General features: G+C 70.4%; 51 protein-coding genes (1 of these 51 only partly in view). 24 read left to right on the forward strand and 27 right to left on the reverse strand.

Annotated features, from left to right (window positions below; all coding sequences use genetic code 11):
- Window positions 1-408: 408 nt before the first annotated feature.
- Window positions 409-1,416 (reverse strand): stage II sporulation protein M, encoded by a 1,008-nt coding sequence (locus ABZ876_RS09735; protein ID WP_361777035.1) that lies wholly within the window; start codon window positions 1,414-1,416, stop codon window positions 409-411.
- A gap of 131 nt (window positions 1,417-1,547) precedes the next feature.
- On the opposite strand from ABZ876_RS09735, the gene ABZ876_RS09740 reads away from it, so the two are divergent.
- Window positions 1,548-2,597 carry an RDD family protein gene (locus ABZ876_RS09740; protein WP_361777038.1) on the forward strand — a complete coding sequence of 350 codons (1,050 nt, stop codon included), beginning with the start codon at window positions 1,548-1,550 and terminating at the stop codon, window positions 2,595-2,597.
- 19 nt (window positions 2,598-2,616) lie between these two features.
- Here ABZ876_RS09740 and ABZ876_RS09745 read toward each other — a convergent pair whose 3' ends face one another.
- Entirely contained in the window at window positions 2,617-3,231 is a 615-nt protein-coding gene (locus ABZ876_RS09745) for a hypothetical protein (protein ID WP_361777041.1), read from the reverse strand.
- Window positions 3,232-3,333: 102 nt separating this feature from the next.
- The gene (ahcY, locus tag ABZ876_RS09750; RefSeq protein WP_361777044.1) at window positions 3,334-4,791 is read right to left on the reverse strand and encodes an adenosylhomocysteinase; all 1,458 of its coding nucleotides are present in this window, start codon (window positions 4,789-4,791) and stop codon (window positions 3,334-3,336) included.
- A gap of 498 nt (window positions 4,792-5,289) precedes the next feature.
- Between ahcY and lepB the strand changes: the two genes are divergently transcribed.
- A complete protein-coding gene (gene lepB / locus ABZ876_RS09755; RefSeq protein WP_361777047.1) occupies window positions 5,290-5,958 on the forward strand; it encodes a signal peptidase I in 669 nt (222 codons plus the stop codon).
- Between the two features lie 3 nt (window positions 5,959-5,961).
- On the opposite strand, the gene ABZ876_RS09760 is transcribed toward lepB, so the two are convergent.
- From ABZ876_RS09760 to ABZ876_RS09785, 6 genes are all read right to left on the reverse strand, one after another.
- Window positions 5,962-6,939, reverse strand: coding sequence for a cation diffusion facilitator family transporter (locus ABZ876_RS09760; protein ID WP_361777050.1), 978 nt, complete (start codon window positions 6,937-6,939; stop codon window positions 5,962-5,964).
- 153 nt (window positions 6,940-7,092) lie between these two features.
- Window positions 7,093-8,244 (reverse strand): mannose-6-phosphate isomerase, class I, encoded by a 1,152-nt coding sequence (gene manA / locus ABZ876_RS09765; protein WP_361777052.1) that lies wholly within the window; start codon window positions 8,242-8,244, stop codon window positions 7,093-7,095.
- A gap of 62 nt (window positions 8,245-8,306) precedes the next feature.
- Window positions 8,307-9,434 (reverse strand): SIS domain-containing protein, encoded by a 1,128-nt coding sequence (locus tag ABZ876_RS09770; protein WP_361777055.1) that lies wholly within the window; start codon window positions 9,432-9,434, stop codon window positions 8,307-8,309.
- Between the two features lie 28 nt (window positions 9,435-9,462).
- Window positions 9,463-9,633, reverse strand: a complete 171-nt coding sequence (locus ABZ876_RS09775) for a Trm112 family protein (RefSeq protein ID WP_361777058.1) — start codon at window positions 9,631-9,633, stop codon at window positions 9,463-9,465.
- A 144-nt stretch (window positions 9,634-9,777) separates the two neighbouring features.
- The gene (locus ABZ876_RS09780; RefSeq protein ID WP_361777061.1) at window positions 9,778-11,139 is read right to left on the reverse strand and encodes a phosphomannomutase/phosphoglucomutase; all 1,362 of its coding nucleotides are present in this window, start codon (window positions 11,137-11,139) and stop codon (window positions 9,778-9,780) included.
- A gap of 133 nt (window positions 11,140-11,272) precedes the next feature.
- On the reverse strand, window positions 11,273-11,647 hold the full coding sequence (locus ABZ876_RS09785; protein ID WP_361777064.1) for a DUF3499 domain-containing protein: 375 nt from the start codon (window positions 11,645-11,647) through the stop codon (window positions 11,273-11,275).
- 387 nt (window positions 11,648-12,034) lie between these two features.
- Here ABZ876_RS09785 and ABZ876_RS09790 point away from each other — a divergent pair, with 387 nt between their 5' ends.
- On the forward strand, window positions 12,035-12,484 hold the full coding sequence (locus ABZ876_RS09790; protein WP_361778091.1) for a metallopeptidase family protein: 450 nt from the start codon (window positions 12,035-12,037) through the stop codon (window positions 12,482-12,484).
- Window positions 12,485-12,536: 52 nt separating this feature from the next.
- Here ABZ876_RS09790 and ABZ876_RS09795 read toward each other — a convergent pair whose 3' ends face one another.
- The 3 genes from ABZ876_RS09795 to ABZ876_RS09805 all read right to left on the reverse strand — a co-directional run bounded on the left by ABZ876_RS09795 (window position 12,537) and on the right by ABZ876_RS09805 (window position 18,194).
- On the reverse strand, window positions 12,537-14,072 hold the full coding sequence (locus tag ABZ876_RS09795; protein WP_361777067.1) for a DUF5719 family protein: 1,536 nt from the start codon (window positions 14,070-14,072) through the stop codon (window positions 12,537-12,539).
- Complete coding sequence (locus ABZ876_RS09800) at window positions 14,069-17,689, reverse strand: glycosyltransferase (RefSeq protein WP_361777070.1); 3,621 nt, start codon at window positions 17,687-17,689, stop codon at window positions 14,069-14,071. The genes ABZ876_RS09795 and ABZ876_RS09800 overlap by 4 nt, the downstream gene beginning before the upstream one ends.
- 241 nt (window positions 17,690-17,930) lie before the next feature.
- Window positions 17,931-18,194 (reverse strand): WhiB family transcriptional regulator, encoded by a 264-nt coding sequence (locus ABZ876_RS09805; RefSeq protein ID WP_003975777.1) that lies wholly within the window; start codon window positions 18,192-18,194, stop codon window positions 17,931-17,933.
- 703 nt (window positions 18,195-18,897) lie between these two features.
- Between ABZ876_RS09805 and ABZ876_RS09810 the strand changes: the two genes are divergently transcribed.
- The 4 genes from ABZ876_RS09810 to ABZ876_RS09825 all read left to right on the forward strand — a co-directional run bounded on the left by ABZ876_RS09810 (window position 18,898) and on the right by ABZ876_RS09825 (window position 23,063).
- Window positions 18,898-19,440, forward strand: coding sequence for a cysteine dioxygenase family protein (locus ABZ876_RS09810; protein ID WP_361777072.1), 543 nt, complete (start codon window positions 18,898-18,900; stop codon window positions 19,438-19,440).
- Window positions 19,441-19,633: 193 nt separating this feature from the next.
- The gene (cofD, locus tag ABZ876_RS09815) at window positions 19,634-20,593 is read left to right on the forward strand and encodes a 2-phospho-L-lactate transferase (RefSeq protein WP_361777075.1); all 960 of its coding nucleotides are present in this window, start codon (window positions 19,634-19,636) and stop codon (window positions 20,591-20,593) included.
- 35 nt (window positions 20,594-20,628) lie between these two features.
- Window positions 20,629-21,936, forward strand: a complete 1,308-nt coding sequence (locus ABZ876_RS09820; RefSeq protein WP_361778094.1) for a coenzyme F420-0:L-glutamate ligase — start codon at window positions 20,629-20,631, stop codon at window positions 21,934-21,936.
- Window positions 21,937-22,061: 125 nt separating this feature from the next.
- Complete coding sequence (locus ABZ876_RS09825; protein ID WP_361777078.1) at window positions 22,062-23,063, forward strand: DNA-3-methyladenine glycosylase 2 family protein; 1,002 nt, start codon at window positions 22,062-22,064, stop codon at window positions 23,061-23,063.
- A 184-nt stretch (window positions 23,064-23,247) separates the two neighbouring features.
- Here ABZ876_RS09825 and ABZ876_RS09830 read toward each other — a convergent pair whose 3' ends face one another.
- Complete coding sequence (locus tag ABZ876_RS09830; protein WP_361777081.1) at window positions 23,248-24,330, reverse strand: NDP-sugar synthase; 1,083 nt, start codon at window positions 24,328-24,330, stop codon at window positions 23,248-23,250.
- A 125-nt stretch (window positions 24,331-24,455) separates the two neighbouring features.
- Window positions 24,456-25,796, reverse strand: coding sequence for an N-acetylmuramoyl-L-alanine amidase (locus tag ABZ876_RS09835; protein WP_361777084.1), 1,341 nt, complete (start codon window positions 25,794-25,796; stop codon window positions 24,456-24,458).
- A 138-nt stretch (window positions 25,797-25,934) separates the two neighbouring features.
- Between ABZ876_RS09835 and ABZ876_RS09840 the strand changes: the two genes are divergently transcribed.
- The 4 genes from ABZ876_RS09840 to ABZ876_RS09855 all read left to right on the forward strand — a co-directional run bounded on the left by ABZ876_RS09840 (window position 25,935) and on the right by ABZ876_RS09855 (window position 31,920).
- On the forward strand, window positions 25,935-26,702 hold the full coding sequence (locus ABZ876_RS09840) for a TIGR03089 family protein (RefSeq protein ID WP_361777087.1): 768 nt from the start codon (window positions 25,935-25,937) through the stop codon (window positions 26,700-26,702).
- 116 nt (window positions 26,703-26,818) lie between these two features.
- A complete protein-coding gene (locus ABZ876_RS09845; RefSeq protein WP_361777090.1) occupies window positions 26,819-28,048 on the forward strand; it encodes an LCP family protein in 1,230 nt (409 codons plus the stop codon).
- 239 nt (window positions 28,049-28,287) lie between these two features.
- Window positions 28,288-30,027 (forward strand): LCP family protein, encoded by a 1,740-nt coding sequence (locus ABZ876_RS09850; protein ID WP_361777093.1) that lies wholly within the window; start codon window positions 28,288-28,290, stop codon window positions 30,025-30,027.
- Between the two features lie 216 nt (window positions 30,028-30,243).
- Complete coding sequence (locus tag ABZ876_RS09855; RefSeq protein WP_361777096.1) at window positions 30,244-31,920, forward strand: LCP family protein; 1,677 nt, start codon at window positions 30,244-30,246, stop codon at window positions 31,918-31,920.
- Between the two features lie 60 nt (window positions 31,921-31,980).
- Here ABZ876_RS09855 and ABZ876_RS09860 read toward each other — a convergent pair whose 3' ends face one another.
- Window positions 31,981-33,009, reverse strand: coding sequence for a glycosyltransferase family 2 protein (locus ABZ876_RS09860; protein WP_361777098.1), 1,029 nt, complete (start codon window positions 33,007-33,009; stop codon window positions 31,981-31,983).
- Window positions 33,010-33,103: 94 nt separating this feature from the next.
- Between ABZ876_RS09860 and ABZ876_RS09865 the strand changes: the two genes are divergently transcribed.
- Entirely contained in the window at window positions 33,104-34,615 is a 1,512-nt protein-coding gene (locus ABZ876_RS09865) for an LCP family protein (RefSeq protein WP_361777101.1), read from the forward strand.
- 188 nt (window positions 34,616-34,803) lie between these two features.
- Here ABZ876_RS09865 and ABZ876_RS09870 read toward each other — a convergent pair whose 3' ends face one another.
- A complete protein-coding gene (locus tag ABZ876_RS09870) occupies window positions 34,804-35,376 on the reverse strand; it encodes an acyl-CoA thioesterase (RefSeq protein ID WP_361777104.1) in 573 nt (190 codons plus the stop codon).
- Between the two features lie 120 nt (window positions 35,377-35,496).
- Between ABZ876_RS09870 and ABZ876_RS09875 the strand changes: the two genes are divergently transcribed.
- Entirely contained in the window at window positions 35,497-36,756 is a 1,260-nt protein-coding gene (locus ABZ876_RS09875; RefSeq protein ID WP_361777107.1) for an LCP family protein, read from the forward strand.
- Between the two features lie 44 nt (window positions 36,757-36,800).
- On the opposite strand, the gene ABZ876_RS09880 is transcribed toward ABZ876_RS09875, so the two are convergent.
- Together ABZ876_RS09880 and ABZ876_RS09885 are read right to left on the reverse strand one after the other, a co-directional pair.
- On the reverse strand, window positions 36,801-37,205 hold the full coding sequence (locus ABZ876_RS09880; RefSeq protein WP_361777109.1) for a VOC family protein: 405 nt from the start codon (window positions 37,203-37,205) through the stop codon (window positions 36,801-36,803).
- Between the two features lie 67 nt (window positions 37,206-37,272).
- Window positions 37,273-37,632, reverse strand: a complete 360-nt coding sequence (locus ABZ876_RS09885) for a VOC family protein (RefSeq protein WP_361777112.1) — start codon at window positions 37,630-37,632, stop codon at window positions 37,273-37,275.
- Between the two features lie 168 nt (window positions 37,633-37,800).
- Here ABZ876_RS09885 and ABZ876_RS09890 point away from each other — a divergent pair, with 168 nt between their 5' ends.
- Entirely contained in the window at window positions 37,801-38,301 is a 501-nt protein-coding gene (locus tag ABZ876_RS09890; protein WP_361777115.1) for a CGNR zinc finger domain-containing protein, read from the forward strand.
- A 156-nt stretch (window positions 38,302-38,457) separates the two neighbouring features.
- Here the strand turns inward: ABZ876_RS09890 and ABZ876_RS09895 are convergent, their stop codons facing one another.
- Entirely contained in the window at window positions 38,458-39,801 is a 1,344-nt protein-coding gene (locus tag ABZ876_RS09895) for a UDP-glucose/GDP-mannose dehydrogenase family protein (protein ID WP_361777118.1), read from the reverse strand.
- A gap of 174 nt (window positions 39,802-39,975) precedes the next feature.
- Between ABZ876_RS09895 and ABZ876_RS09900 the strand changes: the two genes are divergently transcribed.
- Window positions 39,976-41,133 carry an acyl-CoA dehydrogenase gene (locus tag ABZ876_RS09900; protein WP_361777120.1) on the forward strand — a complete coding sequence of 386 codons (1,158 nt, stop codon included), beginning with the start codon at window positions 39,976-39,978 and terminating at the stop codon, window positions 41,131-41,133.
- A gap of 200 nt (window positions 41,134-41,333) precedes the next feature.
- Here ABZ876_RS09900 and ABZ876_RS09905 read toward each other — a convergent pair whose 3' ends face one another.
- The gene (locus ABZ876_RS09905; protein WP_361777123.1) at window positions 41,334-41,915 is read right to left on the reverse strand and encodes a tyrosine-type recombinase/integrase; all 582 of its coding nucleotides are present in this window, start codon (window positions 41,913-41,915) and stop codon (window positions 41,334-41,336) included.
- Window positions 41,916-42,424: 509 nt separating this feature from the next.
- Here ABZ876_RS09905 and ABZ876_RS09910 point away from each other — a divergent pair.
- The 7 genes from ABZ876_RS09910 (at window position 42,425) to ABZ876_RS09940 (ending at window position 47,548) form a co-directional block, all read left to right on the forward strand.
- Complete coding sequence (locus tag ABZ876_RS09910; RefSeq protein WP_361777126.1) at window positions 42,425-42,829, forward strand: hypothetical protein; 405 nt, start codon at window positions 42,425-42,427, stop codon at window positions 42,827-42,829.
- Window positions 42,830-43,113: 284 nt separating this feature from the next.
- Window positions 43,114-43,446, forward strand: coding sequence for a hypothetical protein (locus ABZ876_RS09915; protein ID WP_361777129.1), 333 nt, complete (start codon window positions 43,114-43,116; stop codon window positions 43,444-43,446).
- A gap of 86 nt (window positions 43,447-43,532) precedes the next feature.
- Window positions 43,533-43,991: an HNH endonuclease gene (locus ABZ876_RS09920; RefSeq protein WP_361777132.1), complete on the forward strand. Its 459-nt coding sequence runs from the start codon at window positions 43,533-43,535 to the stop codon at window positions 43,989-43,991.
- Window positions 43,992-45,160: 1,169 nt separating this feature from the next.
- A complete protein-coding gene (locus tag ABZ876_RS09925) occupies window positions 45,161-45,415 on the forward strand; it encodes a hypothetical protein (protein WP_361777135.1) in 255 nt (84 codons plus the stop codon).
- Window positions 45,387-45,902, forward strand: coding sequence for a DUF6879 family protein (locus tag ABZ876_RS09930; protein WP_361777138.1), 516 nt, complete (start codon window positions 45,387-45,389; stop codon window positions 45,900-45,902). Before ABZ876_RS09925 ends, ABZ876_RS09930 begins: the two co-directional genes overlap by 29 nt.
- A gap of 14 nt (window positions 45,903-45,916) precedes the next feature.
- Window positions 45,917-46,765, forward strand: a complete 849-nt coding sequence (locus tag ABZ876_RS09935; RefSeq protein ID WP_361777141.1) for a helix-turn-helix transcriptional regulator — start codon at window positions 45,917-45,919, stop codon at window positions 46,763-46,765.
- 264 nt (window positions 46,766-47,029) lie between these two features.
- The gene (locus ABZ876_RS09940) at window positions 47,030-47,548 is read left to right on the forward strand and encodes a CbrC family protein (RefSeq protein WP_361777144.1); all 519 of its coding nucleotides are present in this window, start codon (window positions 47,030-47,032) and stop codon (window positions 47,546-47,548) included.
- Window positions 47,549-47,590: 42 nt separating this feature from the next.
- On the opposite strand, the gene ABZ876_RS09945 is transcribed toward ABZ876_RS09940, so the two are convergent.
- The 3 genes from ABZ876_RS09945 to ABZ876_RS09955 are packed head-to-tail and all read right to left on the reverse strand — an operon-like array spanning window position 47,591 to window position 50,441.
- Window positions 47,591-48,769 (reverse strand): dipeptidase, encoded by a 1,179-nt coding sequence (locus ABZ876_RS09945; protein ID WP_361777147.1) that lies wholly within the window; start codon window positions 48,767-48,769, stop codon window positions 47,591-47,593.
- A gap of 5 nt (window positions 48,770-48,774) precedes the next feature.
- On the reverse strand, window positions 48,775-49,305 hold the full coding sequence (gene purE / locus ABZ876_RS09950) for a 5-(carboxyamino)imidazole ribonucleotide mutase (protein WP_361777150.1): 531 nt from the start codon (window positions 49,303-49,305) through the stop codon (window positions 48,775-48,777).
- On the reverse strand, window positions 49,302-50,441 hold the full coding sequence (locus ABZ876_RS09955; RefSeq protein ID WP_361777153.1) for a 5-(carboxyamino)imidazole ribonucleotide synthase: 1,140 nt from the start codon (window positions 50,439-50,441) through the stop codon (window positions 49,302-49,304). Before ABZ876_RS09955 ends, purE begins: the two co-directional genes overlap by 4 nt.
- A gap of 210 nt (window positions 50,442-50,651) precedes the next feature.
- On the opposite strand from ABZ876_RS09955, the gene ABZ876_RS09960 reads away from it, so the two are divergent.
- On the forward strand, window positions 50,652-51,194 hold the full coding sequence (locus ABZ876_RS09960) for a GtrA family protein (protein ID WP_361777156.1): 543 nt from the start codon (window positions 50,652-50,654) through the stop codon (window positions 51,192-51,194).
- 42 nt (window positions 51,195-51,236) lie between these two features.
- Here the strand turns inward: ABZ876_RS09960 and ABZ876_RS09965 are convergent, their stop codons facing one another.
- Complete coding sequence (locus tag ABZ876_RS09965) at window positions 51,237-52,514, reverse strand: ATP-binding protein (protein WP_361777159.1); 1,278 nt, start codon at window positions 52,512-52,514, stop codon at window positions 51,237-51,239.
- A gap of 189 nt (window positions 52,515-52,703) precedes the next feature.
- The gene (locus ABZ876_RS09970; RefSeq protein WP_361777162.1) at window positions 52,704-53,381 is read right to left on the reverse strand and encodes a response regulator transcription factor; all 678 of its coding nucleotides are present in this window, start codon (window positions 53,379-53,381) and stop codon (window positions 52,704-52,706) included.
- Between the two features lie 577 nt (window positions 53,382-53,958).
- On the opposite strand from ABZ876_RS09970, the gene ABZ876_RS09975 reads away from it, so the two are divergent.
- Window positions 53,959-55,497, forward strand: coding sequence for an oligopeptide:H+ symporter (locus ABZ876_RS09975; protein ID WP_361777165.1), 1,539 nt, complete (start codon window positions 53,959-53,961; stop codon window positions 55,495-55,497).
- A gap of 67 nt (window positions 55,498-55,564) precedes the next feature.
- Here the strand turns inward: ABZ876_RS09975 and ABZ876_RS09980 are convergent, their stop codons facing one another.
- Window positions 55,565-56,602, reverse strand: coding sequence for a hypothetical protein (locus ABZ876_RS09980; protein WP_361777168.1), 1,038 nt, complete (start codon window positions 56,600-56,602; stop codon window positions 55,565-55,567).
- Window positions 56,603-56,780: 178 nt separating this feature from the next.
- Window positions 56,781-57,093: the end of an LPXTG cell wall anchor domain-containing protein gene (locus ABZ876_RS09985; protein WP_361777171.1), read on the reverse strand. It continues 416 nt past the right edge of the window; 313 of the gene's 729 nt are visible here — the last part of the coding sequence; the start codon falls outside the window, past its right edge — the gene reads right to left on this strand; its stop codon occupies window positions 56,781-56,783.

Genomic DNA, 57,093 nt, shown 5'->3' on the forward strand with positions numbered 1-57,093 from the left:
GACGCTTCCTTCGTACTCACCCGAGAGACTCTCTCAGGCTTTCCTCCGGGCGCTTCCCTTCGGTGTTTCCGACTCTATCAGATCTTTTCTCGACCTGATTTCCTCGGTGCTTTCCAGGTTCCCGCTCTCGCGTTTCCCTTTCCGGCTTTCCCGACTTTATCAGAACTCTCGGAGCCGATTGACCGGCATCCATTTCTGAATCATCGGGAGGGGCTCCGCGGAATCGATGTTCCAATCGATGTTCCAGGAGCAGATAGATGTTCTCAAACGTCCCGTGGTGGAGGTCCACCTCCAGGCAACTGTTCGAATCTACCTCCTCGCTCGACCCGTGTCAACAGGTCTTGCGCGGCGAAGAGGAGACTAGCAGGTCAACGGACGGCGACGCACATCCGACGGGCCGTCCCCGCGTCACGCCGCCATCGGGACGGCCGCGCTGCGTTCGTGCGCTTCCAGGTCGCCTGTGTCGCCGGCACGTGCCGCGCGACGGCCCAGGATGAACACGTAGGCGAGAAAGGCCAGCTCAGCGAGGATGCCTATCCCTATCCGCGTCCAGGTCGGAAGGCCGGACGGGGTCACGAAGCCCTCGATGGCGCCGGACACGAAGAGAACAAGGGCAAGGCCGATCGCCATTCCCAGGGCCGCCCGGCCCTCCTCCGCCAGGGCATTGCGGCGGGTGCGGGGGCCCGGGTCGACGAGGGTCCAGCCGAGTCGCAGACCCGTACCGGCGGCCACGAAGACAGCCGTCAGCTCCAGGAGTCCGTGTGGAAGGACCAGCCCCAGGAACGTGTCGAGACGGCCGGCCGAGGACATCAGGCCGATGCCCACTCCCAGGTTCAGCATGTTCTCCAGGAGGATCCAGAGGACCGGGAGGCCCAGGAAGATGCCGAGGACCAGGCACATCGCGGCAGCCTTGGCGTTGTTCGTCCACACCTGGGCGGCGAAGGCGGCGGCGGGATGGCTCGAGTAGTACGTCTCGTACTCGCCGCCGGGACGAGTCAGATTGCGGAGTTCACCCGGGGCGGCGATCGCGGACTGCACCTCCGGGTGGGTGCCTATCCACCACCCCAGCAGCGCGGCGATCACCGTGGAGAGCAATGCGGTGGGTACCCACCAACGGCGCGAGCGGTAGACCGCGGCGGGAAAGCCCTGGGTGAGGAAGCGAACGACGTCGCGCCACGAGGCGCTGCGGGTGCCCGTCACTGCGCTGCGGGCTCGTGCCACCAGTTGACTGAGTCGGCCCGTGAGCTGGGGATCCGGTGCGCTGGACTGGATCAGCGAGAGATGGGTGGCGGTGCGCTGGTAGAGGGCGACGAGTTCGTCCGCCTCGGCTCCGGTGAGGCGGCGCTGGCGGCGCAGCAGGGCCTCGAGGCGGTCCCACTCGGGGCGGTGGGCGGACACGAACACGTCGAGGTCCATGGGTCGGGCTGCTCCTCGTCCTCTCGTACTGCATGACGTACCGCGTGTCAGCTTGTCGCACTGGAGCGCGATGCGCCCTCAGCTTGGCAGACTGTCGTATCCCAGGGCGGGTCAGGGGAAGGACGGCGGGGATGAGTGGACTGGTGACGGGCGAGGCGGTGGCGCTGGAGCTGCGCCCGGCGAAACTGCCGAGCCGAGTGCTCGCGGTGACGCTCGACCTGGTGGTGGCGCTGGGCGCCTATGTGATCGTGATGATCGCCTTTGCGGCGTCGGCGTCCGGTCTGGACGAGGCCGCGCAGATCGCGGTGTCGATTGCCGTCTTCATCCTCGTACCGGTGGGCGGACCGATCGCGGTGGAGACCCTGAGTCACGGCCGTTCGCCGGGGAAGCTGGCCTGTGGGCTGCGCGTGGTGCGCGACGACGGAGGACCGATCCGGTTCCGTCACGCACTGGTCCGGGGCGCGGTCGGCGTGGTCGAGATCCTGACGACGTTCGGGGTCGTCGCATGCATCGCCTCGCTGATGTCCGCCCGGGGCCGCCGTCTCGGGGATGTGTTCGCCGGCACGCTGGTCGTGCGGGAGCGGGTGCCTACGGGACGTGCGGCCTTCGTGCCCCCGCCGCCGCCCTGGCTTGCCGGGCGGTTCTCCGATCTGGACCTTTCGGCGGTTCCGGACGGGCTGTGGCTGGCGATCCGGCAGTACCTGACGCGGATGCAGTACCTGGATCCGCAGGTGGGCTGGGCGATGGCGGAACGTCTCGCCTCCGATCTCGCGGCCCTCACGGGGGCTCCCGCGCCGAACGGAGTCCCGCCGGCCGCGTATCTGGCGGCGGTGGTGCAGGAACGCCAGGCCAGAGAGACGCGGCGGACGCTCGGCGGCCGGGGTGAAAAGGCGCCCGGCGGGGTGGGTCCGTCGGCGCAGGGGATGCCGGACGGGCACGCTCCGGCACCTCGGCAGGCCCCTGTCCCGCAGGGCGGGGGAAGCCCGTGGCAGGCTCCCGGGCCCCACGACGCGGACGATTGGTCCGGGAAGGGCGTCGAGCAGCAGACGTATGGCCGGCCGGAGGCGTCTGGGCAGCCGCAGGCGTCGGCTGACGGGTCTCAGGAGGACCGGCGGCCGCCGGCGGCGCAGACAGCGCCGTCGGCGGACCGCCCTGGCACAGGGTTCGCGCCGCCCGCCTGACGGGCCCGCGCGCGCCTCGTCATGTGAACGCCGACGGCGGTGACTCGAGGTGCTCCAGCTCGACACCGGGCGCCGCGAGCACGACGTCGCCGGCGATGTGAACGGAGTGCCGCTCCCCCGTGTCCAGGGCTGTGACCTGGTATTCGTCGACGATCAGAGGGTCGTTGTCAGTGGGGTGTGCTTCTCTGTCGATCAGGGCCCAGGACTGGTCCACGGTGCGGGGGGCGAGGACCGGATCGGTGAAGGCGACGAGGCGTACGCGCGTCGCGGCAGAGGAGGGGGTGAGGCGCAGCAGCCGGGCGGTGGCGACGAGGAACGCGGGGGACGTGCCGGTGAAGGCGTGGGCGGCGACATTGCCTTCGGTGGCATGGGTGCCGGTGGGGTCGGTGCGGACCCATGTGACGCCCTCCAGGGCGGCGCCGCGCACCTGCCAGCTCGCGGCGTGGAGTTCGAGGCGGATGGGGCGGCCGAGCCCGTCGAGGGCGAGGTCGACGGATCCGGCGTGGTCGCCGGAGGGGGTGGTGAGTTGGGAGACGTAGCGCCAGCCGGAGGGGCCCGGCGCGCACTGGAAGTGTTCTTCGGCGAGGAGGGTGCCGTCGTGCGGGTCGTGAAGCGAATATCGGCCGCGGGGCATGGGGGTCCTGGGGGGTGACGGGCTGGTCCGGCCGGTCCCGCCGGTCGGACCAAAGGGGCAGGCCCCCGACACGGGGGTGCGGGGGCCTGCCTCAGGGACTGGTCAGTACCGGTAGTGGTCCGACTTGTACGGGCCGTCGACGTCGACGCCGATGTACGCAGCCTGCTCGGGGCGGAGCTTGGTCAGCTTCACGCCGAGCGCGTCCAGGTGGAGGCGGGCGACCTTCTCGTCGAGGTGCTTGGGCAGCGTGTACACGCCGGTCGGGTACTCGTCGGGCTTGGTGAACAGCTCGATCTGGGCCAGCGTCTGGTCCGCGAAGGAGTTGGACATCACGAACGACGGGTGACCGGTGGCGTTGCCCAGGTTCAGCAGGCGGCCCTCGGAGAGGACGATGATCTTCTTGCCGTCCGGGAAGGTCCAGGTGTGGACCTGCGGCTTGACCTCGTCCTTGACGATGCCGGGGACCTTGGCGAGGCCGGCCATGTCGATCTCGTTGTCGAAGTGACCGATGTTGCCGACGATCGCCTGGTGCTTCATCTTGGCCATGTCCGAGGCCATGATGATGTCCTTGTTGCCGGTCGTGGTGATGAAGATGTCGGCCTTGTCGATGACCTCGTCGAGGGTCGTGACCTGGTAGCCGTCCATGGCGGCCTGGAGCGCGCAGATCGGGTCGATCTCGGTGACGATCACGCGGGCGCCCTGTCCGCGCAGGGACTCCGCGCAGCCCTTGCCCACGTCGCCGTAGCCGCAGACGACCGCGGTCTTGCCGCCGATGAGGACGTCGGTGGCGCGGTTGATGCCGTCGATCAGGGAGTGGCGGCAGCCGTACTTGTTGTCGAACTTCGACTTGGTGACGGCGTCGTTCACGTTGATCGCGGGGAACAGGAGGACGCCGTCGCGCTGCATCTCGTACAGGCGGTGGACGCCGGTCGTGGTCTCCTCGGTCACACCGCGGATCTCGGAGGACAGCTGGGTCCACTTCTGGGGGTTCTCGCCCAGGGTGCGGGTCAGCAGCTGGAGGATGACGCGGTGTTCCTCGGACTCGGCGGTCTCGACGGACGGGACCTTGCCGTCCTTCTCGTACTCGACGCCCTTGTGCACGAGGAGAGTGGCGTCACCACCGTCGTCGAGGATCATGTTCGGACCCCCCGTGGGGGTGCCCGGCCAGGTCAGCGCCTGCTCCGTGCACCACCAGTACTCCTCCAGCGTCTCGCCCTTCCAGGCGAAGACGGGGATGCCCCGGGGGTTGTCGGGAGTGCCGTCCGGACCGACGGCGATGGCGGCGGCCGCGTGGTCCTGGGTGGAGAAGATGTTGCAGGAGGCCCAGCGGACCTGCGCACCGAGCGCCACCAGCGTCTCGATGAGCACGGCGGTCTGGACGGTCATGTGCAGGGAACCGGTGATGCGGGCGCCGGCCAGGGGCTGCGCCTCGGCGTACTCCTTGCGGATCGCCATCAGACCGGGCATCTCGTGCTCGGCGAGGGTGATCTCCTTGCGGCCGAACTCGGCCAGGGAGAGGTCGGCGACCTTGAAGTCCTGTCGGTTGTCGACAGTCGTCATTGAGGGGTGCTCCTCGGAGTCGGGGCGAGGTGGGTAGGGCTGGTCTGCGCGGCGGCGGACACAAGAGTCCGAAGAGGACACACGTATGCCCACGTACGCGCAGCGCAGTCCGTCGGAGGCCCTCTCTCCCTCGGCCGGCCCACGGGGCCGCCCGACCGCCATCAGCAGCGACGTCTGGCTCTGTCCCAAGCTACACCGCGGTACCCGGCCCTCCCCAGTCCGCCTCCGGACACATCGCGGCCGCGGCGGAGCGGACCGCGCGACGTCCCGGGCGGTCCGGCGGAAGCCCGCAAAGCCGTATGAGCAGGGTGTTTCCGTACTTTTGTGTGCGGACGGCGAGCAAGGCGCCTGCAGTGGCGGGCGCTGGGACCTGGCGTTCCTGGGCTGCGATCCGTGTGAGGAAGGTGTCAGGCGGGCGTCGGGCCCGGCGCTCGGGTGTCGCACAGGCTGTCGCTAGCCTCTGCGCGTGCGGATGGGCCGCGCGGGGAGGGGACGGCGATGGGTAAGGGGCGGGGACTGGCGCTCGCGGCATGGCTGACGCTGCCAGTGGGGCTGATTTTGTTGGTGGGCTCCCTGCTGTATGTGCGGTCGGCCTATACGGGAGTCACGGTGCGTGGCGGAAGCATGGAGCCCACCTATGGCATCGGCCGACAGCTCGTCGTGCAGCGGCTGGACGGGGACGAGATGCACAGAGGGGATGTCGTCCTCTTCGCGACGCCGGGCCGCTTCTCCGACCAGGCCGTGCTGAAGCGGGTGATCGGGGTGGGCGGCGACCATGTGGTGTGCTGCGGCACGGGCACGGAGGAACGCATCACCGTCAACGGCCGGCCGCTGGTGGAGCCGTATGTGAAGGACGGCATCGCCGACGGTACGCATCAGCCGTATGACGTGAAGGTGCCCGAAGGCCGCTTGTTCGTGCTGGGTGACCACCGGGTCAACTCCGTGGACTCACGGTTCTTCGCGACCGACGGCCACCAGGGAACGGTGGCCGTCGGCGATGTGCAGGGGCGCGTCCTCGGGGGTCCGGTCCGGCTTCTGGGCTGGCTCCTGTGCGGGCTGCTCGGACTGGTCCTGGCAGCCACGGGTCTCGGGCTGGGAATCGCCGCCGTGGCGGTGCGCAGGAGGCGGGTCGTCCCGCCCGCGCCGCCGTGGCCCACCCACGCGTGAGGGTCAGTGGCCGGCGGTCCGGTCCGGCCCCCCGGGCGTGGCCTCGGCGTCCGGGCCCTTGGCCGCCTCCGCCTCGCTGTAGATGTCCGGCTCCAGGTAGATGACGCGGGCGATCGGGACGGCGGCGCGGATACGGGCCTCGGCGGCGTTGATCGCGGCGGCGACCTGCGCGGCGGTGTCGTCGTGCTGTACGGCGATCTTGGCGGCGACCAGCAGCTCCTCGGGCCCGAGGTGGAGGGTGCGCATATGGATGACGCGGGTGACGGTCGCGCCGTCGACGGTGGCCGCCTCGATCTCCTTGACCACGTCCGGGCCGGCGGCCTCGCCGAGGAGGAGGGACTTGGTCTCGGCGGCGAGTACGAGGGCGATCAGGACGAGGAGGAAACCGATGCAGATGGTGCCGATGCCGTCCCAGATGCCGTCACCGGTGAGCACCGCGAGGCCGACACCGCCGAGGGCGAGGACCAGACCGATCAGCGCACCGAAGTCCTCCAGGAGCACGACCGGCAGCTCGGGTGCCTTGGCGCGGCGGACGAACTGCGCCCAGGACAGCGTTCCGCGCAGTTCGTTGGACTCTTTTATGGCTGTGCGGAAGGAGAAGCCCTCGGCGATCAGCGCGAAGACGAGCACGCCCACCGGCCAGTACCAGTGCTCGACGTCGTGTGGGTGCTGGATCTTCTCGTAGCCCTCGTAGATGGCGAACATGCCGCCGATCGAGAAGAGGACGATCGAGACCAGGAAGGCGTAGATGAAGCGTTCGCGGCCGTAGCCGAACGGATGCTGCGGGGTGGCCGCGCGCTGGGACCGCTTGCCGCCGATCAGCAGCAGGAACTGGTTGCCGGAGTCGGCGAGCGAGTGGACGCCCTCGGCGAGCATCGAGGACGAGCCGCTGAAGGCGAACGCCACGAATTTCGATGCCGCGATCGCGAGGTTGGCGCCGAGTGCCGCCACGATCGCCTTGGTGCCGCCTGACGCGCTCATGAGTCCGCGTTGTCCCTTCGTTGCCGTCCCGCCCTGATCCGTCGTACTCGCGTACCCCGTCCAGGGCTTTGCCCGTCCTTTGCCGGTGGGTCATTGTTGCAGCCGGGTCCGGCGGTGCTGCGCCGGACCGGCCAGGACGGGCAACGGCTGCGGTCAGGCGATGACCGTGGCCCTGAAGAGCGTGCCGATTCCGGACGCCTCGGTCTGCTCGTCCGCCGGTACGAAGACGGACTGCCCCGGGGCGAGCAGGTGGTCGCCGACCCGTACGGAACCGGCCGTGCACAGCAGGATCTGCGGGGTCGGGCGGGTGAGGTCGTGCGGGGCGGCGCCCTCGGGGAGGACGTAGCGGGACAGGCGGAACTCGTCGATGGGGGTCTCGTAGACCTCCTCGCCGTCCGGGGACGCCTCGGGGCGCAGCACTCCGGGGTCGTTCGCCTCGAAGCGGACGATGCGCAGCAGTTCGGGGACGTCGACGTGCTTGGGGGTAAGACCGCAGCGCAGAACGTTGTCGGAGTTGGCCATGATCTCGACGCCGAGGCCGTTCAGGTAGGCGTGCGGGACGCCCGCGCCGAGGAACAGGGCCTCGCCGGGCTGGAGCCGCACAGGGTTGAGCAGCATGGCCGCGATCACGCCGGGGTCGCCGGGGTAGTGGTGGGCGATGTCCGCGTACGGGGCGTAGGCACCACCGAGGCGGGCGCAGGCGGCCGCGGCCTCGGTGACCGTGTGGGCCATGTCCTCCGGGTCGGCGGACAGGACGGCGGTGAGGACCTCGCGCAGGGCCGCCTCTTCGGGGTGGGCGTGCAGCAGGTCGACGTAGGGCTTGAGGGAGTCGACGCCGAGGCCCGCGAGCAGGTCGGCGGCCTCGACGGGCGCGCGGAAGCCGCACAGGCCGTCGAACTCGGTCAGGGCGCAGATCAGTTCGGGCTTGTGGTTGGCGTCCTTGTAGTTGCGGTGGGGCGCGTCGACGGGGATGCCGCGGCGCTCCTCGTCCGCGTAGCCCTCCTTCGCCTGCTCCAGGTCGGGGTGCACCTGGAGGGAGAGCGGGGCGCCGGCGGCGAGGATCTTCAGCAGGAACGGCAGCCGGGGGCCGAACCTGGCGACCGTGCGGCCGCCCAGCTCGTGCTCGGGGGACTTTTCGATCACCTCGTTGAGCGGGCCCCGAGGGGTGCGCGAGGGTGCGCCCGGGTGGGCACCCATCCACATCTCCGCCTGCGGCTCACCGGTCGGCTCCACACCGAGGAGGCGGGGGATGGCGGTGGTCGAACCCCAGGCGTAGGGGCGGACGTTGTTGTCGAGGCGATCCATGGGTGTCTTTTCTCCGTACGTACGCTGTGCGGCGGCCGCCGGTCAGGTGGCGTGAGCCAAGATCAGGCTCCCGAAGCGAGCGCCACGTAAACAGCGGCGAAATCCGTGATGGCGATCAGTTCCGCGAGGGTCTCCAGCTCGCTGCCGTCCTCCGGCTCCAGCTCGCTGATCGCCGTGTCGTGGCTGAGGGCCAGCTCGCGGGCGGCGGGAGCCGCGCTCAGGCCGCCGAGCGGGCGGTCGCGCAGCAGTACCACGCGCGCGTGGAGGGCCTGGGCCTCCTCGACGCGGTCCCGGAAGAAGTCCTCGGGGTCGGCGCCGGCGGCGAGTGGACCGGAGAGCAGGACGCTGTGCGAGGCGAGTGCCTCGGGCAGCTGCGCGGTGAGCGCGGGACGGCCGGCCAGCTCGGCGAGCGCGGCCGCGAACCTGCGGCCGGCCGGCTCGGCGGAGACGCCCTCGGTCCAGATGACGGGGAGGGACTCCGCCAGCTCGGCGGCGAGGGTCTTGGCGGGATTGCTGTAGGTGGCGATGGCCGGGCCGCAGCGTTCGGCTACCTGGTCGAGGCGGTCGGCGACCTTGTCCAGGGCGCCGGGCGGCGCGGCGATCAGTCCGGTGCGGTCCACGAGCGCGAGCAGCGGGGTGAGCAGGGCCCACAGGACGCCGGGCGCGGACGCGGCGAGCGGTTCCTCCTGCTCGTAGGGGGCCGTCGCCATCGGGACGAACAGGCCGTGCGCGCCGTTCACCGCCTCCGTGACGGGCGAGCCGGCGGGGGCCACGGCGACGACGGTGCAGCCGCGCCGGTAGGCCTGCTCGACGAGGATCCCGAGGCCCGGTTCGGTGCCGTCGGGTGTGGCGACCAGCAGGAGGTCGACGGGGCCCGCCCAGCCCGGCAGGTCCCAGCGCAGGGCGCCGGCAGCCGGGGCGACACCGGTCGGGTGGATACGGGTGACCGGGCAGGAGGCGCCGGCGAGGGTGGCGAGCAGCTCGGCCACGCCCACGGAGGCGGTGCCGGGGCCCGCGATGAGCAGGCCCCGGGGGCGGCCGTCGGGCTTCAGGTCGTTGACGCCCGCCTCGGCGGCGTGCCGCACGGCGGTGCGGACCCGGGCGCCGGCCTCGGCGGCGCCGCGCAGCAGGGCACGGTGGTCGGCGAGCGCCAGCGCGTCGGGGTCGTCCAGCAGCGATTCGTCGAGCATGAGCGGCAGTCTCCGATCGCCGGGTCCGTCAGGCGGGGCGGCGGGCCTCGTCCACGAGCAGGACCGGGATGCCGTCCCTGACGGGGTAGGCGAGGCCGCAGCCCTGACCGGTGCAGACCAGCTCGCTGTCCTCCTCCTTGAGAGGGGCGTGGCACGCCGGGCAGGCGAGGATCTCCAGGAGGCCGGCTTCGAGCGGCATAAGGGGTCCCTTCAAAGCGAGTGCGCTTGGCCTGGTCAGACTACCGCCGAGGGGGGCGGCGTGCGGGGGTTGGGCGTGCGGCGCGGCCTTGGGGCGCCCCGCTCGCAGGGGACGCCCTCTCCGGTCGTGCCGCGCGGTGTGCGGTCAGCCGCGGATGATATCCAGGGCCTCGTCGCGGATCTTGGCCATGGTCGCCTCGTCCCTCGCCTCCGCGTTCAGGCGGAGCAGCGGTTCGGTGTTGGACGGGCGGACGTTGAACCACCAGTCGGCGGACGAGACGGTCAGGCCGTCGAGCTCGTCGATGCCGACGCCCTCGCGGCCCTCGTACGCCGCCCTGATCGCGGCCAGGCGGCCCTTCTGGTCGTCGACCGTGGAGTTGATCTCTCCGGAGCCCGCATAGCGGTCGTACTCGGCGACCAGCTGCGACAGCGGGCCGTCCTGTCCGCCGAGTGCCGCCAGGACGTGGAGCGCGGCCAGCATGCCCGTGTCGGCGTTCCAGAAGTCCTTGAAGTAGTAGTGCGCGGAGTGCTCTCCGCCGAAGATCGCGCCGGTGCGCGCCATCTCGGCCTTGATGAAGGAGTGGCCCACGCGCGTGCGTTCCGGGGTGCCGCCGTGCTCGCGGACGACCTCGGGCACGGACCAGGACGTGATCAGGTTGTGGATGATCGTGCCCTTGCCGCCGTGCTTGGCGAGCTCCCGCCCGGCGACCAGCGCCGTGATCGCGGACGGCGAGACCGGGTCGCCGTGCTCGTCGACGACGAAGCAGCGGTCGGCGTCTCCGTCGAAGGCGATGCCGATGTCGGCGTGCTCCTCGCGGACCCGCTTCTGCAGGTCGACGATGTTCTTGGGGTCGAGCGGGTTGGCCTCGTGGTTCGGGAAGGTGCCGTCCAGCTCGAAGTACATCGGGACCAGGTCGATGGGCAGACCGGCGAAGACGGTGGGCACGGTGTGGCCGCCCATGCCGTTGCCGGCGTCGACGACCACCTTCAGGGGGCGGATCGTCAGGTCGACGAGGGACCGCAGGTAGGCCGCGTAGTCCTCCAGCGTGTCCCGCTGGGTGACCGTCCCGGGCGTCTGCACGGGCTCCGGCGCGCCCTCGTCCAGCCACCGCTCGACCAGGGCGCGGATCTCGGCGAGACCGGTGTCCTGGCCGACCGGCGCGGCGCCCGCGCGGCACATCTTGATGCCGTTGTACTGCGCCGGGTTGTGCGAGGCGGTGAACATGGCGCCCGGCAGGTTCAGTGCGCCCGACGCGTAGTACAGCTGGTCCGTCGAGCACAGGCCGATCTCGGTGACGTCGGCTCCGCGCGCGGCGGCCCCGCGGGCGAAGGCGCGCGAGAGTCCCGGGGAGGAGGGCCGCATGTCGTGACCGATCACGATCGCGTTCGCGCCGGTCACCTGGGCGAAGGCCGCCCCGAAGAGCTCGGCCAGCGACTCGTCCCACTGGTCCGGGACGACACCGCGTACGTCGTACGCCTTCACGATCTGCGACAGATCAGCAGCCACTGCCAACCCTCCTGAGGTCTTGACGATGCCCCCAAACTACCTGCTGCAACCGGCCCTCCGCGGGGGTCCACGGGACTCGAAAGGCAGTTCCCACGGAGTTCATACCGGGGCCTCATGGACGCCGCCCGAGGGCTCAGTTGTCGGGTGAGCGCAGCACTCTCAGGTGACCCCGGCGTGCGACCTCCATCGGGTCCGCCGTGCGGGCGCTGCCGCCCGCTTCGGCCGCGCGCCGCTGCGGGCGGGCCGCCTCGCGGACCGCGTTGGCGAGCGCCTCCAGGTCGTCGCCGCTGGGGCGGGCGGGGGCGGAGCCGTCCAGGAGCCGGACGACCTCCCAGCCGCGCGGTGCGGTCAGGCGCTCGGAGTGCTCGGCGCACAGGTCGTAGCAGTGGGGCTCGGCGTAGGTGGCGAGCGGGCCGAGGACCGCGGTCGAGTCGGCGTAGACGTACGTCAGCGTCGCGACGGCGGGTCGGCCGCAAGCGGTGCGCGAACAGCGACGTACAGGGCTCACGACGTTGGACGGTACCGCACTCTTGAGCGGGCCGCGACGACTCTCCCCCAGGTCACTCCACCGTGTCGTGCTGTGAAACACCCCACAGGCTTCTCCGGACCGGCCTGGGTGACCTGCGTGGAGACCTCGGGACCCGACCTCGGCACCCCCTGAAATCGGTCACCACTCGGTACAAAGACCGTCAATTTTCATGAGGCAGACGGTCCGGGAGGATATGGAATCGAGCCCAATCTTGGCTGGAATGGTCATCCTGCGACATGCCGTACGGTCTCGGTGGACATCCGGCGCCCGGTCCCGGCGTGCCGACTGGACAGGACGCGACCGGGGGAGCGCACGGTCGTGTGGGGCCGGGCGGCGAGCCCGTACGGGGATTACGCTTCGTCAGTGATGGAGAACGCCGTACCGCCCCGCGCCGCCGCACCCAGGCCCCGCCGCCGTGATCGCCACGGCAGAGGCATGCGCGGCCCCATCGCGCCGCCCCAGGTGCCGCTCGCCGCGAGCCGTGCCGAGGCGTTCGCGGATCTGGTGCAGGACTCCGTGGAGCGTCTGGAGCGGCGCTGGCCGCAGCTCGCCGACATCGACTTCGTCGTTCTCGAGGTGCCGCGCCTCGACGGCCCCGGCCAGGCGTGGAGCGACGAGGCGGTGCCCCTGGGTGGCACGGTCCCGGCCGGTGACGGGCGCAGGGCGCGTGTCGTCGTCTACCGCCGCCCGGTCGAGATCCGCACCAAGGGCCGCGACGAGCGTGCCGCCCTGGTCCACGAGGTGGTCGTGGAGCAGGTGGCGGAGCTGCTCGGGCTGACTCCTGAGACGGTGGATCCGCGCTACGGCGAGGACTGACCGGCCCCCGGGGCGGCCGCCGCTCGCTTCGGGGCGGCGGCCGCTCGGGCCGTCACTTCTTCAGCAGGACGGAGAGGTCCTGGTCCGCCTCGGGCACCGCCACGGTGCCCCGGTCGTCGGGAAGGGTCTGCACCGTGAACGCCGGAACGCCCTCAAGAGTCGTCCGGAGTTCACGGGCGCCGTAGACGGGCCCTCCGGAGAGCGGCTCCACGGTGAGGGCGTACGTGCCCTTCAGGCCGCTCGGCGCGGGCGCGTCCACGATCTGTGTCGTACCGCCCTTGATCGTGTACTCCTTGGTCACCGCCGTACCGCCGTCGCTGCCCGCGGACGCGGTGACCCTGACCGTGGCCGTGCCGTCCGGGGCGGTCAACGCGAGCGTGGTCCCCTTGGCGTCGTTGTCGGCGACCGAAGCGCGGGTGCCGACCGGCGCGGTCGCCGGGATGAACGCGGACTCCTGCTCGGCGCCCTTGCCGCGCACCACCCGCACGGCGGCGACCAGCGGGACCGGGGTGTCGCCGGGCGTCAGCACCAGGGAGCCCGCCTCGCCGCGGGTGACGTCGCCGAGGTCGACGGCCGTGGTCATCCCGGCCTTCACATGCAGCGTCTCGTTGCCGGCCGGGGTGATCTGCCCGGAGGGCGAGGTGAGGCGCACCTTGAGGTCGGCGTCGTTGTCGCCAGGCACGAAGGCCACCAGGCGCACGTCCGTGGCGTCCTTGGGAATGCCCGGCAGCACCAGGGAGCCCGAGGGGTCCGTCGAGGGGGCCAGCCAGTCGCCGCCCAGCTTGTCGTCGAGGGCCTGCACGGCCGCGGCGACACGGCCGCTGCGGACGCCCACGTGGACCGTGACGTCGGGCTCCTTGGCGTCGGTGAGCGTGGACAGCAGGATCGGCTCGCTGGAGTGCGGCGGGACGGTGATGCCCTCGCCGACCGTCGACTTGAGGCCGCCGTCCTTGCCGTACAGCTCGATGTCGACGACCGCGGCGGAGTCGTCGGGGTTGGTCAGATGCACGTAGTCGGTGCGGGAGGCGGCGGTGCTCGCGCCCGTGAACCAGAACTCGGTGTCCGGCGCCGAGCAGTTGGTGCCGAGCAGGCCGCGGCCGGCGCCCGCGGCGACCTGGGTGGTCTCCTGGACCGTCCAGCCGGGCGCGAGGCGTCCCGTGGCGGTGCCGATGAGCGCGGGTGTGTCGGCGCCCGTGGTGTCCCCGGTGACCGGGGTGCCGGGCTCCTTGGGGGTCACGGCCGGCGCACCGGACTGCTTCCGGCCCTTGCCGTCCTGGCCGCTTTTGCCGTTCTTGCCGTTCTTGCCGGTGTCCGTGCCGTCCGCCGACTGTGCGCCGGCCGCGGTGAGTTCGGCCTTCCCGTCGCCGCTCGCGCCCTTCGAGACGGGCGTGAACGACGTGTACGTGGTGTCGGCGATGTCGGAGGTGCTCGGCTCGGGGCACAGCAGCCGGGACTGCTCGACGGGCAGCCGGACGGCCGTCTTCGCGGTGCCGCTGCCGGATGCGTCGGGCGCGTCGAGCGCGGCGAATCCGGTGACGGCGGCGAGAGCGGCCACGCCGGCGATCAGGGACAGGGTCGTGCGGTTCACTGCTGGCTCCCGTCGGGGCGCTCACTGTCGGTGCCGTGCGCCGGGTCGTACGGCGCGGCGTAGCCCTGGGTGTACGTCGGGTCGTACGGCGCCGTGTTCCCGTAGGCGTAGGGGTCGTACTGTGCGCCCTGGTAGGGATCGGCCGGGTAGGGCTGCTGCTCGTACTGGCCCTGTGTGTACTCCTGGGTGCCCTGGTACTGCTCGCCGCCGTACGTGCCGTACTCGGTGCCCGCGTAGCCCGCCGTGTCCCACTCCCCGTAGGTCTGCTGCTGCGGGATGGCCACAGGCTCGAACGCCTCCTCCTGATCCGGGGGCGGAGCGCCGGTGTCCTGCCCCGCGCCTTCCGCCTCGGCCTGGGCACGCAGCCGGCGTGCCCGGCGGCCCTCGCCGGCGGTGTCCTGTGCGGCCACGGCAGGTTCCTCGGGGAGGTCGTCGTCGATGTCCCGGCGGCGGCCGGGCAGAGCGAGCACCACAAGGACGACGGCGAGTGCGCCCTGCGCCCACAGCCAGGCGGTGTGGCGGAACGGGCTGTCGTAGGTGACGTCCAACGTGCCACCGGTGGCGGGCAGTTCGAAGCCCTGGGCCCATCCGTCGACCGTGGTGCGGCTGAGCGGCCTGCCGTCCAGGGAGGCACTCCAGCCCGCGTCGGCGGTGTCGGCGATCCGCAGAACGCGGCCCGCCGTGCCGGAGGGGATCTCGGTGTGGATGCCGACGGGTCCGGCCGCGACGGGCTGCGGTGCGGCGGAGCCGGTGACGATCGCGGCCCGGGAGACCTCCCGGTCCACCCGCCACAAGGCGCTGCCGTCCTGCTGGCTGAGCCGGGACAGCCCGGGGGTGGCGTCCAGGACCCGGCTGACCTCCCGGGGGGCGCCCTTGCGCACGAGGACGTACCGCACGGCGAAGCCGCCCAGTTCGTCGGCCTGGTCGGCGCCGGAGCCCGCCACGAGGTTGGCGACGACCTTGTCGAGCCGTCTGTTCTCTCCGTCCTCGGCGGCGAGTTCGCCGTCGCCGAGCCGGGCGCCGGAGCCGCGGACCAGGGTGTAGCCCACGCGCGCGGTGGAGTCGCCGTCGAGGACGAGGGTGCGGGCCTGGTCGCTGGTGCCGCCCTCCTCGGCGACGAACGCGGGCACCTGCACGGGATCGCGCCGCTCCACGGGCCCGTCGGCGCCGCGGATCATCCATCCGGCGGCGATGAGCAGGGGACCCGCCGCGCAGGCGAACGCGATGAGCGCGGCCACGGGCTGCCGCCAGCCGAAGCTCTGCTCGGCCACCCGGTCGCGTGCGCCGTCCGCGCCGATCGCGGCGGCGGACAGCAGCGCGAGGCCGTAGACGAGGGTCGCGGGTCCGGCCCAGGCCGAGCCGTTGGAGAGGACCGCGAAGACGAGCCCCACCAGGGCGGCCGCCCATGCCGTCCAGACGCCCCTGTGGCGCTCGGCGCGCATGAGGGCCGCCAGCGCGGCGAGGACGATGCCGATGAGCATCAGCCCGCTGACCGTGCCGGGGCCGCCGGGGCTCGCGCCCAGCAGATCGGAGGCGGAGGCCGCGCTCTTGCCGTAGGCGAGACCCGCCTCCCGGAAGAAGCCGTGGGGCAGCAGTGTGAGCGACCAGGGGGCGAGCACCAGCAGCGGGGTGCCCAACTGGACGAGGAGACGCGGCGCGTACGCGAGGAGGTCGTTCCGGCGCACGGCGAGCAGGAAGACGCCCAGCACCACCGCGATCGGCCACACGATCGGCGTGAAGGCGGTGCTGATCGTCAGCAGCAGCGCGTACGCCCAGGTGGCGCGCCAGCTGCCGCGCGTGCCGGAGGCGTGGGCGAGACCGGCGGCCGCGATGCCCGCGCGCGCGAGGAGCGGCAGCAGGACGGCGAGGGCCGCGGTGCCGATGCGGCCTCCGGCGAGGGCGCCGGTGGCGGCGGGCAGGAAGGCGTACACGACGGACGCCCAGGCGCGCAGCAGCCGGGACTCGACGAGCGGACGCGAGGCGAAGTAGGCGGTGAAACCGGCCAGTGGCACCGAGCAGACGAGCAGCGCTGTCACCGCGAGTCCGGTGGAGCCGAAGAGGAGGCTCGCGAGCATGGCGACGAGCGCGATGTACGGCGGCGCGGATTGAGTGCCACCGGCGCCCACCGGATGCCAGGCGTCCAGATAGCGCGCCCACAGCTCGGAGGAGTCGGCGGGGGCGGGCAGCAGCGCGCCGCCGGCGAGCGCGCCACCGCCGAGCAGGGCGCGGCAGGCGACGAGCGAGACGAGCAGGAGGACGACGAAGAGCACCGGGCCGGGTTTGCGGGCGATGCGCTTGAGCCTGGCGAACTGCTCGACCTGCAGGAAGTCGGCGTCGTCGCCGCCCGGTCCGGACTCCAGGCCGCCGCCGTGCCGGCCGGCCGAGGAGACCTCGGGGTCGGAGCGGCCCACCAGATTACTCGCGACCTGTTCGACGGTGGCGCGGACGGTCGCCCCGGGCGGCGGGAACAGCGGGCGCAGTTCCCCCTTGTCGACCTGGGGGCGGCCGCGTCGGCGCCGCCCGGCGATGATCCGCTCCGGCCGCAGCAGGATTCCCAGCAGTCCGCGGATCTCGTCGACGGCCTGTCCGGGCACCTTGCCGACCAGGTACGCGACCGTGCGCAGCAGGGTGCCGAGGACCAGGCGGAGCAGGACCCAGGGCAGCTGTGCCGTGCGGGCGTTGACGAGGAGGGTGTAGACGGCGCCCGCCTTGTCGACCTTGTGCGGGGAGGCCGTGGTGCGGCCCGCGCAGTCGACGGTGCGGCGCTCGCGGGAGGCCGCCTCCGCATGCCGTACGACCGCGTCGGGGGCGACCAGGACGCGGTGGCCGGCGGCATGCGCGCGCCAGCACAGGTCGACGTCGTCGCGCATCAGGGGCAGGTGGCGGTCGAATCCGCCGAGCTGCTCGAAGACATCGCGCCGGATCAGCATGCCGGCCGTCGACACGGACAGCACCGGGCGGACGTGGTCGTGCTGGCCCTGGTCCTGTTCGCGGCGATCGAGACCGGTCCAGCGACGGCCGGAGTTGGCGATGCTGACGCCGACCTCGAGGAGCTGCCGGCGGTCGTACCAGCCGCGGAGCTTGGGGCCGACGACGGCCACGTCGTCGCGGCCCAGCTCCAGTTCGTTCTCCACGATCCGCAGCAGCTGGGCCAGGGCGTCGGGTTCGGGGGCGCAGTCGTCGTGCAGGAGCCACAGCCACTGCACCGGCTCGCCGTACGGCAGCTCGGGCAGGTCGTACGCCTCGTCGCGCCAGCTGCGGGTGACGGGGTCCCAGCCGCTGGGGCGCCTGAGGTAGGGCAGGTCGTCCGGGGTCAGCACGGCCGCGGTGCGGTTCGCCTCCTCGACGGCCTGGCCGAAGCCGGTGCGCCGGGCGAGGTGCAGGACACGGTCGCCACCGAGGGCGTCGGTGAGCAGCTGGGCGGAGGCGTCGGCGCTGCCGGTGTCGGCCGCCACGGCGTTCTGCACGGGGCGCTCCTGGCCGAGCAGCCCGGCGAGCGCGTCGGGCAGCCAGCGGGCACCGTCGTGGGCGACGAGGACCGCGGTGACCACGTGACGCGGGAACTCAGGTGTGGCAGCGGTCTCTTGGTGGGCTGCCGTATGGCTGTGCACGGACATCGAGGTACGGGCCCCGGTTCGATGGACTGCGGTGGACGCCTGTGCCCACCGGGGGCAGCGGGACGTCTCGGACGAGCGACCACACTATCGGCTGGGCAGCACAGCGGCCCGCCGCCTGTGGATAACCCACCTGCGACGGGCCGTCATGGCGTCCGGACGGCAGGCCGGGGGCCGTTGTCCGCAGAGGGCGCCGGAGACCGATGTCCGGGAGAGGGTGCCGAGGATCTCCGGCCGGTCCGCGTCAGACCGCGGCCTTCTTTAGACGGCGGCGCTCACGTTCGGACAGACCACCCCAAATGCCGAAGCGCTCGTCGTTGGCGAGCGCGTACTCGAGGCACTCCGAGCGGACCTCACAGGCGAGGCAGACCTTCTTGGCCTCGCGGGTGGAGCCGCCCTTCTCGGGAAAGAAGGACTCGGGGTCGGTCTGGGCGCACAGCGCGCGCTCCTGCCAGCCGAGTTCCTCGTCCGCGTCGTCGACCAGCAGTTGCTGCACCAGCTCGGTCATGTGCGCCCCTCGTCAGTCTTCTCGCGTCCCCGTGATGTAGCCGTTACCGATTTCGGCTGAACGACACGAGTGAAATTACAAGTGTGCCGATCCGGGCCAGTCAAGCCGAGATCTGCTATTGGGCCCCTTATTCACTCTGCGGAACCAAGGCTATGCGGAAAGTGTTCAAATCGGCATAAACCCAGACACCCCGCAGGGCTCCAGGCGGGCCGCCACCCCGTCATGGGGGAGGACGCCCGCACGTTCGATCCCGTTCCGACGGGAACCGCGAAGCGAACCGGATCACATTCCGATCACGAGATCGCAACGAGGCTCGTGCGCCCGGTGGTGCGCTCCATGTGTCCCGCACTCCCCGTGAACAAACCTTTCATCTGCCAGAAGAACCGGATGAGGTGAAACAGCTCGCACATTGCAGCCCTCAAGTTGACAGAGAAGGTGTGAACCGATGTCCTAGGGGGCATGCTCGCGAACTCGGCACTCACCCAGACCCGCTCCGCCGGGTCCCACGGTGCTGCCCGCGCTCGCTGTAGCTGTTGCTGTTTCGGCTGTTGAGCCCGTCTTCCCGCTCCGGCCGCCCCTGAGTCCACCCGACTCGGCTGTTGTTCCCCGCCCGCACCAGGGCTCCCGCCACGCCCGTGATCCGGGCGGACGACTCGCGACATCCAGCCGCCCCCCGCACTCCCGCCGAGGAACCACCGCACCCATGAACAGCGACAGCGACCTGCAGATCGCCGGCGACATCCTGGAAGTACCGCACCTGCTCCAGCCGCCGCGTGAGCACCCGGCCACCGTGGCCGAGTTCGCCGGCCTCGCCCGTTCCATCGCCGCCGACCGCTCCCAGTGGGAGCACCTCGTGCGGTACGACGCGGCCTCCCGGTGGTACCACCGGCTGCGCACCGGGCCCGGTTACGAGGTGTGGCTGCTGTCCTGGGTCCCCGGGCAGGGCAGCGGGCTGCACGACCACGGGCGTTCCTCCGGCGTGCTGACCGTCCTGCACGGCGCACTGACCGAGCGCACGGAGCGCGGCACCCGCGCGTTGGGCGCGGGGGCGCAGAGGGTTTTCGCTCCCGGATACGTGCACGAAGTGGTGAACGACACCATCGAGCCGGCGGTGAGCCTGCACATCTACCACCCGGGCCTGACCGAGATGCCCATGCTCTCCCCGTCCCGGCTCCGGGCGGCCGGGGGAGCCCCCGTCTCGGCGTGCGCGGCGGAGCACGGCCCCGTGGACTCGGTCACCGCCTGAGCGCGGCGGCCGTCCACAAGTCCACAACCCCTCACGAGGGGTCCCGGCCGCCTGCGAGACCGCGAGACCTGCCCACCCGTCCCCGTCCCCCGCCCCCGGCCACCGGCCACCGGCCACCGGCCACCGGCCACCGGCCACCGGCCACCGGCCACCGCCGCTCAACGAGTGGGCCTGCGGCTGACACACTGTTCCAATGCGCATTGTGGTTCTGGCAGGCGGCATCGGCGGTGCCCGGTTTCTGCGTGGTCTGAAGCGGGCCGTGCCCGACGCGGACATCACGGTCATCGGCAACACCGGCGACGACATCCACCTCTTCGGGCTGAAGGTCTGCCCGGACCTCGACACGGTGATGTACACGCTCGGCGGCGGTATCAACGAGGAACAGGGCTGGGGCCGGGCCGACGAGACCTTCCATCTCAAGGAGGAGCTCGCGGCGTACGGCGTGGGGCCGGAGTGGTTCGGGCTCGGCGACCGCGACTTCGCCACGCACATCGTGCGGACGCAGATGCTGGGCGCGGGCTATCCGCTCAGCGCGGTCACCGAGGCGCTGTGCGACCGCTGGAAGCCCGGGGTCCGGCTGCTCCCCATGTCGGACGACCGCGTGGAGACCCATGTCGCCGTCGAGCTGGACGGCGAGCGCAAGGTGATCCACTTCCAGGAGTACTGGGTGCGGCTGCGGGCCTCCGTCCCGGCCCAGGCGGTCGTGCCGGTGGGAGCCGAGCAGGCGAAGCCGGCCCCGGGCGTCCTCGAGGCCATCGCCGCGGCGGACGTGGTGCTCTTCCCGCCCTCCAACCCGGTGGTGTCCGTCGGCACGATCCTGGCGGTGCCCGGGATCCGGGAGGCCATCGCCAACGCCGGGGTGCCGGTGGTCGGTCTCTCCCCCATCGTCGGTGACGCGCCCGTGCGCGGCATGGCCGACAAGGTGCTCACGGCGGTCGGTGTCGAGTCGACCGCCGCGGCGGTCGCCGAGCACTACGGCTCCGGGCTGCTGGACGGCTGGCTCGTCGACAGCGTGGACGCGGCCTCCGTGGAGCACGTGGAGGCCGCCGGCATCCGCTGCCGCGCGGTACCGCTGATGATGACCGACCTGGAGGCGACGGCCCGGATGGCCGGCGAGGCACTGGCGCTGGCCGAGGAGGTGCGAGGCGTTTGAGCGGCGGTTTTTTGGGGGGTGAGGGCGCGGGCGGCCTGGCCGGTGGTGCGCCCGGTTACCGTGTGTGGGCCGTGCCCGGGCTGCCCGAGATCCACGAGGGCGACGATCTCGCCAAGGTCATCGCGATGGCGGAGCCCGGGCTCGCGGACGGGGACGTGCTCCTCGTCACCTCGAAGATCGTGTCCAAGGCCGAGGGCCGCGTCGTCCGGGCGGACGACCGCGAGGCCGCCATCGACGCCGAGACGGTGCGGGTCGTGGCCCGGCGCGGACCGCTCCGGATCGTCGAGAACCGGCAGGGACTGGTGATGGCCGCCGCCGGCGTCGACGCCTCCAACACCCCCGCGGGGACGGTGCTGTTGCTGCCGGAGGATCCCGATGCCTCCGCGCGGGCGGTCCGGGACGGGCTGCGGGACACGCTCGGCGTCGAGGTGGGCGTGATCGTCACGGACACCTTCGGACGGCCGTGGCGCACCGGACTCACCGATGTGGCGATCGGGGCCGCGGGCGTACGGGTGCTGGACGACCTGCGCGGCGGCACGGACGCGCACGGCAATCCGCTGAGCGCGACCGTCGTCGCCACCGCCGACGAACTGGCCGCGGCCGGCGACCTGGTCAAGGGCAAGGCCGCCGGTCTGCCCGTCGCCGTCGTGCGCGGGCTGGCGCATGTGGTGGCCGCGGACGAGGGTGAGGGTGCGCGGGCCATGGTGCGCGGCGCGCGCGAGGACATGTTCCGGCTGGGCACCTCGGAAGCGGTCCGGGAGGCCGTGACCCAGCGGCGTACGGTGCGGGCGTTCACCGACGAGCCCGTCGACCCCGGCGCCGTACGACGCGCGGTGGCGGCCGCCGTGACCGCGCCGGCGCCGCACCACACGACGCCGTGGCGGTTTGTGCTCCTGGAGTCCGGGCAGTCGCGGATGCGACTGCTGGACGCCATGCGCGAGGCGTGGATCGCCGATCTGCGGCGGGACGGCAAGACCGAGGAGTCGATCGCGAAGCGGATCCGGCGCGGCGACGTGCTGCGCAACGCGCCGTACCTCGTCGTGCCCTGCATGGTCATGGACGGCTCCCACACGTACGGCGACGTGCGACGCGACGCGGCCGAGCGGGAGATGTTCGTGGTCGCCACCGGTGCGGGCGTGCAGAACCTCCTGGTCGCGCTCGCCGGGGAGCGGCTGGGCTCGGCATGGGTGTCGTCGACGATGTTCTGCCGTGACGTCGTACGCGAGGTGCTGGGGCTGCCGGAGACCTGGGAGCCGATGGGCGCCGTGGCGGTGGGACATCCGGCCGAGGAGCCGAGACCCCGGCCGCAGCGGGACCCGGGGGCCTTCATCGAGGTGCGATGAGCACGCGGAGCGCCGGGCGCGGGTGGCCGCGTCCGGCCACGGAAGGCGATGTGCGGGCCATCACCCCCCGACCGGGCGCGTCGGCTCTACTCTCTTAAGACACCCAGTATCACTAGGACCCCACCGTGGCCGGACGCTTCCCTCCCCGCCCCACCCCCACGACCCTGCGCGGTGGGGATGTCGTCGTACCCACGGGTGTGCCACGGCAGGTCACGGCGCCGGGCCGGCGGCGGGTCTGGGCCCCGCCCGGGCCGCTGGACCTCGGACTGGTGCTGGGACCGCTGCGGCGCGGACCCGGCGACCCCACTTTCCGGGCCACCCCGGACGGATCGGTGTGGCGGGCCAGTCACACACCTCAGGGGCCGGGCACCCTGCGGGTCGCCCTGCGCTCCGGGGCCGCCGAGGCGGAGGCCTGGGGGCCCGGGGCCGAGTGGCTGCTGGACCGACTCCCCGAGATGCTCGGCGCGTCGGACGACCCCGACGCCTTCGAGCCGCGGCACCGGCTGCTCGCGCTGGTGCGGAAGCGGCGCCCGGGGCTGCGGCTGACGCGGACGGGCCTGGTCCTGGAATCGCTGATCCCGTCGGTCCTGGAGCAGAAGGTCACCACGGACGAGGCGTACCGGGCCTGGCGGCTGCTCGTACGGAAGTTCGGGGAACCGGCACCCGGCCCCGCGCCGGGGCGGATGCATGTGATGCCGGCCCCGCGCACCTGGGCGCTGATCCCGTCGTGGGAATGGCACCGCGCCGGTGTCGACGACAAGCGGGCGTCGACGATCCTTCGGGCGATGCGGGTGGCGGCGCGACTGGAGCAGACGACGGCGATGGAGCCGGCCGAGGCACAGGCGCGGCTCGAGGTGGTGCCGGGGATCGGGCCCTGGACCTCAGCGGAGACCGTGCAGCGCAGTCATGGAGCGGCGGACTCGGTGACCGTCGGGGATCTGCATCTGCCGGGGATCGTGGGATACGCCCTCGCGGGCGACCGGCATGCCGACGACGAGGTGATGCTGTCGTTGCTGGAGCCGTACGCGGGGCAGCGGCACCGGGCCGCGCGGCTGATCCTGCTGAGCGGCCGCGTACCGCCGCGACGGGCCCCGCGGATGCGGCGCGGGGACATCGGGCGGTTGTAGTCGGGCGGTTGCAGGGGACATCGGGCGGTTGTAGTCGGGCGTTGCGGGGGACATCGGGCGAGGAACGGTAAGGGCCGGGTGAGGACGGTGTCCTGCCCGCCCTCACCCGGCCCTCACTGAATCCTTGCCGGCCGGTCCTCGTGTCCTCACCGGTCCTGCCGGCCCCTACCGGCCCCGTCGGCCCTTACTGGTCCGACGAGAAGCGCACCGCGCCCGCGGGGATCCTCGCGTCGCACCAGACCCGTACCCCGTCACGGAGTTCGTTGTCCGCGCCGACCACCGCGCCGTCGCCGACGACCGCGCCCGTGAGCACCGAGCGCTCGCCGATCCGCGAGCGCGCGCCGATCAGGGAGTCGGTGATGACCGCACCCGGTTCCACCACCGCGCCGGAGAGCAGCGTGCTGCCGGAGATCCGGGCACCCTCCCCGACGAACGCGCCCTCGCCCACCACCGTGCCTCCCGTCAGCTTCGCGTCCGAGGCGACCGACGCCGTCGGCAGGATCAGGCGGTCGCCGCAGCGGCCGGGCACCGCGGGCGACGGGGCGCGGCCCAGGACCAGGTCCGCCGAGCCGCGCACAAAGGCGGCCGGGGTGCCCAGGTCGAGCCAGTACGTCGAATCCACCATGCCTTGCAGATGGGCTCCGGCGGCCAGCAGACCGGGAAAGGTCTCCCGCTCCACCGAAACCGGGCGGCCCACCGGGATGGTGTCGATGACCGAACGGCGGAACACATACGCCCCGGCGTTGATCTGGTCGGTGACGATCTCCTCGGGCGTCTGCGGCTTCTCCAGGAACGCGGTGACCCGGCCGGTGTCGTCCGTGGGGACCAGGCCGTACGCCCTCGGGTCCGTCACCTTCGTGAGGTGGAGGGAGACGTCCGCGCCCGTCGACTCGTGGGTGTGCACCAGGGCGCGGATGTCCAGGCCCGTGAGGATGTCACCGTTGAAGATCAGGACCGGTTCGTCGGGACCCGAGTGGAGGCGGCCGGCCACATTGCGGATGGCGCCGCCCGTGCCGAGCGGCTCCTCCTCCGTCACGTACTCCAGCCGGAGGCCGAGGGCCGAACCGTCGCCGAAGTACGGCTCGAACACCTCGGCCAGGTAGGAAGTGGCGAGCACGATGTGCTCGACCCCCGCCGCCCTGGCCCGCGCCAACTGGTGCGTGAGGAAAGGGACCCCGGCCGCCGGAACCATGGGCTTGGGGGTGTGCACCGTGAGCGGGCGCAGCCGGGTGCCTCTGCCGCCGACCAGGAGGATCGCTTCTGTCACCTGTCGTCTCTGCTTCCTGCCGGGACCGGCCGAACTGTCCATCGGCCGGCCAGTCTATGCAGACCCTGTTATGAGGATCGCTAAAGGCGTTATGAGGACCGTGAGAGACACCTTCGAGTCCCTCGTCAGCGACCCTGGTACCGAGCCGCAACGGAGCGGATCAGGCCGAGTTCACCGTAGAGCAGCCTTCCTGGGCACTCCGTGGCGTATCCGTCCCGATGGCCGGAGATCACGTTCAGTCGTACGTTCGCGCCCTTTGGGTAGAGATTGCCACCCCCGGACACCAGATATGTCGTGCCTCGCGGATCCCTGCCGAAGAGGCCGAGTTTCCACGCGGTGAGCCGGGCGAGCCCGTCCACCGTCGCGGCCGACGGGGCGGTGCCGTCATAGGAGCCGATGACGGCGATCCCCGTGGTGTCGCTGTTGAATCCGAGGGTGTGGGCGCCCATGACGGGCTTCTCCACACCCCCCGCGCGGCCTTCGTAGATGGTTCCGCACTTGTCGACGAGGAAGTTGTAGCCGATGTCGCGCCAGCCGCTGCTCAACACGTGGTAGCGGTAGATACTGCGGATGACGGAAGGGGCCTGGAAGCAGCTGTAGTTGTTGCCCGTGGCCGTGTGGTGCACGAAGGCCGCCTTCACGGTGTCCGTGTAGAGGAACCCTCCCTCGCGCAGACTCTCGTCGGCGCCCCAGCCGCTGCGCGAGACGATGCTCGGGCGCGGGCCGACGTAGGGCTGTTGCGGGCGCGGCGCCGGCACGGGGACCTTGCCTGCTTTGCCCCCCTTCGCGTCCTTCACCGCCGTCGGCTCTTTCGAAGTCCTCGGGATCCCGAGGCTGTTGAGGGGAGCGAGACCGCCGTCGACGACGGACGTGACCACTTGCGCGATCGGCCCGCCCGACTCACCGGCGGGGGGCGAGGGCTGCCCGGGGGTGCCGTCCCGGGGCTCCTTGCCCGGGTCGACCAGTTCGACACGGAGGCCGTCGGGAAGCCTGGGGGCACGGGTCGCGCCGGAGCCGGGCTCCTCCGCACGCACCCACACCTGCACGCCGTCCGAGTCACCCACCCACAACGGCGCGGTCGATCCGCGCATCCGGTTCGAGCGGCCCTCCCGGGTGTCCGGGTCGGGGCCGTGGTCCCGGTTGTGCGCCTCCAGCTCCTGCCAGCGGGACCACCGGCCCGTGCCGTTGGCCCGGGTACGGATCCGGACACGGCCATGGAGTTCGACGGCCGGGTCGTCCCACACGACACCGACCAGGGAGAAGGAACGTACGGTCCGCGGGGCAAGCCCCCGCTCGGCCGCGGCCCCCGGGGCGCGCGAGCCGGCGAGGGGCACGAGGGGAAGGGACTGGGTGCTGCCGGTGACGGCCGACCCGGCGACCGGACCGGCCGCCGTGGCCGGGGGCGCGAGGGGCAGGGTCAGTAGGGCACAGAGGACACCGGTCGAGGAAGCAAGGAATCCACGCATGCCCCAGATCTTGGACATAGTCAGACATATATGTCCATCAACGAACTGACGGGTCGTCGGATGACTCGGCCGAACCGGTGGCTCGTCGCGCGCCCACCGCCCCCTCCCCGGCGGCCGCCCCCGCGTACGCTTACGCGCGTGAAAGCCACCGACCGCACCCCTGCCGACCTGCTGCGTTCCGCGCTCGCCGCGGATCCTTCGCGCCCCCTGGTGACCTTCTACGACGACGCCACGGGGGAACGCGTCGAACTCTCCGTAACTACCTTCGCCAATTGGGTGGCCAAGACCGCCAATCTGCTTCAGGGCGACCTCTCCAGCGAACCCGGAGACCGGGTCGCGCTGCTGCTGCCCGCTCACTGGCAGACGGCGGTGTGGCTGCTCGCCTGTGCGTCCGTGGGCGTCGTCGCGGACCTCGGCGGTGATGCGGCGGCCGCCGATCTCGTGGTCAGCGGGCCCGACACGCTGGACGCGGCGCGCGCCTGCTCCGGGGAGCGCGTCGCCCTCGCCCTGCGCCCCCTCGGCGGCCGCTTTCCCCAGCCGCCGGACGGCTTCCTCGATTACGCGGCCGAGGTGCCGGGCCAGGGCGACCGCTTCCAGCCGTACGCGCCCGTCGATCCCCAGGCACCGGCGCTGATCGTCGCCGGGGCGGAGTACACGGGCGCGGAGGTCGTGGAGCGGGCCCGCGCCGACGCGCCCGCCCTCGGCCTGACCGGCCCCGGCTCCCGTCTGCTGTCCGGACTGCCATACGACACCTGGGAGGGTCTGAGCGCCGGACTGTACGCACCCTTGGCCACCGGAGGCTCGGTGGTGCTCTGCCGGCACCTGGACCGGCTCGGCGAGGACGCGCTCGCCCAGCGGATCGAGAGCGAACGCGTCTCGGCCACCGCCACCGCTTCCGGCCGCTGAGCGGCGGGCGCGCCCCCGCCGGGGCGTGTCCCCCGTTCGGACCAGCATCAGCCGCCTCCCGGCCCCGCCCCGGGCCATGGTCGTAAGAGCACGACACGCTCGTACGCCGCAAGGGGGTGCACCCCGCAGTGACCATCCACGGCACCCCGTGGCGGCCACCGCGCCGACGCCGGCGCTGGGTGCGCCGCTCCGCGCTCGGCCTCACCGTGCTCGTGCTCGGGACCAGCGGGCTCGGGTGGGCCGCGTACGAGAAGCTGAGCTCGAACATCACGGCGGACAACGACGCCGCGGCCGAGCTCGCCCGGTACGCCAAGGAGCGGCCCGCCCCGTTCGTGCGCGGCGCACAGAACATCCTGATCATCGGGTCCGACCGGCGGTCGGGCGACGGCAACGGCCGGTACGGGCGCGTCCTGGGGACCGAGCGGTCCGACACCGCGATCCTGCTGCACCTCGCGTCGAACGGGCGTACCGCCACCGCCGTGTCCCTGCCGCGCGACCTCATGGTGGACGTGCCGAGCTGCCGGCGACCCGACGGCACCCGTGCCGAGCCGGAGTTCACGATGTTCAACCACGCCTTCGCGACGGGCGGTTCCGCCTGCACGGTGCGCACCGTCGAGAAGCTCACGAACATCCGGATCGACCACTACATGGTCGTCGACTTCAACGGCTTCAAGAAGATGGTCGACGCCCTCCACGGCGTCGCGGTCTGCCTGAAGGAGCCGATCGACGACAAGGAGGCCCGGCTGAAGCTGCCCGCGGGCAGGGTGACGCTCAACGGCGAGCAGGCACTCGGCTATGTACGCGCCCGCAAGAGCCTAGGCGACGGCAGCGACACCGAGCGGATGGAACGCCAGCAGCTCTTCCTCGGCGCCCTGGTCAGCAAGGTGCGCAGCAATGACGTCCTGCTGAATCCGGTGAAGCTGTACCCCGTGCTGGACGCGGCCACCTCGGCCCTGACCACGGACCCGGCCCTGGCGAATCTGCGCGGGCTCTACCGACTCGTGCGGAGTCTGGGGAACCCCTCCGCCGAGCACGTACAGTTTCTGACCGTTCCACGCACCCCGTACCCCGGTGACGTCAATCGCGACCAACTCGTGGAGCCCCAGGCGCGGAATCTCTTCGCGCGGCTGCGCGCGGACCAGCCCGTCGAGGTCACGAAGGAAGTTCCGGCCGATTCGCCCGCAAAAACGAGCAGCGAGCCGGGCGGTTTCGGTGACAGCGAGCAGCCGTACGGCAACGGAATGTCCCGCGGAAAACCGCACATCGCCGCCGAGGTGCCGCGACAGAGCCCCGAACCCCCGCCCACTTTCCGCGGGAACACGGCCGCGCAGGACGCCTGCGGGTAAAGTGCGCCTCAAGGCGGGGAACATGTGAGCTAAGAACTCTCTGGGAATTGGGGCGAATTGCCCAGTTGTAGGGGAGTGGAATTTGTCACCGCCGTCGCTGGACGCTGAACTGGGCGGATAGTGTGAGCGATCCGGTGCCACGCCCATGAGGTCCGTCCTGGGTCACGCACTGGTTGAAGAGACCCGAGCGCCTCGAGGGGGAAGGCGCCGCGTGGCCCCGACGGAGGATTCGGACAACCGTGGACGCGCAAGGCCGTGGGCGGGCGGACAACATCGACCCCGCAGACCAGTGGGTACTCAACCCGCACACCGGTGAATACGAACTGCGACTGGCCCCTTCCGCTCCGCAGTCGTCCGTGCCGAGACCCCGCCGGGGCGCTCCGGCGTCGGGTGCGCCAGGGGGCGCCCGCACGGCACCCGGCCCGCGGGGGCCGGTTCCGGGCACAGTGCCGCCGGACAGCATCCCGGGGCCGCGCCGGCGCCGGGGCGCACCCGAGGAACCGCTGCCCGGACGCCGCCGCGGGCGTACGAAGCCCAAGAACGGCAAGGCGAAGAAGGTCCTGCTGTGGACCGGCGGCGGCATGGCCTTCGTGCTGGTCGCGGTCTCCGCTGCGGGCTACCTGTACATCAAGCACCTCAACGACAACATCACGTCCGTGTCGGACGACGGCGCGAGCACCGGTGGCTTCCAGAAGGACAGGGCGATCAACATCCTGCTGATCGGCACCGACAAGCGCACCGGCAAGGGCAACACGGGATACGGCGACGCCGGCAGCGTCGGGCACGCCGACACCAACATCCTTCTGCACGTCTCCAAGGACCGCTCGAACGCGACCGCCCTGAGCATCCCCCGCGACCTGATCGTCGACGTCCCGGACTGCCCGACGAAGCAGCCCGACGGCACCACCAAGGTCATCCCCGGCACGAAGGGCGCCCGCTTCAACACGAGCCTCGGCCAGGACGACCGCACACCGAGTTGCACCATGCGCACGGTCACCGAGCTGACCGGTATCACCCCGGACGACTTCATGGTCGCCGACTTCAACGCGGTCAAGACGCTGACGTCGGCGGTCGACGGGGTCGACGTCTGCCTGGGCAAGGACATCAACGACCCGGACTCGCACCTCAAGCTGTCGAAGGGCACGCACAAGATCGAGGGCGAGCAGGCGCTGGCCTTCGTGCGCACCCGGCACTCCGTGGGCTTCGGCGGCGACCTGAGCCGGATCCAGTTGCAGCAGCAGTTCCTCAGCGCGCTGATGCGCAAGCTGAAGTCGAACTCCACGCTCACCGATCCGACGAAGATGCTGGACGTGGCGGAGGCGGCCACCAAGGCACTGACCGTCGACTCCAAGATCGACAGCATCGGCAAGCTGAAGGACCTCGGTCTGGAGCTGGGCAAGCTCGACCCCAAGAACATGACGTTCACGACGGTGCCGGTCCTCGACAATCCCGCGGACGGAGCGGTCAAGAAGACGGTCATCCTCAATCCCGGCAAAGCACCCGAGGTCTTCGCGGCGATAAGGGCGGACGTCTCCTTCAGCGCGGTCAAGAAGAAGCAGAAGGCCGCCGTGGACGCCCGGCTCAAGGGCCCCCGCTCGGCCGCCGCCGACGTCCGCGTCGACATCTACAACGGCGGTGCCCCGTCCGGCAGCGCACAGGAAACGCTCAACTGGCTCCAGAACACCAAGGGCGTGACCAAGTCCAGCCAGCTCGGCAACGCGGGTGTCACCCTCGCCAAGACCACCCTCGAGTACGCCCCCGACCAGGCGGACCAGGCACGCGAGCTGGCGAACCTCATGGGGCTGCCCGCCTCGGCCCTGAAGCCGGGCAAGAGCGAGAAGAACGCCCAGGGACTGCCCGCGATCATGCTGACCCTCGGCAAGGACTTCAAGGGTGCCGGAGTGCCGCTGACGGCTCCGACCAAGGCGCCGGACGTCGACAGCAAGTCCACGGCGGACCAGGTTCAGTGCGCCCAGTGACCTGAGCGGCCCGTCACGCGTCTTACACGACGCAAGACCTGCCCGGCGGGAGTACATCCCCTCGGGCGGGCCGAGCGTCCTACTGGACGCGGGAGACATCGGCGGGGCGCGACGGGCGCCCCGCCCACGACGAAGGTCCCGGAGAGGCGCGACGAGGCGGCTCCCGGACCGCGGGACGGACCCGTTTGCCGGGCGCAGGGTTGGGGAGGCACGGACTTGGTGCAGAGCAGTGTGCGGGGAAAGGGGGCGCGACCAGGTGTCCGGCACGCCGGTGAACTGGGCCCGGACCAGAGTCCGTACGACGAGAACGGTGACGGCGTCCGGGACGGCGAGAACGGTCCGCCCCCCGATGCCCGCGGCCAGGGCCCGGCCGGCGGCGGAGGCGGGCGCGACGGTGCCGACGGCGGGCGCCCGCGCCGCAGACGCCGCGTCCTGCGCTGGTCGGCCACGGTCCTGGCGGTCGTCATACTCGGCACCGCCGGGGCGGGATACCTCTACTACCAGCACCTGAACGACAACCTCAAGAAGGACGACCTCAACATCGGCGACGCCAAGGACCGGGCGGCCGAGTCGACGCCGAACGCGGCGGGCCAGATGCCGCTGAACATCCTTCTCCTCGGATCCGACGCCCGGGACTCCAAGGAGAACCAGCAGCTCGGCGGTGCCAAGGACACCTTCGGAGCGCCGCCGCGCGCGGATGTCCAGATCCTGCTGCACGTCTCCGCCGACCGCACCAACATGTCGGTGGTCAGCATGCCGCGCGACACCCTGCTGGCCATCCCCAAGTGCACCGACTCCAAGGGGCAGATCTACCCGGCGTCGGCGCAGTGGATCACGAACGACTCACTGGGCCGCGGCGGCCCCGGCTGCACGGTCGCCACCTGGGAGAAGCTCACCGACATCCACATCGACCACTTCATCATGGTCGACTTCGCGGGCGTGGTCTCGATGGCCGACGCGATCGGCGGCGTCCCGGTCTGCGTCGACAAGAACATCTACTCGCACACCGCCTCCGGCCACGGCTCGGGCCTGAAGCTGAAGGAGGGCACCACCTATGTCAAGGGCACACAGGCCCTCCAGTGGCTGCGTACGCGGTACGGGTTCGAGGACGGCAGCGACATCGCCCGCACCAAGGCCCAGCACCAGTACATGAGCGCGATGGTGCGCGAACTGCGGGCCAACGCCACGCTGAGCAACCCCGACAAACTGCGCAAGCTCGCCGAGACGGCCACCCGGGCGCTCACCGTCGACAAGGGCCTCGGCACGGTCGCGAAGCTCTACGACCTGAGCACCGAGCTGAAGAAGGTGCCCACCGACCGCATCACGATGACGACGATGCCGTACGTGTACGCCGGGGAGCGCGTGGTGCCCAAACCGGGGGACGCGGACCAGCTTTTCAGGCTGGTGCGCGAGGACATCCCGCTGGACGGCAAGGGCACGAGGAAGAAGAAGACCACCGCCGCGGCGACGGCGGCCCCGACGGACAGCGACGACAAGATCGCGGTGCAGGTGCAGAACGGCACGCGCACCTCCGAGCTGGCCCCGGCCGGCGGACGGGCCGGCACGGTGGCCCAACTGCTCGCCGGCAAGGGCTTCGCCGAGGCCCGGGCGGACGGCTCGACGGTGCTCTCCGAGGACAAGACGGTGGTCCGCTACCCGAGCGCGGATCTGAAGGGCGACGCCGAGCGGGTCGCCAAGGTCCTCGGCATCCCGGCGAGTTCGGTGGTGAAGTCCACGGACGTCTCCGGGGTCACCCTGGTCGTGGGCGCCGACTGGCGGTCGGGCACCACGTACAAGGCGCCGAAGGCGGACGACAAGACCCCGGAGTCGGCGAACATCCTCAACGGGGCGACCAGGCAGTGCATGAAGGTGGACCCCAGCTACACCTGGTGACCGCAGAGCGCCGGGTCTCCCTCCGTCGCGGAGAGGGACCCGAGCCGGATGCCGATGCGCTCAGCGGGAGGCGACGACCGCCGGCCGCCGTGACGCGATGACCTTCCTGGCCAGCGACTTGGGGCTCGTCAGAAAGCCCCAGCCCCAGGACATGTGCATGGTCGCGAGGGCCACCGGTATCCGCAGCCGCGCCTTCAGCGGCAGGCCCTTGCCCGCGGGGACGGAGCCCAGGGCGATCGCCGCGAGATAGCCGCCGGGGATCACAAAGCCCCACGGGGTCAGCGCGGCGCCCACCACGACGCCGGCCGTGATCGCACAGACCGCGGTCGGCGGGGCGAGGTAACGCAGGTTGATGGAGCCCTCGTGGTAGCGGGCGACGACATGCCGCCAGCGCCCGTAGTCCTTGTACTGCTTGGCCAGCGCCCGGACACTCGGCCGCGGCCGGTAGGACACCTTCAGCTCCGGCGAGAACCAGATGAGCCCGCCCGCCTCGCGAATGCGGAAGTTCAGCTCCCAGTCCTGGGCGCGGATGAACTCCTCGTTGTAGCCGCCCTGCTGCTCCAGGGCCTCGCGCCGGAAGACGCCGAGATAGACCGTCTCCGCCGGACCGGCCTGGCCACCGGTGTGGAAGGCGGCGTTACCGACCCCGATCTTGGAGGTCATGGCCGCGGCGACGGCGTGCTCCCAGTCGTTCTCGCCCTCGGCGTGCATGATGCCGCCGACGTTCTGCGCACCGGTCTCCTCCAGCAGCCGGACGGCGGTGGCGATGTAGTTCGGCGAGAGCATGCCGTGACCGTCCACACGCACCACGACCGGATGGCGGGAGGCCTTGATCGCGGCGTTGAGCGCGGCCGGCGTCCGGCCGGTCGGATTCGGGACCGTGTGCACGCGCGGGTCCTCCCGGACCAGCTCGGCGGCGATCTCGTCCGTGCGGTCCGTCGAGGGACCGAGGGCGATCACGACCTCCATCTCGCCGGCGTACTCCTGGGCGAGGATCGCTTGAACGGCTCCGCGCAGATGCCGCTCCTCGTTGAGCACGGGCATGATCACGGAAACGGCGGGGAGCCGCACGTCGGGGTTGGCGTTCATAGGAGGCTCACGTTACCGCGAACGGGGGACACCGGTGCGCGCCGCCCGGGCGCCGCCCTGAGCCCCGGATCGTGTCGGCCTACGGTGCGCAGGGATGCCCCATCCAGCTCCGCCGGAGGTCTCCCCCGTGCTCACGCCGACCCGCTCGCCCGCGGGCCCTCAGCCGGCCCGCCGCTCCCCCGCCCGGCGGTCGCCGGCGCGGCGGAGGAAGACCGGCTGGACCACGCGGGTGGTCACCACGCTCTCCGTGGTGGTGCTCGCCTCGGCGGGCATCGGGCACACGGTGATCACCAGCCTCGACGAGGGCATCGGCCGGGTCGACCCCTTCGGCGACATGAAGGACCGGCCCGCGGCGGGCCACGGCATGAACGTCCTGCTGGTGGGCACCGACGGCCGCGACAAGATCACGGAGAAGGAGCGGCGGAGGTTCCGCCTCGGCGGTGCACCCTGCCATTGCACCGACACGATCATGATCGTGCACCTCTCGGCGGACCGGGAGCGGGCCACCGTGGTCAGCCTGCCGCGCGACTCCTACACGGAGGTGCCGACGCACACCGGACACAGGAGCGGGAAGCGGCACGACACCCACCCGATCCGGCTGAACGCGGCGTACGCGGAGGGTGGCCCGAACCTGACCGTGCGCACCATCGAGAGGATGACCCATCTGAAGGTCGACCACTATCTGGAGGTCGACTTCATCAGCTTCATGAAGACCGTGGACCTGCTCGGCGGTGTCCGGGTGTGCACGACACAGCCGCTCAAGGACCGCTACACCGGGCTGAACCTGTCCCCCGGCACCCACCTCCTGCGCGGGGGCGAGGCACTCCAGTACGTGCGCTCCCGGCACGTCGACGGGGCCTCCGACCTGGGCCGGATGCAGCGGCAGCACAAGTTCCTGGCGGCGCTGATCGACCGGGCGACCTCCTCCGGCGTCCTGCTGAACCCGCTGAAGCTGCGCGAGGTGACCCGGACCGGACTCGGCTCCGTGCGGGCGGACCCGGGCTTCGGCACGGACCAGCTGCTCGACCTCGGCCGGGCGATGCGGGACTTCTCGCCGCGCTCGTCGGAGTTCACGACCGTGCCGATCGGGGAGATGACCTACCAGGTCAAGGGTCTCGGCTCGACGGTGAAGTGGGACGAGGCGAAGGCGCGGGCGCTGTTCGCGGCCCTGCGCGACGACAAGCCGCTCGCCCCGCCCCGGCCGAAGCGGAAGGCCCCGGCCGCGGTCCAGGTGGACGTGGACCCCGGGCAGATCCGGGTGCAGGTGGAGAACGGGACGGCCACGAAGGGGCTCGGCAAGCGGGTGGACGACGGACTGGCGGCCACCGGATTCCGCACCACTCGGCAGCCGGTGGACGCGGCGGCGGGCAAGGCGGCGCGGCGCACCGTCGTCGTCTACGACTCGCGCTGGGACCGCTCGGCGAAGGCCCTCGCGGCGGCCCTGCCGGGCAGTGAGCTGCGCGCCACACCGGGTCAGGGGCCGACCCTGAAGGTGATCGCGGGGGCGGACTTCAAGGAGGTACACAGGGTGAGGAAAGCGCCACCGCCGGCTACGCCGGGTCCGGAGCCCACGGTGGTGACCGGGGACGAGGTGGTGTGCCCGTGACGCCCTCGGCACTCGGGGCCGGCGCGGCTCTCCCGCCTCGTAGCCCGGTCCCCGTAGCCCTGGGGCCGTCAGTCCTCGTAGTCCTGGGGCCCTCAGTCCTCGAAGACGAGGACCCCCTCAATCCTCGAAGGCGAGGGCCCTGAATCCTCGAAGGCGAGGGCCCTCAGTCCTCGAGGGCGTGAGGGCGCTCAGTGCTCGTAGCCCTGCGCCGCCCTCTTCTCCCGCAGTTCCTTGATCGCGCGCCGGCGGGCCAGGCGGTGGGTGCGGCGGATCTGGGCCTCCTGGTAGCGGCGCCGGTCCCGGTCCGTCTCGGGGACGACCGGCGGCACCGCCCGCGGCTTGCCGTCGGCGTCGACCGCGGCGAAGACCAGGTACGCGGAGCCGACCTGGCTGGGCGGCGTGGACTCGTTCCAGCGCTCGGCCAGCACCCGCACTCCCACCTCCATCGAGGTGCGGCCGGTCCAGTTCACCTGGGCCTTCACATGGACCAGGTCACCGACCCTGACCGGTTCGAGGAACACCATCTCGTCCATCGACGCGGTGACGGCCGGGCCGCCGGAGTGACGGCCGGCCACGGCGCCCGCGGCGTCGTCGACGAGTTTCATGATCACACCACCGTGCACCGTGCCCAGCAGGTTGGTGTCGTTGTGGGTCATGATGTGGCTGAGGGTGGTGCGGGATGCGGAGGTGGGTTTCCCGGGTATGTCACCCGCGGTTTCGCCCGGAATTCCTGATTCCGCGGCGGGGGCCTGGTCTGTCATGCCCTCCACCTTATGCGGGGACGACGCGGGGGAGACTTTGTGTCGGGTTCGCAACAGCCCTGACCCCGTTCTTCGTGACCCCTTGTACCGGCCATACCGGGACCCTGCACACTGGGGCGCATGAACGAGTGGCCCGAGGGACGGTACGAGGACAGCCGCGGCGACCCCTATGGACGCGGCAGCACCAGCGCACAGCCCGAGGGCGCGCGCGTGATGCGTCAGGTCCGGCGCGAGCCGGGCGGGGTGGGCGGCCCCCAGGCCGCGCCGCCGTATGGAGGCGTGCCGCGGCAGCCGACGTACGACCAGGGATACGGCGGCTACGACAGCGGCTACAACACCGGCCAGGTCTACGGCGGGCCGCAGGGTCCGGGCGGCCCCGGCCCCGGCGACACACGCCCGGCGCCCAACTGGGGCCGCCGGATCAAGTGGACCGCGATCACCCTGATCACCGTGCTGGCGGTGACGACCGTGGCCACGTATTTCTGGGCCGACTCCAAGCTCCACCGGGACGTCGACCTCTCCAAGGTCATCGACCGGCCCGCCGCGGGGCAGGGGACGAACTACCTGATCGTCGGCTCCGACAGCCGCGCGGGCATGTCCGCGGAGGACAAGAAGAAGCTGCACACCGGGTCCGCCGAGGGCAAGCGGACGGACTCGATGATGATCCTGCACGTCGGCGACAACGGCGACACGCTGATATCGCTGCCCCGTGACTCGGACGTCGAGATACCGACGTACAAGGGCTCCACGTCCGGCAAGGTCTACCAGGGCAAGGGACGCCATGTGAAGCTGAACGCCGCCTACGCGGAGGACGGCCCCGAGCTGCTGGTCCGCACCATCGAGTACAACACCGGCCTGCACATCGACCACTACGTCGAGATCGGCTTCGCCGGCTTCGCGAACATCGTGGACGCGGTCGGCGGTGTGGAGCTCACCATCGACAAGGGCTTCAAGGACAAGTACTCCGGCGCCGACTTCCAGGCGGGCACGCAGACGCTGAACGGCGAGCAGGCCCTCGCCTTCGTGCGCACCCGGCACGCCTTCGCCACCAGCGACCTCCAGCGCACGAAGAACCAGCAGAAGTTCCTCTCCGCGCTGGCGCACCAGGTCGCGACCCCGTCCACGGTCCTCAACCCCTTCAAGCTCTACCCGACGATGGGCGCGGGCCTGGACTCCCTGATCGTCGACAAGGACATGAGCCTGTGGGACCTGGGGTCCATGTTCTGGGCGATGAAGGGCGTCAGCGGTGGCGACGGCACGTCGATGAACATGCCGGTCTCCGGCTCCACCGGCGGCAATCTGGTGTGGGACAAGGCCAAGGTCAAGACGCTGGTCAACGAGCTGAAGAACGACGAGAAGGTGACGGTCACGGGCAACTGAGCCGTCCGTCGAGGGGCCCCGCCGATCGGCGGGGCCCCTCGCGTTCACACGGTCCCCGTGCGCTCGACCCGGCAGAGGCAGAACGGGTGCCCCGCCGGATCCGCGTACACCCGGAAGTCCCGCTTGCCGTTCAGATCGTTCACGTCGAGCGGCCGGGCGCCGAGGGCGAGCACCTTCTCCTCGGCGGCCTCGATCGCCTCCATGGTGTCGCCCACGTCCAGATCCAGGTGCAGCTGCTGCGAGTCGGCGTCGTCCCGGGGCCACTCCGGCGGCTTGTGGCCGGGCGCGCGCTGGAAGGCGAGCTTGTGGCTGCCGGGCACATGCAGGTCGACCCAGTCGTCGTCCCCTTCCACCGTGCCGCCCAGCACCTGCGCGTAGAACTCGGCGAGCGCGCGGGGATCCGGGCAGTCCAGGACGACGGACCGCATACGGGCGACGGGCTGTGCCATGGGGTGCCTCCTTGGCGGACATCACGGTCATGACGGACTCGACCGGCTTGACGAGCCGGCGCCCGGGTCAGTGGGCGCAGAGGCAGAACGGGTGCCCAGCGGGGTCCGAGTAAACACGGAAGGTTCGCGAGCGGTCCTCCGCGTCCAGCGGCCGGGCGCCCAGCGCGAGCACACCCCGCTCCGCGGAGTCCAGGTCGTCGACCACGAGGTCCAGGTGGAACTGCTGCGAACCGTCGATGGACGGCCACTTCGGCGGTACGTGCCCGGGTGCGGCCTGGAACGCCAGCGACTGGCCACCAGGCACCTTCAGATCCACCCAGTCGCCGTTGTCCTCCACCGTGCCGCCCAGCACCTCGGCGTAGAAAGCAGCGAGGGCGCGCGGGTCGGGACAGTCCAGGACGACGACCTCCAGCTTGGCGAGCGCCATGACTACCTCCTCGGAGTCCGGGATCCAGGGAATTACCGGTAGAGCCCGTCAGCCGGTAACCGTTACCCCATGCTTGCCCATTGGCGGTAACGTCGCAAGAGAAATACGGAAAGGTAGCGTCGCGGGTATGAGGTCACAGAGCACGCAGAGGTCGCAGGGGCCCCGGAGATGACGGACAGAGCCCCCGCGCCCGGAGCGCTCGCCCTGGTGGAGGCCCTGGTCAACACCGTGGACCTGGAGTCGGGCGAGGACCGCCTGGACACGCCTGACGGGCGCGCCGAGTTCGGCCTCACGGAAGCGGATCTGGCGGACGTACGGGAGCTGCGGGAATCGCTGCGCGCCGTCTGCCTGGCCCACGCCGGCCACCCCCCGCACCGCGAGGTGACCCCCCTGGGGGCGCTGCTGGCGCGGGCACCCCTGCTGGTGGCCGTCGACGAGCGGGACGGCTCGGCGTCTCTCGCCCCGGCCGACGGCGGCGCTCTGCTCTCCCGGGTTGCGGCGGCCGTCGCCGAGGCGCTCACGGCGGGTACCTGGCTACGCCTCAAGGCGTGCGAACTGCCCGACTGCCACTGGGCGTACTACGACCGCAGCCCGGCAGGAAAGGGCCGCTGGTGCTCGATGTCGGTGTGCGGAGCACGCGCGAAAATGCGGCGATACCGGGCGAAGTAGGCGCACGACTCACAAGGTTGGGCTCGTGCCGCTCGTGCGCCGGGGTGGTGGGGCAGAATGCAACAGGACGCCGGTCCGGCCGACTGAGCCTCGGCCGGACCGGCGTCGGCTTCTTCCGCCTTCTTCTGCCTTCTTCTGCCTTGTTCCGCCTTGTTCCTACGCCGTCGGGCGGCCCATCGCGCGGTAGGTCCACCCCGCCCGGCGCCACAGCTCGGGGTCGAGTGCGTTGCGGCCGTCGAGGAGCACCCGGGAGCTCGTCGCCTCGCCGAGCTCGGCCGGGTCCAGCTCGCGGAACTCGCGCCACTCCGTCAGATGCAGCACGACATCGGCGCCCCGGACCGACTCCAGCGCGGAGCCGGCGTACCCGAGGGTCGGGAAGAGCCTGCGGGCGTTCTCCATGCCCTTGGGATCGTAGACCGTGACCTGGCCGCCCTGGAGGTGGATCTGGCCCGCGACGTTCAGCGCCGGCGAGTCGCGCACGTCGTCCGAGTCCGGCTTGAAGGTGGCGCCGAGCACCGCGACCCGCTTGCCGAGGAACGAGCCGCCGCCCAGCGCCTCGCGCGCCATCTCTACCATCTGGCCACGGCGGCGCATGTTGATGGAGTCGATCTCGCGCAGGAAGGTCAGCGCCTGATCTGCGCCCAGCTCGCCCGCCCGCGCCATGAACGCCCGGATGTCCTTGGGCAGACAGCCGCCGCCGAAGCCGATCCCGGCCCGCAGGAACTTCTTGCCGATCCGGTCGTCGTGTCCGATGGCCTCCGCCAGCTTGGCCACATCACCGCCCGCGGCCTCGCAGACCTCCGCCATCGCGTTGATGAAGGAGATCTTGGTGGCGAGGAAGGAGTTCGCCGAGGTCTTCACCAGCTCGGCGGTCGGGAAGTCGGTGACCACGAAGGGGGAGCCCTCGGCGACCGGCGTCGCGTAGACCTCGCGCAGCAGCTTCTCGGCACGCTCGCTGCGCACGCCGACCACGATCCGGTCGGGGTGCAGCGTGTCCTGGACGGCGAAGCCCTCCCGCAGGAACTCCGGGTTCCACGCCAGCTCGGCGTCCTCGCCGGCGGGCGCGTGCGCGGCGAGGTAGGCGGCCAGGCGGTCCGCGGAGCCCACCGGCACCGTCGACTTGCCGACCACGAGGGCCGGGGCCCGCAGATGCGGGGCGAGCGAGGCGATCGCGGCATCGACGTACGACATGTCACAGGCGTACTCGCCGTGCTTCTGCGGAGTGTTCACACACACGAAGTGGATGTCGCCGAACTCGGCCAGCTCGGCCCAGTCCAGGGTGAACCGCAGCCGGCCGCTGGACCCCTCGATACCCGCCACGTGCTTGCGCAGCAGTTCCTCGAGTCCCGGCTCGTACATGGGGACCTCGCCCCGCTGGAGCATCTCGATCTTCTCGGGGACGACATCGAGACCCAGCACCTCGAACCCCAGCTCGGCCATGGCCGCGGCGTGCGTGGCGCCGAGATAGCCGGTGCCGATCACTGTGATCTTGAGGCTCATGGGTGCTCCAGGAAATACGGCGGCGAATCGGTGCCCGAGCATAGCCGGGCCTTTCGGCGGGCAGGTTTCCCGCTGTCGCCAAGCTCACGTATCACTCACGTGGGCCTACCTCTAAAATTTGGGTTACTTAACGGTAGTTAGCGTCAGCACAGCGTCTTTGGAGCGTGAGACACCTTGGCCGGATCGGCTGACTTCGACCTGTACCGCCCGTCCGAGGAGCACGACATGCTCCGCGACGCCATCCGCTCGCTGGCCGAGGCGAAGATCGCGCCGCACGCCGCCGCAGTGGACGAGGAGGCCCGCTTCCCGCAGGAGGCGCTGGAGGCCCTCGTCGCCAACGACCTGCACGCCGTCCACGTGCCCGAGGAGTACGGCGGCGCGGGCGCCGACGCGCTGGCCACGGTCATCGTGATCGAGGAGGTGGCCCGCGCATGCGTGTCCTCCTCCCTGATTCCGGCCGTGAACAAGCTCGGCTCCCTGCCTGTGATCCTCTCGGGCTCCGAGGAGCTGAAGAAGAAGTACCTTGGACCGCTGGCCCAGGGTGACGCGATGTTCTCGTACTGCCTGTCCGAGCCGGAGGCGGGCTCCGACGCGGCCGGCATGAAGACGCGGGCCGTGCGCGACGGCGACCACTGGGTGCTCAACGGCGTGAAGCGCTGGATCACCAATGCGGGCGTCTCCGAGTACTACACGGTGATGGCGGTGACCGACCCCGACAAGCGCTCCAAGGGGATATCCGCCTTCGTCGTCGAGAAGTCGGACGAGGGTGTCTCCTTCGGCGCCCCGGAGAAGAAGCTCGGCATCAAGGGCTCCCCCACCCGCGAGGTCTACTTCGACAACGTCCGCATCCCGGCCGACCGCATGATCGGCGAGGAGGGCACGGGCTTCGCCACGGCGATGCGCACCCTCGACCACACGCGCATCACCATCGCCGCCCAGGCCCTCGGTGTCGCCCAGGGCGCCTTGGACTACGCCAAGGGCTACGTCAAGGAGCGCAAGCAGTTCGGCAAGCCGATCGCCGACTTCCAGGGCATCCAGTTCATGCTCGCCGACATGGCGATGAAGATCGAGGCGGCCCGCCAGCTCACCTACGCGGCCGCCGCCAAGTCCGAGCGCGGCGACAGCGACCTCACCTTCCAGGGCGCCGCCGCCAAGTGCTTCGCCTCGGACGTGGCGATGGAGGTCACCACGGACGCCGTCCAGCTGCTCGGCGGGTACGGCTACACGCGCGACTACCCGGTCGAGCGCATGATGCGCGACGCCAAGATCACCCAGATTTATGAAGGCACGAACCAAGTTCAGCGGATCGTGATGGCAAGGAACCTTCCCTAGCAGGGTTTTTGCAGGTCAGGAGCTGTTTCGAAGGTCCGGCGGGACGACCCTGGCTTTCCGTCCGTTGCGGGCTGATCAAGGGCCGTTCTTGGGCGTCATACTGGGGGAATCCTGGGCAGATGCCGACCTGAAAATGGCCACTGACCTGCAGAAACAACACAGCCTCCGGCGCGACGCCGGGGGCTGTTGTCGTACACGGATCAGGCGACCTCTGATGCCTCCGTAGGGTCGTCGGCGCCGGGTGTCAACATCGTCGCGATGGCCGCCCGGCCACGCTGCTCGGCCCCTTCGAAGATGTAGTGGTAGTGCTCCCTCAGCACGTCCGTACTGCTGTGGCCTATCCAGTCGGCCACGTCGTTCTCGGGGACTCCGGCGTACAGCAGTCGCGACCCGTAGTAGTGCCGGAGTGAGTGCGCCTTGCAGTACTTCACCTGTCCCTTGCCCAGAGCCTCCATCCAGATCTTCGGGTAGAAGTACGACGCGTAGAGGTAGCCAGTCCGCGTCACGTTGGGGAAGAGAAGTCGCTCCGGCCCCCATACGCCGTGGTTCTTGATGTGCCGCCGTAGCTCGAAGGCGACGTTCGGCGGGAGGGGGACGGTACGCCCTGGCTCACCTTCATCACGAGCCTTGATGTGCCGACGCTGGATCGCGCTGTTCTTCCCCGACTCGGTGTCTCCGTCCTCCGCAATCTGGAAGTCGACGCGAAGCGTCTCGGCCTTGAAGTCGATCTGATCACGGGACACCGCCATGGCCTCACCCAGCCGCAGGCCGCACCCGGCCATGAGCCACAGCATCGCGCGGTGTCGTTCCGCACCACCAGGGCGAAGGACGTACAGAGGCGCCGGAAGCCACCGTGACCGGTCCGGCCGGTGTGGCTCACGCACCCGACATCGACGGCGGCCCCATCCGTTGACGGGGTGGCCTGCCAGCCGCACTCATACGTCAGACACTCGGTCTCAAAGGTCACGTCAGTGTCCGGGTGCTGGGTGATCCGGTGCTCGACGTAGCGCAGGACGGAACGGGGCATCACAGGCAAGTGAAGCTCAGCGAGAGGCCGAAGCATCAGCCGGCCAAGCCGGTGAAGGGCAGGCAGCAGAGTCGCTAGCAAGTGGAACAGGCTTGATAACTCCCAGAGTTGGAGCGAGCCCAGCAAGTAAGGAAAACGAACCCCGGCCAGTGAAGGCGTCCGGGGTCGCGGTCTTTGACCAAAGAGTGATCACCCCCTCTTCTCGTTCATCAATCAACCACTTATGATCATCGATCACACGAACAATGTGGGGGGTGCATCTACATGCATGACTTCATTGAACGCATCGGCGGTTGGACGCCGGTAGCGATCTTCGGAGGGGCGGTCATCATCAGCGCGGGCATCCTCGGCGTCCATGCTGCGGCAAGCGGCACCGGCAGCAGCAGCGGGCTGGACAGCACCTCAGTCGAGTACCAGCAGGGATGGAACGACGCAGTAGCTGAAAAGCTGATCAACAACGACATCAGGATGTCTAAGGTAATCTGCGCGGTCCCGGCCCTTTATGACTCGGCCGCAAAGGCTGATGCTGAGTATCCAAATTACTCCGAGCTGCACTTCAGTGGATGGAGCTACAGCGACCACCAGCGCAAGGAATGGGCGCATGGCTGCCTGGACGCCCTCCGCAACCTGACCGACTACAAGGTGCCTCAGCAGAGTTGGGAGGGCTGACGCGAAAGAGAACAGAACGAACCTGGACAACTGGGCGATGTTCCAGACCGCGTTCGCTGGCTTGGATTATAGAGACTTTGAGATCGAGGCCGGCGAGCGGATGGGGAACGGCAACTGGGCGCGACGCTCTCCATCCCTTCCGAGAAGAAGTGGAAGATAGCCCGCCTGCTCATGACCTTCTCCAGGAATAGGGAGTGCTGTCTTCACGAGCCTCCCTCTTATCTTTCATAGATCAACCACTTATGATCAGCGATCACAAAGAACCATGTGGTGGGTACATCTACATGCAAACGGCACAGGGCCAGCGCCCTCTGCGAAGACTGGTCGACCGCTACGGCTGGCCGAAGGTGCTTCTCGTCGCCTGCATCATCGGCGCCTCGGGCGGCTGGATCAGCTCGCAGGTCAACCACAACGACGGGCCGCCGGCCTGTGCGAAGAGCTTCGTCGGCACGTACAACGGGCCAGGCTTCGACGCGTTGGGCAAGTACATGAACAAGATGGCCGAGTGTGACCACACAGTCGAGAAGTGGTGCGCGGAGAACCACCCGGAGGACCCGGACGGTTGCTCGAACAACGTCGAGATCGATGGCGACGACCGCAACGTCGGCAAGGACTGAAGCTGGTGTTCCTCAAGAGTCGGAGACGTCGACAACACCGTGTTTGGGTGTGGTTGTGCGTCCTTGAGGCCAACGACGGTTGCTGTGTGTACTGCGGCAGGGCCTCAGAGACCATGGATCACGTCATACCGTTCTCTGACGGGGGAGCCGACGACATGTCGAACCTCGTCCCGGCATGCCACCGTTGCAACCGGCAGAAGGGCGGCAAGACTCCGGCTGAGCTGTGCATCGGATGGGATCTGCGCCACCGGTGGAGCGGGAAGGGCACCGCCCAGAAGTCAGACATAAGCGGCTTGAGCCTTCGGGACATGTACCTGTCTATACATGAAGGAGTGCTGGGTCTGCTCGATGATCTCGACAAGGTTGCAGCCGAGATAGCAGACCGGAGACGTCGGGACTGGTTCCTCTGGGCCTCGCCCTGGACGTACCACTATGACCTGGGCATCAACTACTACCGCAAACGCTTCGCTGAGGAGGTTCAAAAAGCCAAGGCGGAGGGGTGGCCGGACAATCGTCCCGAATCGGTCAAGAAGAGGAGTGCCTAAACAAAGAAAATCGCCCAGCCCGTCGGCGGGGTGAAGCGTGGCACGAGGACAGGCGAATTGCCGAATACGAATACCGAGCTAAGGAAGCCGAAGGAATAGCGCGCAATATGCGCCGCGGTCCCCGCCCGTACAGCGGCTCTCAAAGTTCTGTAGCCGAGCAGGCTCGCAGGGTAGTGGAAGAAATAGAAGAGGTAAATCGTGACATCAGACGGGCTCGGAGAGAGCGGGATTTCTAGAGGATCCGCCAACCGAAGGGCTCGGCATCGTTGCCGAGCCCCCTTCTTTTTGGCCATCAGGTCCCTCATTGGTCACGCAGCCGAGGCCTCATCGATGTCGAGCGCGTACAGGTCGGTTCCGTTCTGCATCACTGCACCTTCCTGCTCAACTAATCGCGGCCATGACTGACCGCCGCCGCCCGTAGCGGGCGGGAGTCCAGGTCGCCCACAATTGCGGCAAGGGCTCTACTCTGCGCGAACGACCATGGCGAACGAGGTCCTGATACGTCGGAAACCGGCGTGACCAGAGCGGCCCGTGTGGCTCATGCACTCCACATCGACGGATGCCGACTCGGTGGAAGGTGTCGCCTTCCACTTGCAGTGCAGGCACTCAGCCTCAAAGGTCACGTCCGTATCCGGGTGCTCGGTGATCCTGTGCATCACGTACCGCATCGCCGTTCTGATGCTCACAGCCGGCCCCTACGGCTCTGCGCGTTGGCCTCGGCAACTCTGCTGCTCAGTCCCTCTGTCGGCCCATTCGGCGGGGCCTTGTAGTCAGGACACTTCGGGCTCCCGCACTCGCACCGGGGCCAGCGCAAGGCCGAACTGGGCGCCATGTCGGCGCCTTCGGGGCCAGGATCGCTCTTGTGCACCATGAGCACGCCGCCTACGCCGAATGCATCGGAGAGACGGGAGAGGAACTGTCGGGCCTCACTGCTGCCCAGATGATCAGCCGGTTCGGAGCCCCGCGCCCTGCTTTCGCCCATCGCACCGCGCCCTTCCGATCGTTTCCGCGTCGATGTGCCGACCGTAGGAAGTGGCGACTGTCGGGCTCCACAAACTTGCACGAGCTTGCACGCCAATTCCCGTGGCTGGTAGTCATATTGACGCTGTCTCCACAGGCCATCGAAGCTGATGCAAGCCCGAGCAAGCACCTAGACCAGGGAGCCAGCCATGGCCGTAGAGTTCATTGGAATCGACCCCGACACGGACCGGGATCACTGCCCCACCGTGTGGGCCGACGCCGAGGCTCAGGAGGTCTTGTTGCAGGGGTGGAAGCCGAGCACTGAGACTCAGGCGGACTGCGAGGCAAGCAGCCCCGCGAACGGTCCGGTGCCCGCCAGCGAAGCCATCGTGAGGATTCCGGCCCGGATGATTCCGCTGATCAGGGAGGCGTGTGATGCCGTCGAGCGTGCCCAGCTTCGCTGAGCTGCTTGGCCAGTGCGAGCGGTCCGCTGTCCACCTGGAGCTGCGTGACGCCTACGCGCCAACGGATCGGTTCGAGGCATGGAAGCGGGGTGAGCGGATCAACTGGGAGGACCGCGAATCCTGGTGGCACCCCTACGACCAGTTGATTGCGGACACCGTGGCCCGGGGTGTGGTGATCCGCCGGGCACGGGTGATCTCCGAGCCAGTATCGGACTACATCCGGTGGGAGCACTACGTCACACGCGCCAACATGACGGCCGGTGAGGAAGTGCGGTGGTTGCCCCGGCGACGGGCCACGAGCATCCCTCTGCCAGGGAATGACTTCTGGCTGTTCGATGGTGCGCTGCTCCGGGTGCACCACTTCTCAGGTGACGGTGCGGTGGTGGAGGACGAGATTACGGCGGACCCAGAAGCCGTGAAGCTGTGCTCCGCGGCCTTCGAAGCGGTTTGGGAGCGAGCGATCCCGCACCACCTATACAAGATCTGACGAAAGCCAGCTCCGTGCCCACACACCCGTCCTCACGCGTTCAGCAGGCCCGTGAAGAGCTGGCCGGCCGTCTACGTGAGATCCGGAAGGATGCGGGGATCAGCGGGCGGGAGCTGGCCGTCAGGTGCGGTTGGTCAGAGTCGAAGTCATCCAGGATCGAGAACGCGAAGACGCCTCCCTCCGATAGGGACATCAGAGCGTGGTGCCGAGCCTGCGCCGCTGATGATCAGGTCCCCGACTTGATCGCGGCTAACAGACAGTCCGCCGATGCTCACGTGCAGTGGAAACGACTCCAGCGGAGCGGCCTACGTCGCCTGCAAGAGTCCACAGGCGATCTGTACCAACAAACCAAGCTATTCCGGATCTACGTCTCCGACGTGATTCCCGGATTCCTCCAGACGCCTGGATACGCCACTGCCCTGCTGTCATCCATCGCAGACTTCCGAGGAACCCCGGATGACGTGAGTGACGCTGTGGCGGCCCGCATGAGGCGTAACGGGGTGCTGAGCAATGGCACACGCCGGTTCTCGTTTGTACTGGAGGAGTCCGTGTTGCGCTACCGGCTGTGCAGCGCAGAGACGATGGCAGCGCAGCTTGGTCATCTGCTCGGGGTCATGGATCTCCAGAACGTTGCTGTGGGGATCGTCCCGTTCTCGGCGCAGCGGACTATGTGGCCGATGCCAACCTTCACGATCTTCGACGACACCAGGGTGCATGCGGACACGCTGGATGCTGCTGCCACCCTCACGCAGCCCAGCCAGGTCGAGTTGTACGCCCGAGCCTTTGACCGGCTCTCGCAGGTGGCCGCGAGGGGAGCAGCGGCACGTTCCCTGATAGCGGATGCGGTGGCCTCCCTCACGTGACAAGCCATGTCGGTGCACGCCTCGGTAGTGATCATGGGGAAATGCTGGGGAGTACCTCCTGAAGGGTATGTTCGTGCAGGTCAACGCCATATGACCTGTAAAGCACCCAGATTTATGAAGGCACGAACCAGGTCCAGCGCATCGTCATGGCGCGCAACCTGCCGTAGTGCGCCGCCCGTTGCACGCGGTCTGCTGCGGCAACGCGCGGTGGTTTCCGGGGCACCCTGCGGGGTGCCCCTTTCCTTCGTACGGCAGGGTAGGGGCATGAGCGATCCGGCGACGACGGCGGAGCTGCCGTCCTTTTCGTACCATCCGGACCCGCTGGCCACCGGCTCGGTGGTCGCGGCGGACACGGAGTGCCTGTGCTGCGGGCTGCGGCGCGGATACGTGTACGTGGGACCCGTGTACGCGGTGGCGGACGTCCGCGCCGAGCTGTGCCCGTGGTGCATCGCGGACGGCAGCGCGGCGGAGCGCTTCGGAGCGCAGTTCACGGAGGTGACGGGCGAGGCACCGAAGGCGGTGGTGCGTACCGTGGAACGGCGCACGCCGGGCTTCTCCGGCTGGCAGCAGGAGCGCTGGCTGACGCACTGCGGGGACGCGGCGGAGTATCTGGGGCGCGCGGGTGCCAAGGAGCTGGCGGACCATCCGGAGGCCGCGCAGAGCCTCCGGGAGACCCTGGGCGAAACGTTCTTCGCGTCGCTGGACGCCGACGGCCAGCCCACCGCGTATCTGTTCCGCTGCCGCAGCTGCGCACAGCATGTGGCGTACGCGGATTTCACCTGACGGACGGCGGGGGGCGCCGACGGCGTGCGGCGCCCCCTCGGGTCAGCCGTCCAGCTGTTCCAGCGTCGCGTTCGACGGGCCTCTCCGCCCCTGGAGGTCGCGGGCCACGTCCTCGGCCGCGCCCAGCACCCGCACGGCGTTCTGCCAGGTCAGCTTGGCCAGGTCGGAGGTCGACCAGCCTCGGTCCAGCAGCTCCGCTATCAGGTTGGGGTAGCCGGAGACGTCGTCGAGACCGTCCGGGGTGAACGCCGTGCCGTCGTAGTCGCCGCCGATGCCGAGGTGGTCGATGCCCGCCACCTCGCGCATGTGGTCCAGATGGTCGGCGACCGTCGCGACCGTGGCTACCGGGCGGGGGTTGCGCTCCTCGAAGGCGCGGTGCACCTTCATGGCCTCGGCGGTGGTGTCGAGGTGGTGGAAGCCGTGCGCACGCATGTTGTCGTCCGCCGCGGCCGTCCAGTCGACGGCCGCCTGGAGGACGAACTTCGGCACGAACGTCACCATCGCCACGCCGCCGTTCGCGGGGAGGCGTTCGAGGACGTCGTCGGGGATGTTGCGCGGGTGGTCGCACACCGCGCGGGCGGAGGAGTGGGAGAAGATCACCGGGGCGTCGGTCGTGTCCAGCGCGTCCCGCATGGTCGTGGCGGCGACATGCGAGAGGTCGACGAGCATGCCGAGGCGGTTCATCTCCCGGACGACCTCGCGGCCGAAGGCCGACAGGCCGCCGACGCCCGGCTCGTCCGTCGCCGAGTCCGCCCAGGCCACGTTGTCGTTGTGGGTGAGCGTCATATAGCGCACGCCCAGCCGGTACAGCCCGCGCAGGGTGCCGAGGGAGTTCGCGATGGAGTGGCCGCCCTCCGCGCCCATCAGGGAGGCGATCCGGCCCTCCGCGCGCGCCGCCTCCATGTCGGCGGCGGTCAGCGCCCGGCGCAGCTCCGCGGGGTGACGGGCGATCAACTGGCGGACGCAGTCGATCTGTTCCAGAGTCGCGGGCACCGGGTCGGGCAGGTCGGCGCGGACGTACACCGACCAGTACTGCGCACCGACCCCGCCCTCGCGCAGCCGCGGGATGTCGGTGTGCAGATGGGCGTTCTGGTGCGTGGCGATGTCACGGGCGTCGAGGTCGTAGCGGACCTGCTGGCGCAGGGCCCAGGGCAGGTCGTTGTGACCGTCGACGACGGGGAACGCGCGCAGGAGCTCCCGGGCTGCCTCCACCGAGCTCATCGCGGTCACTTCCCCGAGCCGAAGCCGAAGCCGCCGGCCGCGCCGTCGACCTTGGCGCGCAGCCGCTTGCCCTTCTCGGTGGCCTGGTCGTTGAGGTCGTGCTGGAAGTCGCGCATCTTGCCGAGAAGTTCCTCGTCGTGGGCGGCGAGGATGCGGGCCGCGAGCAGACCGGCGTTGCGGGCGCCGCCCACCGAGACCGTGGCCACCGGCACACCGGCGGGCATCTGCACGATCGACAGCAGCGAGTCCATGCCGTCGAGGTACTTCAGCGGGACGGGGACGCCGATGACGGGGAGCGGGGTGACCGAGGCGAGCATGCCGGGCAGATGGGCGGCGCCGCCGGCCCCCGCGATGATCACCTTCAGACCGCGGTCCGCGGCGTGCTCGCCATAGGTGATCATCTCGCGCGGCATGCGGTGCGCGGAGACGACGTCGACCTCGTACCTGATCTCGAACTCGTCGAGGGCCTTGGCGGCGGCCTCCATGACGGGCCAGTCCGAGTCCGACCCCATGACAATGCCTACGACCGGGCTCATTCCGTGATCGTCCCTCTCAGATAGCCGGCAGCGTGACGGGCGCGCTCCAGCACGTCGTCGAGGTCGTCGCCGTATGTGTTGACGTGGCCGACCTTACGGCCGGGCTTCACGTCCTTGCCGTACATGTGGATCTTCAGCTGGGGGTCGCGGGCCATGCAGTGCAGGTACGCGGAGTACATGTCGGGGTAGTCGCCGCCGAGGACGTTCACCATGACGGTCCACCTGGCGCGCGGGCGGGGGTCGCCGAGCGGGAGGTCGAGGACGGCCCGGACGTGGTTGGCGAACTGCGAGGTGATCGCGCCGTCCTGGCTCCAGTGGCCGGAGTTGTGCGGGCGCATCGCCAGCTCGTTCACGAGGACACGGCCGTCGCGGGTCTGGAACAGCTCGACGGCGAGGTGGCCGACGACACCGAGTTCCTTGGCGATCGTCAGGGCCAGTTCCTCGGCCTTGAGCGCCAGTTCCTCGTCGAGGTCGGGGGCGGGTGCGATCACGGTGTCGCAGACGCCGTCGACCTGCCGCGACTCGACGACGGGGTAGGCCACGGCCTGGCCGTGCGGCGACCGTACGACGTTGGCGGCCAGCTCCCGGACGAAGTCGACCTTCTCCTCGGCGAGGACGGCCACACCGGCGCGGAACGGCTCGGCGGCCTCCTCGGCCGACCGTACGACCCACACGCCCTTGCCGTCGTAGCCGCCGCGGACGGTCTTGAGGACCACGGGGAAGCCCCCGCCCTCCGCGGCGAACGCGGCCACGTCCGCCGGGTCGCTGACGATCCGGTGCCGTGGGCACGGCACCCCGATCGCATCGAGCTTTGCGCGCATCACACCCTTGTCCTGGGCGTGCACGAGCGCGTCCGGGCCGGGGCGCACGGGGATGCCGTCCGCCTCCAGGGCCCGCAGGTGCTCGGTGGGCACATGCTCGTGATCGAACGTGATCACGTCGCAGCCCCGCGCGAAGGCACGCAGCGTGTCCAGGTCGCGGTAATCGCCGATGACCACGTCATGGACGACCTGCGCCGCGGAGTCCTGGAGGGTGTCACTGAGGAGCTTGAACTTGATGCCGAGCGGGATGCCCGCCTCGTGTGTCATACGAGCGAGCTGGCCCCCGCCGACCATGCCGACTACAGGAAACGTCACGCCCCTAGGGTATCGGCCACGCCACGGCGGCCGGTTTCCGTCCCTCCCACGGCATTCTTTCCGTCCTCATACGGTCCTCCCTGGGCGCCGCCCACGGCCGCTGGTTAGCATGACGGGGTTGGCGGAACCGCTCGGCGCGCCCCGCCGACCGGCCGACGCATACGACCGACCGATACGACCCGACCCGACCCGACGGGGGCTGGCGACACCATGGGCAGTGGTTCCACGGGCCTGCAGGACAAACCCCGGGGCGCGGTGCGCCGGCAGTTCGAGCAGCTGCTGCGCGAGATCGCCAAGTTCGGGGCGGTCGGCGGGGTGGGGCTGCTGGTCAACCTCCTGGTGTTCAACCTGGTGCGCAACGTCACCGGCCTTCAGGTGGTCAGGGCGAGCGTCATCGCCACGGTCGTCGCGATCGTCTTCAACTACGTCGGGTTCCGCTACTTCACCTACCGGGACCGGGACAAGAGCGGCCGTACCCGCGAGATGACGCTGTTCCTGCTGTTCAGCGCGGCGGGGCTGGTGATCGAGAACGGCGTGCTGTACGTGGCGACGTACGGGTTCGGCTGGCACAGCCCGTTGCAGAGCAACTTCTTCAAGTTCCTCGGCATCGGCCTCGGCACGCTGTTCCGCTTCTGGTCGTACCGCTCGTGGGTCTTCCGCGCGATGCCGGCCGGCGAGGCCGTGGCGGGCGCGGAGTCGATACTCGAGCAGGCGGAACGGCGGCGCCACGACGGCCAGCGCGTCAACCGCTGACCGCTCGCCCGAGCGCCTCCCGGCGTCCGGGCACCTTCCGGCTCACCTGACCGTCGGCTCCGGTTCGTCACCCGGCGGGGGCACCTTGACGGGGGTGCGCGACAGGAACAGCCCGAATACGGGGGGCTCCGCCTGGAGCATCTCCAGGCGGCCGCCGTCGGCCTCCGCGAGGTCCCGGGCGACGGCGAGGCCGATGCCCGTGGAGTTGCGGCCGCTGATCGTGCGCTCGAAGATGCGGGAGCCCAGCTCCGGCGGTACTCCGGGCCCCTCGTCGGTGACCTCCACGACTGCCTGGTTTCCGGTGACACGGGTGCGCAGCGCGACCGTGCCGCCGCCGTGCATGAGGGAGTTCTCGATCAGCGCCGCCAGCACCTGGGCCACCGCGCCCGGCGTGCCCACGGCCCGCAGATGCCGTTTGCCCGAGCTGACGATCGCCCGCCCCGCGCTGCGGTAGGCGGGGCGCCACTCGGCGAGCTGCTGCTGGATGACCTCGTCGAGGTCGAAGGAGACGGCGGAGCCGGTACGCGGGTCGCGGGCGTTGGTCAGCAGCCGTTCCACCACGTCCGTGAGCCGCTCCACCTGCGTCAGCGCGATGGTCGCCTCCTCCTTCACCGTGTCCGGGTCATCCGTGAGGGTGATCTCCTCCAGACGCATCGACAGTGCCGTCAGCGGCGTGCGCAGCTGGTGGGAGGCGTCGGCGGCGAGCCGCCGCTCGGCCGTCAGCATGCGCCCGATCCGCTCGGCGGAGGCGTCGAGGACATCGGCGACCCGGTCCAGCTCCGGGACGCCGTAGCGCTTGTGGCGTGGCCGCGGGTCGCCGGAGCCGAGACGCTCCGCGGTCTCCGCGAGGTCGGTGAGCGGGGAGGCGAGGCGGTTGGCCTGGCGCACGGCGAGCAGGACCGCGGCGACGATCGCGAGCAGCGCGACCAGGCCGATGATCAGCAGCGTACGGCCGACTTCGCGGGTCACCGTGGAGCGGGGCTCCTCTATCCGGATGGTCTCGCCCTGCTCGCCCTTGGCCGTGGCGTGGATGACGTCGCCGACCGGCTTGGTGCCGACCTGGATGGGGGCCTGGCCGGGGATGTCGATGAGCGCGTACCTGTCCCCGGTGACCTGGTCCTTGAAGATCCCGCGGTTGACCTTCTCGTCGCCGAGGAGCCGGCTGTCCACGATGCTGGCGAGCCGCAGCGCCTCGGAGTCGACACGTTCCTGGGCGCTGTTGCTGATCGTCCGGGTCTCGACGATCACAAGGGAGACACCGAAGACGGCGATCACGACGAGGACGACCGCGAGGGTGGACTGGATGAGACGACGACGCACGAGGCCCTCCGGGCGGTGGCTTTACGACGACCAGTGTGCCCTGGGCACCCCGGCACCCCGCAGGGGCGGCGGCCCTCGACGGGCGCCAAGCCGTGACGTCGTCCGGCTCGGCCGTCATGGGCGCGGCCGTGGGGATGTGACGCGCGTAGCCACGCGTCCCTCGCCCCGCCCGCCCGAGCCGGGCGGCGTCTAGTTCTTCTCGAAGCGGAAGCCCACTCCCCGCACCGTGGCGATGTACCGCGGGTTCGCCGCGTCGTCCCCCAGCTTCTTGCGCAGCCAGGAGATGTGCATGTCGAGGGTCTTGGTGGACGACCACCACGTCGTCTCCCAGACCTCCCGCATCAGCTGGTCGCGCGTGACGACCCGGCCCGCGTCCCGGACGAGGACCCGCAGCAGGTCGAACTCCTTCGCGGTGAGCTGGAGCTCCTCGTCCCCCATCCACGCGCGGTGGGACTCGACGTCGATGCGCACCCCGTGCGTGGCGGGCGGCTGCGCGGGCTCGGTGGCGCCGCGCCGCAGCAGCGCCCGGACGCGCGCCAGCAGTTCCGCGAGCCGGAACGGCTTGGTGACGTAGTCGTCGGCGCCGGCGTCGAGACCGACGACGGTGTCCACCTCGTCGGCCCGTGCGGTCAGGATGAGGATCGGGACGGTGTGACCCTCGGCGCGCAGCCTTCGGGCCACCTCCAGGCCGTCCATGCCCGGCAGCCCGAGGTCCAGTACGACCAGATCGACGCCGCCCTGCATTCCGGCGTCGAGCGCGGTGGGTCCGTCCTCGCGCACTTCGACCTCGTAACCCTCCCGGCGGAGGGCACGGGCCAGCGGCTCCGAGATGGACGCGTCGTCCTCGGCGAGCAGTACACGGGTCATGGGGTGATGGTAGTCCGCATACGACCAGAGCAAAGGTGTGATCGCGGGTGTGACCGGCGCAGGCGGATTCTTACCTTCCGCCGCGATCACGCGGCGGACCGGCCCTTGGTCACGGAGCGCATTCGCGCCTGCGCCTTGGAGGTGTCATCCTGGAATGGACCTTCGAATAGGCGTTCAAGGTTGCGGGATCACCTGTGATCCCTGTCTCAAGTCCTTCCATATCCGACGCTGTCATGCCGTATGGTGACTGAAACGCCTGTAGCACCACCAGAGACCTTTGGCGGGCACTCGACGCTGAAAGGTCTCTTTTGCGTGCGGGCTGGTTGTCCCCAGCCTGAGGAATGACCTGTGGCCGGGCCTCGGGCGCATCGACCAGACGCGCACGGAGGCGTGGATCCCGGTGACCGCCGTCCGCCGTTCCGTGACCCGGAGCGGACACCCCGTGGGCGTGGGGGTGGACGACCGGTCCCGCCGGTGCCGGCCGCCCCATACCGGGTGCGCATGAACCCCGAACTCTCGGCTCCGCCCGAGCGGAGGGACACCCACGGCAGCGCGCCCCGACCAGCAAGGAACGACCATGGCGTCCAGCCTGACGAAGGACTCGGTCCGCCCGGGCACCCCCGGGTCCGAGAAGACCTTCTTCGGCCACCCCCGCGGACTGGCCACTCTCTTCATGACCGAGATGTGGGAGCGCTTCAGCTTCTACGGCATGAGGGCTCTCCTCGTCGTCTATCTGCTCTCCGGCGGCCCCGACGCCAAGAAGGGCAGCATGGGCGGTGGCCTCGGCATGGACCTGGCCACCACGACGGCGATCTACTCCGTCTACATGTCGATGGTGTATCTGCTCGCCATGCCCGGCGGCTGGCTCGGCGACCGCGTCTGGGGCCCCCGCAAGACGGTGGCGATCGCCGCTGTCACGATCATGGCCGGCCATGTGGTGCTGGCCGTGCCCGGCGGTCAGGCGCCCTTCTTCGCCGGTCTGGCACTGGTCGCGCTCGGTTCCGGTCTGCTGAAGGCCAACATCTCCACCATGGTCGGCCACCTCTACGAAGGCCCGGACGACCCGCGCCGTGACGGTGGCTTCACGATCTTCTACATGGGCATCAACGCGGGTGCCTTCTTCGCGCCGCTGGTCATCGGCACCGTCGGCCAGCAGGTGAGCTGGCACCTGGGCTTCGGTCTGGCCGCCGTGGGTATGGCGATCGGCCTCGCGGCCTTCCTCATCGGCACCCGCACCCTGAACCCGCAGAGCAGTGTCGTCCCCAAGCCGCTGGACGCCGCGGAGCGCGCCTCCTGGCTGCGCAAGGGTCTGCTGTGGCTGGCCGTCGCGGCCGTCTTCTACGGCATCGTCGGCTTCACCGGCCACTTCACCCTGAACTGGGCGATGATCCCGCTCACCGTCATCGGGCTGATCATCCCGGCCGGTGTGCTGCTGCGCATCAAGCGGGACAAGGAGCTGTCGGCTGTCGAGCAGTCGAAGATGACCGGCTACATCTGGTTCTTCGTCGCGGCCGCCGCCTTCTGGATGATCTACGACCAGGGCGGCTCCACGGTCCAGGCCTTCGGCGAGACCAAGGCCTCCGGCTCGCTGCTGGGCTTCGACTTCCCGTCCTCCTGGTACCAGTCGCTGAACCCGGTGTTCATCATGGCGCTGGCGCCGGTCTTCGCCTGGTTCTGGATCTGGCTGAGCCGCCGGGGCAAGGAGCCGAGCACGGTCGCCAAGTTCGCGGTCGGCCTGTTCTTCATCGGCGTCTCGTTCTTCTTCTTCCTGCTGCCGCTGGGCATGGCCACCAAGGGCACGCTGGTCAGCCCGATGTGGCTGGTGGGCATCTACCTGATCCAGACCGTCGGCGAGCTGTGCATCTCCCCGGTCGGCCTGTCGGTGACGACGAAGATGGCGCCGGCCAAGTACGCCAGCCAGATGATGGGCGTCTGGTTCCTCGCGGTCACCGCGGGCGACTCGGTGACCAGCCTGCTGTCCAACCCGGCCGTGGCCGGTGTGGACCTCAGCGGCACCGGAGCGGTCGCCGTGGAGGCGGCCCTCGCCGCCCTCGCGGGCATCGCGGTCTACATGTACCGCCGGAAGGTCAGGTCCCTGATGGGCGACGTCCACTGACGTCCCCCTGACTCACGGAAAGGGCCGCGGCACCCAGGGTGCCGCGGCCCTTTCCGTGTCCGTCCGGTCAGGTCCCGGACGGTGGAGCGTCGGCGCCCGCCGCGCACCCCGGATCCGTGTCCGGGGAGAACCAGGGCAGCGCCGCCGTGGTGCCGGGTGCGGGGACGGGCGGCGAGGGGTGCGGCCCCGGCGGGCGCGGGAGGAGCCCCGGCAGCCGCGGACCGCGGTGGCGTACCGCTCGCCCCGCCGGCCCGCGCGGCCGTACCCGGTCCACGACGGCCATGCCGAGCCGGAACACGGCCGTCGGCACGACCACGCAGACCAGGAGCCAGAAGACCGTGACGCCCCAGGGGCGGCCCGCACCCCACGGCTGTTCGGCGAGGACCCTCCCGCCGTACTCGAGGGAGACGGTGTAGTCGCCGTGGGCGCCCCCCGGCAGGTCCACCCGCAGTTCGATCCGCGCCCTGCCGCCGGGCGCGAGGGTGCCGTGCCAGCGCTGCTCGTCCCACTGCGGGGCGAACACCCCGTGGGAGGTGCCGACCCGGAAGACCGGGTCCTTCACCGGCGTGGGGCCGATGTTGCCGACGGTGAACACGAGCGTGCGGGACGGCGGCGCCCCGAACCAGGTCAGCAGTCCGTCGCCACCGTCGAGCCGGGGGGCCGCCGGCAGCGACAGGCGCCCGGAGGCGGACTCGGCGGGCAGGGGCTCGACCGCGTGCCCGGCGACCTGGAAGGCCGCGTCGGCATCCGCCCCGGCCCCGGTGACGGTGGCGACGTGCACCACGCAGGGGCACGGCACGGGCGGCTCGGCGACCGGAAGCTCCCGGCGGAACGTCCCCCGGGTGTCGGTGGTGGCGGCCCGCCCGTCGGCGTTGGCGCAGAGGCCGGTGGAGCCGGTCAGGCCGCGGGAGGGCACGGACTGCCCGCAGATCAGGATCGTCAGCAGCGCCCCGGGGCGCCATCCGGTGCCGGTCACGGTGATCGAACCGCCCGCTCCGGCCTGGGAGGCGGACAGGTGGACGGTCGGTCGGCCGGTGCACCAGGCGGGCAGGGGCACGAGAACGAGCGCGAGCACCGCAGCCAGCGCCGGGATCCACCGCTTCACGTCACCGCTCCCGTCAACTCGGCTTGCGTGGGCGGCGATCCGCCGCCCGCGGGTCCGGCGGGCCGCGCCCGCGACGCCGTACGGGCGCGCCGAAACCCGTGACCGCGCCACGGTCGCTACGTCCTGTACGGCCGTGCCGGCGTGCGGAGCCGCGGCGCCGCCCCTTCCGGGGGTGCGCTCAGGGGCGCACCGCCTGGTTGCGGCGGGTCAGCCACAGCACCCCGGCCGCTCCGGCGAGCAGAACCGTGCCCCCGAGGGTGCCCAGGGCGACGGCGGAGTCGTCGGGGCCCGTCCGCGGAAGCTGACCGCCGGAGCCCGTGCCGCTCGTGGAGGAGCCGGAGGAGCCTGAGGAACCCGTGGACCCTGAGGAACCCGTGGACCCAGAGGGGCCGCCGCCCGAGGCGGAGACGTCGAGGGTCAGGGACGGGCCCGGGCTGTTGGTGGGCGAGCAGGTGGTCGTCGTGCCGAGCGCCTTGATGGTCAGCACGGCC

Origin of the sequence: Streptomyces sp. NPDC046931 (assembly GCF_040644655.1) — a bacterium.
Taxonomy (GTDB): Bacteria; Actinomycetota; Actinomycetes; order Streptomycetales; family Streptomycetaceae; genus Streptomyces.

Bases quoted from the DNA above. Each gene is read 5' to 3' on its own strand.
- ABZ876_RS09735 (WP_361777035.1), bottom strand. From the start codon at position 1,416: ATGGACCTCGACGTGTTCGTGTCCGCCCACCGCCCCGAGTGGGACCGC.
- ABZ876_RS09740 (WP_361777038.1), top strand. From the start codon at position 1,548: ATGAGTGGACTGGTGACGGGCGAGGCGGTGGCGCTGGAGCTGCGCCCG.
- ABZ876_RS09745 (WP_361777041.1), bottom strand. From the start codon at position 3,231: ATGCCCCGCGGCCGATATTCGCTTCACGACCCGCACGACGGCACCCTC.
- ahcY (WP_361777044.1), bottom strand. From the start codon at position 4,791: ATGACGACTGTCGACAACCGACAGGACTTCAAGGTCGCCGACCTCTCC.
- lepB (WP_361777047.1), top strand. From the start codon at position 5,290: ATGGGTAAGGGGCGGGGACTGGCGCTCGCGGCATGGCTGACGCTGCCA.
- ABZ876_RS09760 (WP_361777050.1), bottom strand. From the start codon at position 6,939: ATGAGCGCGTCAGGCGGCACCAAGGCGATCGTGGCGGCACTCGGCGCC.
- manA (WP_361777052.1), bottom strand. From the start codon at position 8,244: ATGGATCGCCTCGACAACAACGTCCGCCCCTACGCCTGGGGTTCGACC.
- ABZ876_RS09770 (WP_361777055.1), bottom strand. From the start codon at position 9,434: ATGCTCGACGAATCGCTGCTGGACGACCCCGACGCGCTGGCGCTCGCC.
- ABZ876_RS09775 (WP_361777058.1), bottom strand. From the start codon at position 9,633: ATGCCGCTCGAAGCCGGCCTCCTGGAGATCCTCGCCTGCCCGGCGTGC.
- ABZ876_RS09790 (WP_361778091.1), top strand. From the start codon at position 12,035: ATGGAGAACGCCGTACCGCCCCGCGCCGCCGCACCCAGGCCCCGCCGC.
- ABZ876_RS09800 (WP_361777070.1), bottom strand. From the start codon at position 17,689: ATGTCCGTGCACAGCCATACGGCAGCCCACCAAGAGACCGCTGCCACA.
- ABZ876_RS09805 (WP_003975777.1), bottom strand. From the start codon at position 18,194: ATGACCGAGCTGGTGCAGCAACTGCTGGTCGACGACGCGGACGAGGAA.
- ABZ876_RS09810 (WP_361777072.1), top strand. From the start codon at position 18,898: ATGAACAGCGACAGCGACCTGCAGATCGCCGGCGACATCCTGGAAGTA.
- cofD (WP_361777075.1), top strand. From the start codon at position 19,634: ATGCGCATTGTGGTTCTGGCAGGCGGCATCGGCGGTGCCCGGTTTCTG.
- ABZ876_RS09835 (WP_361777084.1), bottom strand. From the start codon at position 25,796: ATGCGTGGATTCCTTGCTTCCTCGACCGGTGTCCTCTGTGCCCTACTG.
- ABZ876_RS09860 (WP_361777098.1), bottom strand. From the start codon at position 33,009: ATGAACGCCAACCCCGACGTGCGGCTCCCCGCCGTTTCCGTGATCATG.
- ABZ876_RS09865 (WP_361777101.1), top strand. From the start codon at position 33,104: ATGCCCCATCCAGCTCCGCCGGAGGTCTCCCCCGTGCTCACGCCGACC.
- ABZ876_RS09870 (WP_361777104.1), bottom strand. From the start codon at position 35,376: ATGACAGACCAGGCCCCCGCCGCGGAATCAGGAATTCCGGGCGAAACC.
- ABZ876_RS09875 (WP_361777107.1), top strand. From the start codon at position 35,497: ATGAACGAGTGGCCCGAGGGACGGTACGAGGACAGCCGCGGCGACCCC.
- ABZ876_RS09880 (WP_361777109.1), bottom strand. From the start codon at position 37,205: ATGGCACAGCCCGTCGCCCGTATGCGGTCCGTCGTCCTGGACTGCCCG.
- ABZ876_RS09885 (WP_361777112.1), bottom strand. From the start codon at position 37,632: ATGGCGCTCGCCAAGCTGGAGGTCGTCGTCCTGGACTGTCCCGACCCG.
- ABZ876_RS09890 (WP_361777115.1), top strand. From the start codon at position 37,801: ATGACGGACAGAGCCCCCGCGCCCGGAGCGCTCGCCCTGGTGGAGGCC.
- ABZ876_RS09895 (WP_361777118.1), bottom strand. From the start codon at position 39,801: ATGAGCCTCAAGATCACAGTGATCGGCACCGGCTATCTCGGCGCCACG.
- ABZ876_RS09905 (WP_361777123.1), bottom strand. From the start codon at position 41,915: ATGGCCGGGTGCGGCCTGCGGCTGGGTGAGGCCATGGCGGTGTCCCGT.
- ABZ876_RS09910 (WP_361777126.1), top strand. From the start codon at position 42,425: ATGCATGACTTCATTGAACGCATCGGCGGTTGGACGCCGGTAGCGATC.
- ABZ876_RS09915 (WP_361777129.1), top strand. From the start codon at position 43,114: ATGCAAACGGCACAGGGCCAGCGCCCTCTGCGAAGACTGGTCGACCGC.
- ABZ876_RS09925 (WP_361777135.1), top strand. From the start codon at position 45,161: ATGGCCGTAGAGTTCATTGGAATCGACCCCGACACGGACCGGGATCAC.
- ABZ876_RS09930 (WP_361777138.1), top strand. From the start codon at position 45,387: ATGCCGTCGAGCGTGCCCAGCTTCGCTGAGCTGCTTGGCCAGTGCGAG.
- ABZ876_RS09940 (WP_361777144.1), top strand. From the start codon at position 47,030: ATGAGCGATCCGGCGACGACGGCGGAGCTGCCGTCCTTTTCGTACCAT.
- ABZ876_RS09945 (WP_361777147.1), bottom strand. From the start codon at position 48,769: ATGAGCTCGGTGGAGGCAGCCCGGGAGCTCCTGCGCGCGTTCCCCGTC.
- purE (WP_361777150.1), bottom strand. From the start codon at position 49,305: ATGAGCCCGGTCGTAGGCATTGTCATGGGGTCGGACTCGGACTGGCCC.
- ABZ876_RS09960 (WP_361777156.1), top strand. From the start codon at position 50,652: ATGGGCAGTGGTTCCACGGGCCTGCAGGACAAACCCCGGGGCGCGGTG.
- ABZ876_RS09970 (WP_361777162.1), bottom strand. From the start codon at position 53,381: ATGACCCGTGTACTGCTCGCCGAGGACGACGCGTCCATCTCGGAGCCG.
- ABZ876_RS09975 (WP_361777165.1), top strand. From the start codon at position 53,959: ATGGCGTCCAGCCTGACGAAGGACTCGGTCCGCCCGGGCACCCCCGGG.